Origin of the sequence: Nonomuraea fastidiosa (assembly GCF_042751225.1) — a bacterium.
Taxonomy (GTDB): Bacteria; Actinomycetota; Actinomycetes; order Streptosporangiales; family Streptosporangiaceae; genus Nonomuraea; species Nonomuraea fastidiosa.
This window is the reverse complement of sequence record NZ_CP170570.1, coordinates 8,053,564-8,107,204: the sequence shown is the minus strand read 5'-3', so window position 1 is coordinate 8,107,204 and position 53,641 is coordinate 8,053,564. Positions and strand designations below refer to the sequence as shown.

Sequence of the window (53,641 nt, the reverse complement as noted above, 5' to 3'; positions counted from 1 at the left end):
GGGAAGGCAACCTCGACCTCGGCCCGATGGACCTGGCGGCCTGGAGCGCCCGCCTGCTCCACGCCCGGCACGGCGACCGCCCGGCCATCCGCTGCGCCCCCCTCGTCCCGGCCGGCCCCGATCAGCTGACCGCCGACGACATCGTCCAGTCTCACCTCGAGACCCACGGCCGCGTCGCCGCCCGCCTGGCCCGCGAGGCCATGAACGGCGACACCGAAGCCTGCTTCCACCTGGCGCTCTTCACACTGCTGCGCGGCTGGAGCCTGGACGGCATGACCTGGCTCGCCCGCGCCGCCGACGCCGGCCACGAAGCCGCCCTGGAGCTGCAGAACGCCGACGACGTGCGCGCACAGGCCGCCGAGGTCGCCTACCGGCACGCCTGCGCCCTGGAGGCGGGCGGCCCCACCAGGGCCAGCATCGCCCGCTGCTTCTACCGGCTCGCCGCGGAAACCGGCCACCCCGGGGCGACGGCGAAGCTCAAGGTCGCTCCCGCCGCGGATGCTCCGCTGACCGCCTCCGACTTCGACCAGCCGTTGATGTCATGACGGGCGGGTGCAGGTCATGAGGTACGGGCGTCGTACTCCTCCCGGTTGGCGAGCACTTCGCCCATGTGCGCCTGGGCCCAGTGGCGGAGCCCGCGCGTCATCTCATGCAGCGACAGGCCGAGCGCGGTCAGCTCGTAGGTGACGGTGACGGGCACGGTCGGCGTCACCGTACGGGTGAGCAGCCCGTCGCGCTCCAGCGACCGCAGCGTCTGCGTCAGCATCTTCTGGCTCACCCCGGCCAGCAGCCGGGCCAGCTCCGAGTACCGCATCGCCCGCGGACCGGACTGCCCGGCGGCGTCGCCGCCCAGCGCGCACAGGATCAGCACGACCCACTTGTCCGCGATCCGGTCGAGCAACTGCCGGCTCGGACACGCGGCCAGGAACGCGTTGTACTCCATCTTGGCCTGCTCCCGCCGCTGCGCCGCGTTCGTCGTCGCCACCGATCGCCCCTCTCGCCTTCGGGTGGGTTACGCACTTTCAAGTGCCTACTTCCCTACAGGAAGCTGCTCTCCCATCCTGATGCACGAACGCGAAAAGCACCACGTACGACAAGGAGAGAAGGCGTGAGCACTTCCGCCCTGCCCGGCGGCACCTGGACCCTGGGGGACCTGACCGTCACCCGGTTCGGCTACGGCGCCATGCAACTGGCCGGCCCGTACGTCATGGGGCCGCCCGCCGACCGCGAGGGCGCCCTGGCCGTGCTCCGCGCAGCGGTCGACAGCGGCATCACCCACATCGACACCGCGCACGCGTACGGGCCGGGCTTCACCAACGAGCTGATCCGCGAGGCCCTGCACCCCTACCCGGAGTCGCTGCTCATCGCGACCAAGGTCGGCGCCACCCGCGACGCCCAGGGCGGCTGGCCGCCGGCCCGGCGCCCCATAGACCTGCGCCACCAGGTCTACGACAACCTCAAGTCCCTCAAACTCGACGTCCTCGACCTGGTCAACCTCCGGCTCGGCAACGCCGAGGGCCCGCAGCGGGAATCGGTCGCCGAGGCGTTCGAGACGCTTGTGGAGCTGCAGCAGCAGGGCCTGATCCGCCACCTCGGGGTCAGCAACGCCACCGAGGAGCAGGTCGCCGAAGCCCGGAGCATCGCGCCGATCGTGTGCGTGCAGAACATGTACAACCTCGCCCACCGCCACGACGACAAGCTCGTCGACCGGCTCGCGGAGGACGGCATCGCGTACGTCCCCTTCTTCCCGCTCGGCGGCTTCACCCCGCTGCAGTCCTCGGCCCTTTCGGCGGTCGCCGCCCGCCGCGGCGCCACCCCGATGTCGGTCGCGCTCGCCTGGCTGCTCCAGCGATCACCCAACATCCTGCTCATCCCCGGCACGTCCTCCGCCGCCCACCTGCGCGAGAACATCGCCGGCGCGGGCCTGACCCTGACCCCCGAGGACATGGCCGAGCTGGACGCCATAGGCCGCTGAGCTCTTGTGCCGTCCAGGTGCCTGGAAAGCCCGACGATGCTCCCTCCAGGCACCTCATCGCGGTGGACGAGTTCGTGTACGAGTAAGCCATCATCGGCCCGCGTTCGGCCAGGACGGCAGTAGTCGAGCCCGTCTCGGGCATTCGCGATTCGGAGAGATTCCTGGTCCTGGGACCGCAGGCGACCTAGTGAACGCGCCGCCATTTGTAGCCGCTCTGCTCGTCACTCGTGTACGCGACAGTGTATTGAGACAGATCGGGGTTCCCTGCGGCGTCGACAAGTCGTGCCGTGACCTTGAAGGGTCGGCCATGATCGTCAATGACGATCTCGTGTTGGGTCCCGTGCGCTAGGGCGTCGATGACGAACCTGAACGAACATGAATGATCATTGGTTCTCGCGTAGAGGTACAGGACGCGGTCTTCGCCGCGCTTCAGGGAAATGGTCTTCTCGGCGAAGAATGGTCCTGCGAAGTCCCATTCATCAGTGATCTTCTGAGCGATGCTGACGCCGCCAGGAGTGTCCAGATCGAAGCCCAGGCGAGTCACGGGGTCATCTGCCCCGCCCGCCAGTGAATGGAAGAGCGTGCCGCGATAGGGGGGTGCGCATTTCTTGCGTGCCGATACCTGGGTGATGCGGACGCCGCTCTCGGGGGTCCCTTCTACCACGACCTTGACTCTCAGTACATTGATAGCGGCACTACCGTGTTCTTCGAACCAGGACTCGACTTCGCCGACTTCGCCTTTCTCTTCCAGTCGATTGAGCTCGTTCAGCTCTTGCGTGCTCAATCTCACCGGTTTCGGAAGAATGTAGTCACCTCCGCCTTCGAGATTCGGTTCGACCTCGACCAGGGTGACCGCTAGGGGTGCTCCCTCAGACGAGGGCGGAGGAGTAGGTGTGGGTGTAGGCGTGGATGTTGCGCTCGCTGGCGGCGGACTGCTCTGTACACTTTCCGGCTTCGCGTCGGTGGAACTTCCGCTGGCGCCGGACAGAAGCGCTATAGGCACGCTCAAGACGCCAGCGATGCTGCCGATGCCCTGCCACCAGTCCTTCCCAAGAAATCTGGTAACACCGCCCTTGCTCTTTTTCCGAGCGGTCTCGTCAGAGCTCATTCGTTGAACCGATCTACCTGAAGGTGAGGTTCGGCTGAAAGGCCGGCTTCGACGGCGCGCCCGCGAGAGAGATGCGCCTCGGTAGATCGAGTTTAACTCCTGACGAGCAGGTCTACTGCGGATCCGTGCCCCACCCTGATTACGGGCCTGTGAATTCGGTATAAAGGGCCGCCCATGCGGTCGGCGGATCGTTGGAGTGATGCCGGGACATTGCCGCCAACAAGACGCCCTCTCTCTTGTACGATCATTGCGGGCGGGTCGCGCGTACGTAATACATCATCAGGTTCGGCATCGGCCCCTCATCGTCCACGCGGAAACCGGCATCCGGGATCATCGTGCCGAGCAGGTCGCGAGGGTCGTGATGCATGGCGTGGCCGGTGACCGCGCCGACGAGGCGCCGGGCGACGGGGTTGGACGGCGGGCGGAACTCGGCGATGAGCAACCGGCCGCCGGGGCGCAGGACGCGGAACATCTGGCGCAGCGCCTCGGGCCTGGCGTCGGCGGGCATGTGGTGGATGGCCAGGCTGGAGACGACCAGGTCGAAGGAGCCGTCGGGGAACGGCAGGTTCTGGCCTTCGCCGACCACGTACGTGCAGTTCGACGGCGCCCGCCTGGTCGCGTACTCGATCATCGCGGGGGAGGCGTCGAGGCCGGTGACGTGGCCGCGCGGGACGACCACCGGCGCGATGATGCGGGTGAGGTAGCCGGTGCCGCAGCCCACGTCGAGTACGCGGTCGCCGATGCGCGGGCGCGCGACGGTGGCCAGGCGGGTGAAGGCGGCGCGGCGGCCGCCGAGGAACGCGATCGCCCCGAAGGCGTCGTAGAGGCGGGGGTGGTCGATGGTGCTGCCGGCGTGTGAGTGCTCGTGGTGGCCGCGCAGGAGTTCGCCCAAGCCCATGATCAGCTGCCTTTCCGAACGAGGTGTTCAGAAACGAATTGTGTGTCCATACTAGAGGGAGGTCAACGAACAGTTCGGCCGATGCGTGCCGTACGGAACAAGGGGCGGGAAAGTGTCCGGAGACCGGCGGGTGCGGCGGACACGGCGGCTCATCCAGGAGGCGCTGGTGGCGCTGATCCTGGAGAAGGGGTACGACGCGGTCACCGTCACCGACATCATCGAGCGCGCCGACGTGGGCCGCTCCACCTTCTACGCCCACTTCGCCGACAAGCAGGACGTGCTGTTCAGCAACCTCGACCAGCTCACCTTCCTCCACCCCGCGCCGAGGGACGACCCGGGGGAGCTGTTCGCGTTCAGCCGGCCGATGTTCGAGCACGTACGCGAGCAGGAACGGCTCGTACGCGCCCTGATGGGCAGGCGCGGCGGCGGCCTGGCGCACAGGCGCGGCGAGCAGCTGCTGGCCGCCCGGGTCAAGGACGAGCTCATCGCGGCGGGCGGCCGGGCGTCGGCCGCGCTCGACCTGCTGGTGACCTGCGTGGTCGGTGCGTTCATGGGACTCCTGCGGGCCTGGATCGACGGCGAGACCACCGCCTCGCCCGCCGAGCTCGACGCCGCCTTCCGCGCGGCCGTCCTGCCGGGGGTGCGGGCGGCGCTGAAGGAGACCTGAAACGCCCTATTCGGCGATCAGCTCGGTCATGGGGCGGCGGTGAGCGCGGGGCGCGATCCCGCCGTACCCCAAGCGCATGATCATCTGTGGGTGGCCGCTCCGGTGGCGCGGGTTACGGCGGCCTCGCATGTCACGCAGGTCGAGAGGCTGGTTCAGGTACGAGACCGAGATCCTGTGCCCGGCGGCGACCAGCAGCATGCGCTGCAGCGCTTGACCGGCCTGCAACCAGTCCACCGGCTCGTCGGCCGCGGCGGTGAGGACGGCGAGCTGCGGGCGCGGCTCGAAACGCGCGTATCCGACCTGGCAGCCGAAGTCGCGGACCGGGTCCACGTCCGGCACGTACGAGGACGGGTCCCAGGCCGCCAGCTCGGCCTGGTACTCCTCGTCGCGGTCCAGCTCGGCCTGCGCCACGGCCACGTGGCCGAGCAGGTCGACGGCCGCGCGCCCGCTGAGGAAGGAGAGCCTGGCACCCTCCAGCACCGCCGCCGTGCACAGCTCGGCCCGCACCGGCTCGGGGATGACCCGGTCGGCGAACGGGCCCCTGTACGTCCGCCGGACCCTGATCAGGTCGTAAAGACGCCGCGCCTCCTCCGCCGGCGAGGCCGAGGTTGACGCTGGGGCCTGGCCCGGAGCAGGAGTCGCAGCCGCAGCCGACGTTGCAGTCAGCTCCGGAGCCGCAGCGGGAGCTGAAGCCGGAGCCGAGATCGAGGCCGGAGCCGGAGCCGGGGCGGGCGGGGCGAGTGTCACGCGGGCCAGCAGCTCGGGAGCGCTCTTCGGGTCCGGCAGCAGCCGTACGGCGGGCTCGTACCCCATCGCCTGGGCGGCGATGCGCAGGTTGAACACCGCCGCCCCGCAGCTGATGTGCAGCCAACGCCCCTGCGGGTCCCTCATCCGCAGCCAGCGGTACCGGTCGGCGAGCACGTCGATGACGTCGGGACGGCGTACGGTGAAACGCCACGGCTGCGTGTTGAGCACCGAAGGCGCGGACCCGGCCGCGGCGAGCAACCGGCTGGCGGCGACTGCGGTGAGTGCGATGGGCATGTAGGTCCTCCTCGCACTTCAGGCTGCCGTGAGTCCCCGAGCCGCAGCAGGGTCGAAAGTCCCGCCGAAGGTCCTGATCGGCTCTCCACGAAGGCGAGCGGCACGTCGCGGGCGTCCTAGAGAGGACTACACGGCCGCGGCGATGGCGGCGGCGATGAAGAGCACCTGCAAAGCGGTACGGGCGGGCAGCGGGGTCACCGGCTTGCCGGCGAGGGTGAGGCCGCGGCTGGCGGCGGAGACGTTCGCGGGGAACATCGCGACCATGAGCAGCGCGAGCCCGATCGCGGCCCACGGCGCCAGCGGCGGGATCAGCAGCCCGGCGGCGCCCGCCAGCTCCAGCACTCCGGCCGGTCAGGGCGATGAACGGAGCCATTCCGTCCTCCAATCTTGTCACCGGAAAGATTCGTGAACGGGCGGCGCACGTGCTCGCCACCAGCACCCGTAAGCTGTCGCCGAGCCCTGAGCACGACCGCCTGACCACCATCGCCGCCTGGTCGCTGGCCCACTGCTTCGCCGGGCTGCGGCTGAACGGCGCCCTGCCGGAGACCGCCCACGAGGACCCCGAGGCCCTGGCCCGCAACATGATCCGGCTCTTCTTCGACGACGCGCTCTGAGAGCCGGGAGAGGACCAAGGTCCCTCCGTACGGCGGCCGTCCGGCACTGCCCCCGACCAACCGCCAACCGTGTCATGGAGGGGACACGATGAACGACTGGAAGGGGAGGGACCGTCATGGCCGCCACGATCGACAGGCCCGCCACCACCGCCACCACCGAGGGACGCCGCCCGGTCGAGTACGTCTGGGCCGCCGCCAGGCTCGCGATCGGCTGGATCTTCTTATGGGCGTTCCTGGACAAGACGTTCGGCTGGGGTTTCGCGACCCCGCCGGGCAAAGCCTGGCTCGCGGGCGGCAGCCCGACGACCGGGTTCCTCAAGGGCACCGGCGACAACGCGCTCGGCGGCTTCTTCTCCGCGCTGGCGGGTCAGGCGTGGGTGGACTGGCTGTTCATGGCCGGGCTGCTCGGCATCGGCCTGGCGCTGATGCTCGGCGCCGGCACCCGCATCGCCGCCGCCACAGGCACGCTGATGCTGGTCCTGATGTGGGCGGCCGAGCTGCCCCTGGACACCAACCCGTTCATGGACGACCACATCGTCTACGCGATCGTCCTCATCGGCCTGGCCATGGCCGACGCCGGCGCCACCCTCGGCCTCGGCGGCCTGCCCATCGTGCGGCGCAACGCCTGGCTGAAGTAGTCACGAACGCGAGGGGTGCAGGATGCGGTCGAGGCGGGCGGCGACGTACCCCAGAGAGGACAGCACCAGCACGATCAGCAGGTCGCCGGGTGCGAGCGGCCGGGTGCCGAGCAGCTCCTGCAGCAGCGGCACGTACAGACCGGCGAGCTGGAGCACGAGCGCGCCCGCCACGGCGACGAGCAGCATCGGGTTGGCGAGCGAGCGCGGCCGGGTACGCGTCCCGAGCGCCACCCCGAGCTGGGTCGCCCCGAGCGCGAAGAACGCCATGCTCTGCCACGGCCGCCCGGTCGCCGAAGCCCACACCGCGACCCCGACAGTGACGGCGGTGAGCACGATGGCGATGCGGACGACCCGCTGCCACAGGCCCGCCCCCATGATGCTCTGGCCGGGCGGCCGTGGCGGGCGCGACATGGATCCGGGGATGACGGGTTCGCCGCCCAGCGCCACGCCGGGCAGGCCATGCGTGAGCAGGTTGATCCACAGGATCTGCGCGGGCAGCAGGGGGAGCGGCAGCCCGACGAACGGCCCCAGCAGCATCACCGCGATCTCCGCCGCGCCGCCGGACAGGCCGTAGACGAGGAAGCGGCGGATGTTGGCGTACACCCGGCGGCCCTCTTCGACGGCCGCGACGACGGTCTCCAGGTTGTCGTCGGCGAGCACGAGGTCGGCGGCCTGCCGCGCCACCTCCGTGCCCCGCCTGCCCATGGCGACGCCGATGTCGGCGCGGCGCAGCGCGGGGCCGTCGTTCACGCCGTCGCCGGTCATCGCCATGACCTCGCCACGGCCGCGCAGGCTCTCGATGAGGTCGAGCTTCTGCTCCGGCGTGGCCCGCGCGTAGACGGCGGCCGGTCCATCCTCGTCCACGAGCACGCCGGGCTCGCGGCAGTCCACGGCGGCGTCCCTGGGGCCGACGATGCCGAGGTCGGCGGCGATGGCGCGGGCGGTGCCCGGATGGTCGCCGGTGATGAGCACGGGCTTGATGCCCGCCTTCTTGCAGTCGGCCACGGCGCCGGCGGCGGCCGCGCGCGGCGGGTCCAGGATCGCGATCAGCCCGAGCAAGCTCAGCCCGCTCTCCCGTACGGGCGCCGGCACGGCGTCCAGGTCGGCGCCGGCGACGGCGAGCACGCGGTAGCCGTCACGGGCGTACCGGTCGGCGCGCTCGGCGGCCCGGGCCACCAGCGCGGGATCGTCGGTGAGCACGTCGGGGTGGAGCAGCGCCTCGGGCGCGCCCTTGCAGATGAGCCGGGCGCCGCCGTCCGGCAGCAGGTGCACGGTGGTCATCCGCTTGCGTCCGCTGTCGAACGGCAGCTCCGCCACCCGGGGGAACCGCCGCTGCAGGCCGGCGTGGTCGAGGCCGAGCCGGGCGGCGGCGGCGAGCAGGGCCGCCTCGGTCGGGTCGCCCAGCGCCGTCCACTCGCCGCCGCCCTCGTCCTGCGGCGGGCGCAGGTGGGCGTCGTTGCACAGCGCCGCCGCCTCCAGCAGCGCCCGGAACCGCGCCGGGTCTTCGGCGTCGATCGCGCCGTCGGGCGCGTAGCCGGAGCCGGTGACGGGGGCTTCGGCGTACGGGGTCCACAGGTGCCGCGCGACCATCCGGCCCTCGGTGAGCGTGCCCGTCTTGTCGGTGGCGAGCACGGTCACCGAGCCGAGCGTCTCCACGGCGGGCAGGTGGCGGATGAGCGCGTTCCGCGCCGCCATGCGGCGGGCCCCGAGCGCCAGGCTCAACGTCACCACCGCCGGCAACGACTCCGGCACCGCCGCGACCACCAGGCTGATCGCGGTCACCACCATCAGCTCCACCGGCTGGCCGCGTACCAGACCCAGCACCAGCACGAGCGCCGACAGCGCGACCGCGACACCGGCCAGCAGCCGCCCCACCCCGGCCAGGCGGCGCTGCAACGGCGTCAGCCCGCCGCCCTTGACCATGAGGGCGGCGATGCGGCCGCTCGCGCTCGCCGCGCCCGTCGCCGTCACCACCGCCCGGCCCCTGCCCCGCACCACCACGGTGCCGGAGGAGACCCGCGCGGCGACGCCCTTGTCCACCGGCACCGACTCGCCCGTCAGCGCCGACTCGTCCACCAGCAGCGCCGCCGACTCCACCACCTCGGCGTCCGCCGGCACGATGTCGCCCTCCGCCAGCACCAGCAGGTCACCCCGCACGACCTCGCTCGCCGGGATCTGCCGCTGCTGCCCGTCGCGTACCACGCGGGCCTCGGGCGTGGTGAGGTCGGCCAGGGCCGTGATGGCGCGGTCGGCGCGCACCTCCTGCGCCACGCCGACCGCCGTGTTCACCACGATCACCAGCATGATCACGACGGCGTCGGTCCAGTCGCCGGTGCCGATCGTCAGCACCGCCGCGACGAGCAGTACGACGATGAGCGGGTCGCGAAGCTGCGTGAGGACCCGCCGCCACAACGGGGTCGGCGGCTTGCGCGGGAGCACGTTCGCGCCGTCGCGCGCCAGCCGCGCGGCGGCCTCCGCCGACGACAGGCCAGAAGACGAGGTCGTCACGTTGCCGCCCTCCCTGCCCGCCGTACGCGTGTCCGTCAGTCCTAGTGTCGGCGCTGGCCGGCGCGGTGACCGGGTGCGGCACGCGCACCGGCCACAGTTCAGGCTCCAGGGCCGGTGCCGCGTGCATCAGAGGCGAAAGTCCCACCGGTCTGCAAGCTTTCAGCACTCAGTGACCGGTAGACGGTATTTCGTCCCATGCGGAAGCCGCCGTACCCGATCCTGACCGCCGAGGCGCGGCCCGCGCTCGCGGCGAGCGCGCACGGCGTGCTGACCCCGCGGGCACGGCACGAAGGCGCAGGGTCGGGGCGACGCGTCCTGTCCGGGCAGCCGCAGCGGGCGCCGACCAGCCGGGTCGTCATCGACCAGGCCAAGAACGTGCTCAGCGAGCGGCACGGGCTGCCCATGGACCGGGCCTTCGCCCTGCTGTGCCGGCTCGCCCGCAGCCATCACCGCAAGCTGACCGGGCCGGCGCAGGCGGTGGTGGACCGCACGGCCGCCCCCGCCCGGAGACCCCGCGCGCATCCACCCTCTGACCGGCGGGGCCGGGAAGCCGAGGGCCCGGCCGGATCGGTTGATCCGGCCGGGCCTCGCGCGCACTGCGCCTGACGGAATCGCTAGGAGATCGGCGTGTAAACGCAGGGCAGTCCCATGCGCGAGTACGTACCGTCGGCGTTCTTCCGATAGGCCTCGACGCAGAACTGGCTGCCGTTGGCGAAATTGCGTCCGATCTTCCGGTAGTGAATGAGGCTGTGCGAGTTATCGCGGTCCGCCGTGTTGTACGCGAATCCCGGGCCCCAGAGGCGGAAGTGGCCATAGAAGCTGAGCACAGACCACATATTCGTATAGGCCTGGATCTGATCCACCCGGCCGCCACTGCCGATGATCTTGACGCAGGCGTAGCCGTTGCAGCCGCTGTTGTCGGCCGCGTGGGCCGGCGAGGCGAGTCCCAGACCGGCGATGAGGACCGCCAGGCACGTGGCGAGGGCGGCGGCGATTCTGGACGAACGTCTTTTCATGACTGGCTCCATTTCCTTCATCTGAAAGTTCCTGGCGGAAAGGAATCGAGGTTGTGCCGTCCACCTCCAAGCGGTGCGGGCCGGCCGCGCGGCAGTGCCCTTCACCATCGAGTGCGTAGTGCAAGTGTCGATGGGGGCATACGCATGATCCAGGGCATTGCCCGGACATTCACCGGCACTTCGCAGGACAGCCGGATCTCTGCTTTCTGATAGCGTTTTTCGCGTTACTGTGGTATTGGACTGCCTGCCGTCACGGCCGGTGGGGTGGAATTTCCGCGGTAATACCGGTCGCCGGCTGAATGGCGCGATGAAATGGACGTGTGCCCACCGGTTCTCCCCCGCGCGGCCTCCTCGCGTGCCGCCGCGCGTGATCCGCTTCACGCCCGCCACCGCCCGGGCCCGCAGGGCCGCCCGCGACATGCCGCCGCCTGAACCTGAGGCGGTCGGACGGGCCCCTGTCCCATCCGCGTCCTCGTGGCTCCGCATCCGGTGGCGGCTCGCCGGCGCGGGCCTGGCCACGGCGGTGATCGGCGGCGTCGGTTCACCGGCCGGGGTCTGTGGTACACCGCCCGCACGGTGGAGACCGCCCAGCGAAGCCAGATCACCGACCGCTACACCGAGGCCGTCAGGCAGCTCGGCTCCTCCGAGACCGACGTGCGGCTGGGCGGCGTGGACCGCCGGGGTCTGGGGCAGCCGGATTCCCCTTCGGCTCCTTACCCTCCGCGAGACGCGGCGAGTCCGGCCGTGCCGGTGGTCCGTGCCTGGCGTGCTGAAGGAGGCCGAAATCCCCGCGAGGAAGTCAGCTCCGGGACAGCACCACCTTCAGCGCACCGGTCGCCGCCGCGCCGGCGAAGGCGTCGTACGCGGCCGGCATGTCGTCCAGCGTGAAGCGGTGCGTGATGAACCCGGTGGGGTCCAGCCGCCCGGCCGCGACCATCTCCAGCAGGTCCGGCGTGGAGAAGGTGTCGACCAGGCCGGTGGTGATGGTCAGGTTGCGGATCCACAGGTCCTCCAGGTGCAGCGTGGCCGGTCGACCGTGCACCCCGACGTTGGCCACGTGACCGCCCGGGCGCACCAGCCTCGTGCACAGCTCGAACGTCTCCGGGACGCCCACGGCCTCGATGGCGACGTCCGCGCCGAGCCCGCCGGTCAGGTCGCCGACGGCGGCGGCCGGGTCGTCACCGGCGCCGACGGTCACGTCCGCGCCGAGCCGCTTGGCGGCCTCCAGCCGGGCCGGCGCCAGATCGACCACGACGATGTGCGCCGGAGTGAAGAGCTGCGCGGTGGTGATCGCGGCCAGGCCGATCGGTCCCGCGCCGACGATCACGACCGTGTCGCCGGGACGGACGCGGCCGTTGAGCACGCCCACCTCGTACGCGGTCGGCAGGATGTCGGCCAGCATGAGCGCCGCCTCGTCGGAGACCCCGCCGGGCAGCACGTGGGTGGAGGTGTCGGCGAACGGGACGCGCACGTACTCGGCCTGCGTGCCGTTGATCCGGTGGCCGAGGATCCACCCGCCGCCGCCCAGGCACTGGCCGTACGCGCCCGTGCGACAGTAGCGGCAGCGCCCGCACGCCGAGATGCACGACACCAAGACCCGGTCTCCCGGCTTGACCGCCGTCACCGCCGCACCGGTCTCCGTCACCGTGCCGACCGCCTCGTGCCCGAGGATCGTCCCCGGCCGCACGGCGGGCACGTCGCCCTTCAGGATGTGCAGGTCGGTGCCACAGATGGTGACCGCGTCCACCCGTAGGATCGCGTCCGTCGCCTCGGCCGGGCGAGGAACGGGAACGTCCGTCCACGAACGCCGGCCCGGCCCCTCGTAGATGAGCGCCTTCATCGTGCCTCCTCGTCGGTTCCCCCACGCTCGCCCGCGCCGCCCGTACGCGGCCAGGGACGAAGGTCCCGCAGGTCAGAGCATTGGACCCCGGCAGGCTCAACCCGGCGGAATGCGCGGATTCAGCACGGTCGCCGGGGTCACCGCCACCGGACACCACGATTCCAGCAGCGCCGTCTGCGTCACCCGCCCGAGCAGCATGCAAGGCGGGCACTCGTTGCCCCGGTTGCCGAGCACGAGCAGCGTGGCGTCCCTGGCCATATCGATGAGCACCCGCTGCGGCCGTTCGGTCACGAACTCCGTGAACACCGTCACGTCCGGACGCCTGCGGGCCAGATGCGAGACCACCTCGCGGAAGCGGGCCTCCGCGCCGGTGCGCAGGGCGTGCGAGTTCACGAACGGCAGCGGCTCCTGCCAGGACGCCGACCCGCAGTCCGTCCAGCAGCACAGCGCCGACACCGTGCAGCCGCGCAGCGCCGCCTCGTCGAGCGCGAAGTCGAAGGCGGCCAGGCTGGGCGGCGAGCCGTCCAGGCCGACCACGATCCGCGCCTCCTCGCCGCTCGGCCGATGCGGCGACGGCCGTACCACGATCACGGGCCTGGAACTGTGCGCGGGCACCTGCACCGCCGCCGACCCCACCTGCAGCCCCTCGAACCCGCCCTGACCGCGCGCTCCCAGAACCGTCAGCTCCGCCTCGGATGCGGCGCGCAGAAGCACCGCCGACGGCGTGCCGCTGCCCAGCATCGACTGCACGTCCAGCTCTGGCGCGAGCTCCTTGGCGCGGCGCACGCCCTCCTCCACGATGCTCAGCGCGACGTGCTCGATCTGCTGGAAGACGTCCTGGGGGACGGTCCTCGGCAGGTACGGCCAGTGCAGGGCGTGGCAGACCAGCAGCGGCAGCCCGCGCAGCCGGGCCTCCTCGACCGCCCACACCAGCGCGTCCCGGCTCTCGGGGTAGTCGTCGTAGCCCACCAGAACGGGACGCTCACCGCTCACTGACTTCCTCCAGGGACTGGCCTCGCCGGTTGCCCCTTCCCATAGGTCCCTGGATGAGCGTCACAGGTGAGAAAAGTGTTGGTCTGTCTCGCTTGCCGCGGCTTTCCCGGTTGGCAGGCGGTGAACCGCGACCATGGCGGCATCGTCGTCGAGCCGCCCGCCCGTGTAGTCGAGAAGATCGTCGCACAGCCGCTTGAGCAGACCTTCCGGGGTCTCCTGCGTCCAGGCGGCGACCCGTTCCTGCAGCGGATAGAAGACGCCGGAGGCGTCGCGCGCCTCGGTGACGCCATCGGTGTGGAGCAGCAGCAGATCCCCCGGCTCGAACCGGAACGAACAGACACACAACCGCTGGCTGCTGAGGTCCCCCAGGCCCAGGGGAGGGGCCGGAGGATCGCACGGCAACAGGATGACCTCGCCGTGGTGGATCAGCAGCGGCGGCGGATGGCCGCAGCTCACCACGCTGAGCACCGGCTCATCATCCGGGAACTCGAGCACGGCCGCGGTGACGAAGCTCTCCTCTTCCGCCGGGCTCTCCTCGGCGAACCGGTACGGGGTGAACTCGGCGCTGTCCTCCAGATCCGCGACGAGCTCGGCCAGGGACAGATCCCGGCGGGCCGCCTCGCGGAACGCGCCCACGAGGGCCGCCGCATCGGCGATGGCCGGCAGCCCCTTGCCGCGGGCGTCGCCGATGAGCAGGCGGGTGGCGCGCGCGGTGCGTACCGCGCCGTACAGGTCCCCGCCGATCCGGGCCTCCGCCGCGGCGGCCAGATAGACGCTGGCGAGCCGGAGCGGCCCGAGCGCCCCCGGCAGCGGACGCAGCAAGGCCAGCTGCGCGGCTTCCGCCACCGACCGCACCTGCGCCAGGACCCGTCTCTCCCGGTTCCGCAGGTGGCAGAACAGCACCACGAACACCGAGACCACCGCGATGGCGGCCAGTTCGGCCTTGATGCTGTCGGTGCCCAGCGTCCCGCTCTGGAGGGCGATGAACGCCTCGCCCGCCAGCGCGAGCAGCCCGATCACGGCGGTGAACCCGGCACCGGCGAAGGACGCCGAGATCGCGGGCGCCGCCACCAGCAAGGCCCCGAAGTGGATGCGGCTGGGGGACAGCAGATCGGCGGCAGTGATCACCGCGATCATGCCGAGCGGGATGACGGCCAGCGCACGATTGTGCGTCGGTTTCTGTCTCCCTATGTGCGGGTTGTCCCCGTATGCCACATCTTCTGTTTACCCGTGGTGAACATGCGCACCGAGCTGCCGTGACCAGGACTTGGGGGCCCGCAGGGGAAGGCTTGGGGCCGCGCGCCGTATCAGGCGGGCCCCGGCGGCGTCACCGCTCGGCGTCCGCCCTGAGCCCGTTCTCCACCTCCTGAGCCGGTTGCTCGATGTCGATGGTCCAATGGGCGGCCACAGCGGCCAATCCCGCCACCACCGTGAGGAACGGCGCCGCCACGAACGCCACGGCCCCCGCCGTCAGCGGAACGTTCAGCACCGTGCGCCCGCGCGCGTCCCTGATGATGATCCGCCGCACCTTGCCCTCGTGCAGCAGCGTCTTGACCGTGTCGGCGAGCCTCCCGCTGGTGAGGCCATGCTCGGCGACGCTCATGGCGACGTCCCCCTATCACCATGAACGGCCCGGCACCGGCGAGCCGGCCACCGCGCTGATGTCGCGCTGCGTCCACCGCTTGGCTTGCATCGTCAGCCCCCTTCAACGTTCTCCTTCCACCCCACCTCGTCAGCCAGGCGAGGAGACAGGGGCGAACGTCCCGGCGCCGCCGTGACGAAGGGCCGGCCCGACGGGAGGGGCGGGACCTGCGTACCGCACGATCCGGGACCAAAGGCACACGCTCCCGTGACCTCCTCCCGCAGCGCCGTTCACCAGCCTCGATGGAAGCTGAAAGTGAGGGATCGAACGGTGAGGAGAGGGCGATGTCGAAGCAGATCGTGGTCGGCGCGGACGGCTCGCCCGCGGCAGCGGCGGCGGTGGAATGGGCGGCCGACGACGCCACGCGGCGCGGGCTCGACCTGCGCATCGTGCACGTGTGCGAGCAGTGGTCGCACAACCAGGGCGTCGAATATTGCGAGGGCGCGCTCGAAGCCGCCGCCGACATCGCCCACGGCCTCGCCGCCGGCGTCAAGGTGACGACCGAGCTGCTGACCGGCAACGTCGTCGAGCGGCTGATCGCCGAGTCCACGACGGCCGACAGCATCGTGCTGGGCAGCCGCGGCCTCGGCGGGTTCACCGGCATGCTGCTCGGCTCCGTCAGCACCGCGGTGGCCGGGCACGCGGCCGGACCGGTCGTGGTCGTCCGCGCCCCGCACCCGGTGGAGCACGGCCGCGTCGTGGTGGGCTACGACGGCTCCGATCACGCGCGGGCGGCCATGGAGTACGCCGTCGAGCAGGCAAGGAGCCGCCGGGCGAGGCTGCACGTGGTCACCGCCTGGCAGGTGCCGCCGTTCTCCCCGTACGGCGTCGCCTACGGTCAGCTCGTCGAGCAGATCATGGAGGAACTGCCGCGCCGGGCACGCGAACTGGTCGAGCCTTGGCGCACCGGCAACCCCGACCTGGTCGTGACCGACGAGCAGCAGTGCGACCACCCCGCCACCGCCCTGGTCAGGGCGGCCGAGACCGCCGACCTCGTCGTGGTCGGCTCGCGCGGGCGCGGCGGCTTCGCCTCGGCGCTGCTCGGCTCGATCAGCCACGCCGTCCTGCACCACGCGACCTGCCCGGTCGCCGTGGTCCGTCCTCCCGCCGAGAAGGACGCGTGATCGCCTGCCCAGCCCGTCAGCAGCAGAAGCGCAGGTAGTCCCGCAGGTCGTCGAGGATGCGGGCGACGCTGTCGCGGTCGCCCCGGTACAGCACCTCCTTGCCGGCGCGGCGTGAGGTGACGATGCCGCCTCGCCGGAGCAGGGCGAGCTGCTGGGAGGCGGCCGATTGGCTGATGCCGGCGCGTTCGGCGACCTGGTTGACCGACAGCTCGGCGCCCTGGGCGAACAGCAGCATGATCTGCTGACGGCTCTCGTTGGCCAGGGCTTTGAGGAAGTCCTGAGCGGCCTGCGGCAGCCGCGGCGCGCACGTGGCGCCCGCTGTCGCCTCTGACGGTGTCGTGGTCTCGCTCATGCCTGCTCCCTCCCGATACCACCCGCAGCTTACCCCTCGTACCAAATTATTGACATATTAGAAAATGACGGTACGTTCTGCCGCATGCCGAACGACTCCATCCTGATCGTCGGAGCCGGGCAGTCCGGCCTGGCCGCCGCGCACGCCGCCCTGGAGCAGGGCCTGCGGCCCGTGCTGCTGGAGGCGTCGGACCGCCCGGCCGGATCATGGCCGCGCTACTACGACAGCCTCACCCTGTTCTCGCCCGCCCGCTACAGCAGCCTGCCCGGCATGCCCTTCGGCGGCGACCCCGAACGCTACCCGCACCGAGACGAGGTCGTCGCCTACCTGGAGCGCTACGCCACCGCCCTGGTCGAGCGCGGTGCCGAGCTGCGCACCGGCTCCCGCGTCAGCGCCGTGAAGCCCAGCGCGGGCGGCTTCCTCGTACGCCTGGCCGATGGGCAGGAGTGGACCGCCCCGGCCGTCATCGCGGCCAGCGGCTCCTTCGGCCGCCCGCACCGGCCCGGCCTCCCCGGCCTGGACACCTTCACCGGAGGTCCGGTGCTGCACGCCGCCGACTACCGCTCGCCGTCCTCGCTGCCGGGCGAGCACGTCGTCGTGGTCGGGGCGGGCAACTCGGCGGTCCAGATCGCGTACGAGCTGGCCGCCGAACGCCGGGTGACGCTGGTCAGTCGGGCGCCCATCCGCTTCGTCGAGCAGCGCCCGCTGGGCCGGGACCTGCACTTCTGGTTCCGCGTCACCGGGTTCGACCGGCTGCCCCTGGCCCGCGCGCAGATGCCGCCGCCGTCGCCCGTCCTCGATGACGGCCGCTACCGCCGGGCGCTGCGCGAGGGTCGTTACGTGCGGCGGGCGATGTTCACCCGGCTGGACGGCGATCACGCGATCTGGAGCGACCGCCGGCGCGAGCGGGTCGATGCGGTGCTGCTGGCCACCGGGTACCTGCCGGACCTGCCGTACCTCGCCGACATGGGCGCGCTGGACGCCGAGGGGCGGCCGCGCCAGCGCCGCGGCCTGTCGCCGACCCATCCCGGCCTGGGCTACCTGGGACTCGAGTGGCAGCGTACGCCGTCATCCAACACGCTGCGCGGAGTCGGGGCGGACGCCCGTCGCGTCGTCGCCGCGCTGACCCGCCAAGTGCGCGGAGCTCGTCAGGGCGCTCGCACCTCGCTATTTAGATGAACATCTAATTTGACATCTCTCTAATTCGACGGGCATGCTGCCGGTGAGCGCTGCTTAGATATCTTTCGAAGCAAACTGCCGATGAGGAGAAGCACCATGAGCGGATGCCGCGGTCCCGCCCCCGTCGAGCGGGAGCCGAGCCGCCAGGCCCGGCAGCCCGATGACCTGCCCATCGCCGTCATCGGGGCAGGCCCGATCGGCCTGGCCGCGGCGGCCCATCTCACCGAACGCGGCCTCGACTTCGTGGTGCTGGAAGCGGGGGAGCGGGCGGGCGCGTCGATCGCCCAGTGGGGGCACGTACGGCTGTTCAGCCCGTGGACGTACGACATCGACCCCGCCGCCCGCCGCCTGCTGGAGGCCGACGGCTGGAGCGCGCCGGACCCCGACTGGCTGCCCACCGGCGCCGAGCTCATCGACTGCTACCTGGCTCCGCTGGCCAAACTGTTCGGCGACCGGATCCGTACCGGAGCGAAGGTGACGGCGATCAGCAGGCTCGGCTACGACCGCGTCCGTACGGCGGGCCGCGAGCAGGCGCCGTTCCTGATCCGCCTGGCCGACGGCGGCGAGCTGCACGCCCGCGCCGTCATCGACGCCTCCGGCACCTATGCCACCCCGAACGTCCTCGGCGCGTCCGGCCTGCCCGCCCACGGCGAGGCCGACGCCGGTGATCTGATCGACCACGCGCTGCCCGACGTCCTCGGCGCGGACCGCGACCGGTACGAGGGCAGGCACGTTCTGGTGATCGGCGCGGGTCACTCGGCCGCCACCACCCTGCTCGGCCTGGCCGAGCTGGAGGACACCTCGATCACCTGGGCGATCCGCGCGAGCAGCGCCGCCCGTACGTACGGTGGCGGCGAAGCGGACGCGCTGCCCGCGAGGGGAACGCTCGGCACCCGCCTGCACGCCCACGTCGACAGCGGCCGCATCCGCCTGCTGACCGGCTTCTTCACCCACGCCATCGAACGCGAGGGCACGCGGGCACGGGTGATCAGCCGCACCCCTTCGGGACACGAACAGTCGGTTCTCGCCGACCGCATCGTGGCCGCCACCGGCTACCGTCCCGACCACACCATCGCCGCCGAGCTCCGCCTCGACCTCGACCCCGTCCTCGGCTCCACCCGCGCACTCGCCCCGCTCATCGACCCCAATCAGCACTCCTGCGGCACCGTCCCGCCGCACGGCGCGGACGAACTGGCGCATCCCGAGCCCGGCTACTACGCCATCGGCGTCAAAAGCTACGGCCGCGCCCCCACGTTCCTGCTGGCCACCGGCTACGAACAGGCCCGCTCGGTGGTCGCCGCCCTCGCCGGAGACCGGGAGGCTGCCAGGAACGTACAGCTCGACCTGCCCGAGACCGGCGTGTGCTCCTCCAGCCTCGCCGAGGCCCAGGAGCAGCGCGTCAGCCTCTCCGCCGGAATCGGCGGCACCCCGCTCCCGCTGGCGACGTCCCAAGGCGGCTGCTGCGGGTGACGTGAACAGCGCGAAGGCCCCCGCCGGATCGGCGAGGGCCTTCGTTCACGTATGCGTACCGGTGTGCGTGTCGCCTCTCGGCGAAAGGCTCAACGCGGCTCCAGCCGAACGGTAGTCCGCGAAGGCAATAGGTGAGGCCCGGGGACACTGGGCACACCGGCCACGATCCATGTAACCACAACAGGCCGCACGATGTTCCCGAAAGGAACGAAATCAGGTTCCGACCACCGGACTGCGCCGCTCCACCATCAGCACGTCCCGCCACACGCCGTGATGGCGGCCGATGCGCTCGCGGGTCCCGACGACGCGGAACCCGAGCGCCTTGTGCAGGGCCAGGCTGGCGGCGTTCTCAGGGAAGATGCCGGACTGGATCGTCCACACGCCGGCGTTCTCGCATGCGGCGATGAACGCCGTCATCAGGGCGCGGCCGATGCCGTGAGCCTGGCAGCCGGGGTGGACGTAAACGCTGTGCTCGACCACCCCGGCATAGACGCTCCGCGCCGAGACCCGCGAGGCCGCCACCCAGCCGAGCACCTCGCCCGAATCGGCGTCGGCCGCCACGTACCGCAGATGCGGCAGCCGGCTCGCGGTGAAGACCTCCCAGCTCGGCGCGACGGTCTCGAAGCTCGCGTCGCCGGTGTCCAGCCCGGCCTGGTAGATCGCCAGCACCTCAGCCGCGTCGCCGTCGCGCATCGGCCGGATCTCCATGCCCGGCCCCATGCGAGCCTGGCCGGTACGCAGCTCCGCGACGGCACCCGGATCGCCGCACGCGAGATCGGCGGGAAGCGCGGTGATGTCGTCCGTCATGGAGATCTCCTCACTCACAGACCGGCGCGGGCGGCACCGGCTTGCCCATCACCACGTCCGCCGCGGTGGGGAAGCAGCTCACGCAGTTCTCGTTGATCCGGTAAAGGCTGGACGTCCCCTGCCGCTCCACCAGCACGAACCGCACCTCGGACAGGATCTTCAGGTGATGCGACACCGTGGACTGCCCCACCCCGGACGCGGCCACGATCTCGCCCACGCTCATCGGTTCGCGCCGCCGTGCCAGCAACGACACGATCTGGATCCGCGTCGCGTCGGCCAGCGCCTTGAACCAGCTCGCGTACTCCTCAGCCGCCGCACGGGGCAACGGCCCTTTCTCCTCCTTCATCGACAATCGACGATATTCGATGAAGGAGGAATGGGGAAGCCTCCGGAGCGTGGACCGGCCGGATCGCGGTCGGTGGCCGCCTTCCCGCGAGCCCTTCCGGGGCCGGCCGGTCATGGCCGGGTCACTGTCCCGGCAGTGCCTGAAGCTTGGCGGCGTCGACCTCGACGTACTCGACGATCGCGCCGCCGGGATGGCGGACCGTCAGATTGCGGCCGGTGGGGACGTCGTTGGGGCCGTCGAGCGTCTCGCCGCCTTCCTTCGCGACGATCGCGAAGACGTCGTCGATGCTGTCGACGATGGCGGTGGCCTGCACATCACGGTACGGAGCCAGCGCCTGCGGGGCGCCCGCGACCAGGAGGCAACCACCGATGCTCGCCAGCTCGACATCTCCGTACGTGAAGCGCAGGTCCGGCTGCGTGCCGGTCAGGGCCGTGAAGGTGGGCAGTGCGGTGTCCAGATCGTCAACGTAGATGCGGGCGTAGGTAGCGCGTACCGCCATCGGTGCACCTCTTGATCATTTCGATTTTCCCGAATTGACGAAGCGAACCCTACACTGGGGCCGTTCCGAAGCGTCAAACTCGTCGCCGAGCAGGAGAGCCGGATGCGATCGCAACCTCAGCCGAAGACGGCGGACCTGGATCTGGCCGCCGTGCTCCACGCGCTCGGGGATCCGGTCCGCCTCGAGCTGGTACGCCTGATGGCGGCCGGCGGCGAGGTGCCGTGCAGCCCGCCGCACATGGACGTGCCGCGCTCCACGCTCTCCAACCACTGGCGCATCCTGCGGGAAGCGGGCCTGACGTCCACCCGCGCGGAGGGCAAGGCCCGCTTCATGAGCTTGCGCCGTGACGATCTGGAGGAGCGCTTCCCGGGCGTGCTGACCTCGATCCTCGCCTCGACCACCCCGCCGCCGGTGGACGACCGGAACGGTGCTTGAGACAGCGTTGAGGAGCGCACCCGTATGACCACCGCCGTACAGCAGCTGATCGAGGCGGCGCGTCCCGCGCCACCGGCGGAACCGTTCGACTGGGGGCGGGTCGAGCGCCGCCTCGGGGCGTCCGTGCCGCAGGACTACCGCGAGCTGCTCGACGCAGGGGGCGGCGGGCTCTGGCTCGGCTGCCTGCGACTCCACGTCCCCGAGCCCGGCCCCGGTCTCAGGCACGTCGATCTCGAACGGTCACGCCTGGAGTCCGAACAGCTTCAGGATCTGTTCGAGGACGAGGTCGTGGCACCGCCCGACGATCTCGACCCGGACGCCGGGCTGCTGCCCTGGGCCTCCACGGGCGCAGGGGTCACGCTCTACTGGCAGATCTCACGCGCGGCGGCCTCCGGTGCGTACCCGATCCGGATCTCGGACCGGAACGGCGACGTCTGGGAGAGGTACGACCTGCGCACCACCGACCTGCTCCTGAGAATCGTCAAGGGTGAGGTGCGCGGCGAGCTGCTCAACGAGTCGTGGCTGGAGTACGACACGCTCTTCAAGCCCTACGCCGACCAGTAGCGCTCGCTTACCTCTTGGGCTTCGTGGGGGTCAGGTTCTCGTAGTACGCCTTCATCGCGGGGTAGTACTCGTCGAACTCCGGCTTGGCGGAGCCGTCGCGGGAGGCCGCCGGCAGGTCAAGGTAGTACTCCCAGCCGGGACGGCGCCGCCTGGTCGATCGGCCGGTCACCGGTAGGCGGGTAGCTGCCTGATCCGCTCCTGAGCGGGGCGGTAGCTGTGCCGGATCCCGAGGACCCGGCCGATCGCCGCGGCCGAGTAGTCGGCGCCGAGGAAGGCGAACAACTCGCGCAGGCGGGGCGAAGCCTGGGAGGTGTCCCGGTAATCGATCATGAAGCAGTTGGGTTTGGCCGCCGCGTAGGCCCGGAAGTTCTCCTCAGCCCTGGCGAGCCGGAGCCGGGCCGTGCCGGGGTCGAGATCGCGCCACCAGGCACTGGCCATGACATCCCGGTGCTCCCTGGTGTTGAAGATGAGTGCAGGGTTCGGGAAGAGCCGTTCGAGGAAGCCCAGGTACCGGAAGAGGGTGGCGCGGTCGAACTCGTCGTACCGGATCTCCTTGAAGCCGTAACAGCAGACGGAGCCGGGAGCGGAGCCGGCCAGCAGCAGCCGTTCGACCAGGGACCTCGACGCCGAGAAGAAGGTGCCCTCGTCGAAGTCGCAGCCCCACCACGGGTCCCTCACCGTGCGGTTGTACGGCGCCTGCCGCTTGCACGTCAGCACGCTCTGATACGCCTGGAACAACCCGTAACACAGGTTGTCGTTCTCCCCGCGGATGAGGCACCCGTCGATGGTGTTGAGTATGCCCTGCAGAAGAGTGGAGCCGCTGCGGCCGTAGGTGACGACGAGAATCGAATCGAACTTCAACCGGTTCATGGCCCGTGGATCGCAAGTCCTCAGGATCGGAGCGCGACCGTCGCGGGAGCGCGCAGGTGCTCCTGGACGAACTCATGCAGCGACTCGATCATGTAATCCGCCATCTGCTGCGTGATGCCGGGATACACCCCGAGCCAGAAGGTCTGCGTGGTGATGATGTCGCTGTTGGTCAGCTCGCCGGAGACCCGGAACTTCTGGTCGGCGTAGGCCGGATGCCTGGTGAGGTTGCCGCCGAAGAGCTGCCGGGTGCCGATCCTGCGCGCCTCCAGGAAGTTCAGCAGGTCTCTGCGCTGCAGGCCGGACTCGGGCCGGAGGGTGAGCAGGAAACCGAACCAGCTCGGGTCGCTGTCGGGCGTCGGCACCGGCAGCATCATGAACTCGTCCAGGTCCGCCAGCCCCTCACGCAGGTAGCGCCAGTTGCGCCGGCGCGCCTCGCCGAAGGCGGGCAGCTTGGCGAGCTGGGTGAGCCCCAGGGCGGCCTGCAGGTCCGTGCTCTTCAGGTTGTAACCGACGTGAGAGAACGTGTACTTGTGGTCGTAGCCGAGCGGCAGGGTGCCGAGCTGATAGTCGAACCTCTTGAGGCAGCGGTTGTCCTCGCCCGGCTCGCACCAGCAGTCGCGTCCCCAGTCCCGGAACGACTCGACGATGCGTGCCAGCTTCGGGTTGCTGACCGCGACGCAGCCTCCCTCGCCCATGGTGATGTGGTGCGCGGGATAGAAGCTGGCCGTGGACAGCTCGCCGAAGGAGCCCGTCGGGCGGCCCCGGTACAAGGAGCCGACGGCGTCGCAGTTGTCCTCGATCAACCACATGTCGTGCTTCCTGGCGAGCTCGGCAACCTCCGCCACCTGGAACGGGTTGCCCAAGGTGTGTGCGAGGATGATCGCCCGCGTACGAGGACCGATGGCCGCTTCTATGCGATCCGGCGTGGCGTTGTAGGTTTCCAGATCCACGTCGACGAAGACCGGGACCAGCCCGTTCTGCAGGATCGGATTGACCGTCGTCGGGAAGCCCGTGGCGGCCGTGATGACCTCGTCACCGGGCCGCAGCCGCCGCTCGCCCAGCTGCGGGGAGGTGAGCGCGCTGATCGCGAGCAGGTTGGCCGACGAGCCGGAGTTCGTCAGGTGCGCCCTGCCGCAACCGACCACCTTGGCGAAGGCGCTCTCGAACTTGCGCGCCGTCCTGCCCGCCGCGATGCGCAGGTTCATCGCGGCCTCCACCAGCGCCATCCGGTCGTCCTCGTCCAGGACGGCGCCGGACGGCAGGATGGGCGTCCTCCCGGGAACGAACGGCGGGTCACCAGAGGAGTCCCTGTAGTGCCGGCGGATCTGGTCGAGGAAGGAAGCCTCGGTGTCCTGGATCATTGCGCTGCGCCTCCTGTGATTGCCGGGCGCCGTGGGAGCGCCGTCAACATTTGCCCTTATCGCCTTGAGAACAGCTGGGAGCGGCCTCGTGAGAACTCCGCCTGTGCGGCCCACCACGCCTCCTCCAGCCCCGTACGAAGCGGCGTCCGCGGCCGCCACCCCAGCGTCCTGGCCGCCCGGCGCACGTCGAGACAGCAGGCCGGCCGGTCGAACGAGCGCGGCTCGCACTGCTCGGTCATCGGGGTGAAGCCGATGACCTCCGTCAGCACGGACAGCAGGCGCCGCAGCGTCACCGGCACGCCGGAACCGATGTTGAGCACCGGAGGCAGCTCGCCGTCCGGGGAGCAGGCCACCAGGTGCACCCGGATCATCGCCTCCACCGTGTCGTCGACGTAGACGTAGTCCCTGCTGGTCTCCGGGTCGCCGAGAATGCGCAGCGGACGCCCTTCCGCGATGGCCTCCAGCCAGTGCGGGATCACGCCGAGCCCGTTCCAGCTCCGCTGGCGGGGGCCGTAGACGTTGGACAGGCGCAGCACGACCGGCCTGATCGTCTCGTGCCTGGCCAGAAGCTCCTCTTCCAGGCGGAGCTTGGCGACGCCGTAACGGCTGGTGGGCCTGACCGGCGAGTCCTCGGAATACGGAGCCGGATGGTCCGGGTCGTAGGCGGTGCCGCCCGAGCTGGTCAGGACGACCACGGGCCGCCGGCCGGTCGCCCCGACCTCGTCGAGCAGCGACAGGAACGCGGCGCGATCGGCCTCGACCAGGTCGGGATGCCGCTCCGCCACCGCCGGGGTGATGCTCGTCGCCAGGTAGAAGACGGTGTGCGCGCTGAGCAGGCCCTCGGTCGCGCGGCCGCCGCGCAGGTAGGGAGAGTGCCGTCCGAAGGAGAACGTGGGGATCGCCGCGGCACGGAGGCCCGGCACCAGCCGCGATCCGATGAAACCGGTCGCGCCGATGACCGCGACGGGGGCGCTCAGCGCCGGACCGTTCAGCAGGGTCGCCATGCCAGAACCGTCCAAGCGCCGGGGCGCGGATCGTTGTCGAGCTCGAAGCCGGACTCCCCGAGCAGCCGCCGCCACTGCTGCAGGTCCCGCACCCGGCCGCCGAACTTGAGCAGCATGTCGAGGTCCATGAAAGCGCCGTTGTCCCACTGATTCGGGGGGCCGATGAGCTGCTCGAAGACGAACAGGCGGGCCGTGGCGTCCTCGCCGATCGCCTCGCGCACGTTTCGCAGGATCACGCTCGCGCGCTCGTCGTCCCAGTTGTGCAGGACGCTCTTGAGCACGTAGGCGTCGCAGCCGGAGGGGACGCCGCTGAAGAAGTCGCCGGCCGAGAAGGTGATCCGCCGGGCGTCCTCCACTCCGGCCAGGGCCCGGCGGGCCTGCTCGATGACGTCCGGCCGGTCGACCAGCACGCCCTTGGCTCCGGGATTGCGCTTCAGCACCTCGATGAGGAACCTGCCCAGGCCGCCGCCCAGGTCCGCCACGCACCGGAAGCGGCTCAGGTCGCAGGAGTCCAGCAGGGCATGGCCGGTGGTCAGCGACAGCCGCCGCATCGCCCGGTTCATCAGCGCGCCGGCGGCGGGATCGGTCTTGCCGTACTCGTAGAACGACGCGCCGAACACCTGGGGAAAGGCGGGCCCGCCGCCCGAACGCACCACGTTGACCAGCTCGCCATAGGGGCGCCAGGTCATCTCGTGGCCCGCGTACAGCACCGCGTCGCGCAAGCTGTCCTGCGCGTCCTCGCGCAGCGGCTCCGACAGCGGCGTGAGAGCCCACTCGCCGCCGTCGAGCCGCTCGAACAGGCCCACCGCGGCGGCGGCGCGCAGCAGCCGGCCGAGCGGGTCGGGAGCGCAACCGGCGACCTCGGCCAGCCGGGAGGTCGACAGCGGGCCCTGCGCGAGGTGGTCGGCGATCCCGAGCGCGGTGACGGCGTACAGGACGTGTGATATGCGCAGACCGTTGGTCATCGTCAGCAGCCTGGCCTGCGGCGGAAGACTGGCCGCCCCGGGCGGGCCGACGACGCCCACCGGCGCGGATAGCCGCTTTCCCATGGTCTGAACCTCCTGACGCGGAATCAAGACGGCGCGAAGCCTCTCCCAGCAACTCCTACGCCGCTCCGCTCGAGAGCCGCTGAACGCGCCAGCCGATCGGGGCGCGGCCCGTATCAGCGGGTTTCGAGCTGCGCACGAGCCGTTTTCGCTGTCCTGACCCTGACCTGCCGCCCCAAACCGCGAAGGAGCACGATGCATCGAACGCTGATCGTCGCCCGGATGGACCCAGCGCGCGCCGACGACGTCGCCGCGATCTTCGCCGACTCGGACGCCACCGATCTTCCGCACATGATCGGTGTCTCGGCCCGGAGCCTGTTCACCTTCCACGACCTGTACTTCCACTTGGTCGAGGCGGATCAGGACATCGCCGGCAACCTCTACAAAGCGCGCAGCCATCCCCTCTACCAGGACATCAACCAGCGGCTCGCCAAGCACATCTCGCCCTACGACCCCGGATGGAGCGAGCCGAAAGACGCGATGGCGCGCCCGTTCTACCGCTGGACCGCAGAGAGCCGGAACGTTTAGGAGGCGGAAAATGCGCGAGTTCACCATGGACGACCTGCGCACCCTGCTGCGCAGGTGCGCGGGACAGGACGATGCCGCGGATCTCGAAGGCGACCTGACCGGCAAGACCTTCGAGGAGCTGGGCTACGACTCGCTGGTCATCCTCGAACTGTCGGTACGGCTCAGCGACGAGTACGGGGTACGCGTCGACGACGACGAGACGGAGAAGCTGCGGGGACCCGCCGACGTCATCGAACTGGTCAACACCCGGCTGGGGGTGTGACGGGCATGGCAGGGCACACCGAGAACGCCATCGTGATCGCCGCGCCCATGGAGCTGGTCTGGGACATGACCAACGACGTCAGCTCGTGGCCATCGCTGTTCAGCGAGTACGAGAGCGCGGAGATCCTGTCCGAGGACGGCCCCACCGTACGGTTCCGGCTGACCATGCACCCCGACGAGAACGGCAAGAAGTGGAGCTGGGTGTCGGAGCGCACCCCCGATCCGCGGACGCGCACGGTGCGGGCCAGGCGCGTCGAGCCCGGCCCCTTCGAGTACATGAACATCTTTTGGTCCTATCGCGAGGTGCCCGGCGGGATCGAGATGAGGTGGGAGCAGCACTTCCACCTGCGCCCCGACGCGCCGGTCGACGACAGCACGATGACCCGGCGCATCAACGCCAACTCCGCCGTGCAGCTCAAGCGGATCAAGGACCTGGTCGAGCGGGCCGCGGAGGAGAGCGCATGACCGGGCTGAGGGGTGCGAACGCGCTGGTGACCGGCGGCACCCGGGGCATAGGCCGCAGCGTGGTGCTGCACCTGGCACGGGCGGGCGCCAACGTCATCACCTGCTACCGCTCCGACGACGAGGCGGCGGGCCGCCTGGAGGGCGAGCTCAAGGAGACCGAAGGCACGCACCACGTGCTCAAGGCCGACGTCGCGGATCCGGCCCAGGTGACCAGGCTGGTCGCCGAGTGCCGGTCCAGGTACGGCTCCCTGCGTACGGTGGTCCACAACGCCGGCGTCATCAGCCATGTGCCCTTCGCCGCACTCGACGGCGAGGAATGGCACCGCGTCCTGGACACCAACCTGTCCTCGGCCTACTACCTGACGCGAGAGGTGCTCCCGCTGCTCTCCGAGGGCTCGTCCGTCATCTACATCGGATCGAAGGCGTCCCTGGTCGGCATCCCGCTCCGCGCGCACTACACCGCGGCCAAGGCGGGACTGATGGGCCTGGCCCGTTCCCTGTCCAAGGAACTGGGCGGGAAAGGCATCAGGGTGAACGTGGTCGCCCCCGGCATCATCGACACGGTGGAGCCGGGCGACGCCGCCGACGCCGCGCTCGACCAGCGGCTGGAGGAGTACCGCAAGCGCAGCCCGCTCGGCCGGCTCGGCCGTCCCGAGGACGTCGCCCACGTGGTGGCCTTCCTGGCCGGCGACGGTGCAGCCTACATCACCGGCGAGACCGTGAACGTCGACGGAGGTCTGTGACGTGGCCGGCGGGCCGCGCGTGCGGGTCATCGTCAGGCACTCGGCGGCGCCTGACGAGAAGGAGCTGGAGGAGACCTACCGCCGGGTGAGCGCCGAGCTGGCCGGGACTCCCGGCCTGCTCGGCAACGAGTTGTGGCGTTCGGCGACGGAACCGGTCACGTATACGATCATGAGCGAGTGGCGGGACATCGCCGCCTTCCACGCCTGGGCCGGCGACCCCGAGCGGCACCGGGTCACCGAGCCGCTGCGCCGCTTCCGTACGGCCGCCGACCGCAACGCCGAGATCTATGAAGTCACAGCGGAGCACTAGGCAGGGGAGAGGCCATGCCGTACGCGGCGATCACGTATCGGGTCAAAGCCGGTTACGAACGGGAGATCGGCGAGATCTTCGCACGCTTCAAGCGCCCGGACTCGCCGATACTGCGTGACGAGGAGGGACGGCCCGCCGGGCTGCTGCTGGGCACCGGGCTGTTCGTCAAGGACGACGTGGCCGTCCGCGTCATCCACTACGAGGGCGAGCTGGCGGACGTCGCCCGCCACATGTCCGACCAGGAGGGGATACGGGAGACAGAACGGGCGCTGCAGCCCTACCTCGCCACCCCGCGCGACACCTCCACGCCCGCGGGCTTCATCGAGCACTTCCACAGCGCCGCCATGCACGTCGTCCAGCAGTTCAGCCTGCCGGAGAAGGTGGCGGAGATGCTGCGCTCCGAGGTGGAGGCCGGGCGCGTGCCCCGGTGATGTCCCTGAAACCGTTTGAGCCCCGGGCCTGCCCGACAGGCCCGGGGCTCACGCTTCATCGCGCTCAGGTCATCGCGTCGCCCTGCGGTAGCGCCAGACCGCGAACGCCGCGAAGGCGAGGGTCCAGGCCAGCAGCGCGCCGAGGCCGCCCGGCGTGGGCGGCTCGCCGGCCACCACCCGCCAGCCGAGGTCGCCGGCGAAGTAGGCGGGTGACAGCTCCGCGAACGTCCTGACGGCCTCGGGGAACAGCTCGACAGGGTACCAGAGGCCGCCCAGGATGGCCAGCGCGAAGTACAGGCCCACGGTGAGCCCCTGCGCCGATTCCGGCTTCGTCACATAGCCGATGCCCACGCCGAGGGCCGCGAACGGCAGCGAGCTCACCCAGAGCAGGCCGATGATGGCCAGCCACTGGACGGCCGGCAGCCGTACCCCGCCCAGCAACAGGCCCGAGCTCAGGACCAGCGCCACGGCCACCGGCACCGCCGCGGTGCCGGCGATCAGCTTGCTGACCAGGTAGGCCCGTGGCGTCAGCGGAGTGACGGCGAGCTGGCGGGTCCACCCGCGCTGCCGCTCCAGCGCGATCCTGCTGGAGCTGAACAGCGCCATGCCCATCGCGCCGTAGGTGGCCATGGACACCATGTAGAACGCCCTGGCCTCGCCGGGGTTGTCGCCTCCCACGTTGAGGACGTGAACGAACATCACGTACATCACGACGGGGAAAAGGATCAGGTAGATCAGGAAGCTGGGCGTCCGGACGAGGCGGATCAGCTCCAGGCGGACGAAGGCCGGCATGTCAGTTCTCCTCGTGCGTGAGCGTGACGAAGGCGTCTTCGAGGTCCACGCCGCCGACGTCGATGTCGTGCGCGTCCGGGTAGGCCGCCATGAGCGCGAAGAGCGTGGCGTCGGAGTCGGTCGTACGCAGCGTCACCCGCTCGCCGCGGAGCTCGGCCGACGTCACGCCCGGCAGGCCGCTCAGCTTGCCGTCGTCCGGGTCCGTCAGCGTGCACTCCACGAGCCTGAACGGCACCATGGAGCGGATCGTCGCGACGCTGCCGTCGGCCACGACCCGCCCGTTGGCCAGCAGCACGATCCGGTCCGCGTAGGCCTCGGCCTCGGCCAGATAGTGGGTGGCGAAGAGCACCGTGCCGCCCATCTCCGCCAGCGAGGCGACCTCCCGCCAGAAGTCCCTGCGGCTCTCGACGTCCAGGCCGACCGTCGGCTCGTCCAGGACGTACAGGTCCGGCGAGCCGGCGATGGCGAGCGCGAAGCGCACCCGCTGCTTCTGGCCTCCCGACAGCTTGCCGAGCCGGCGGCCCCTCAACGAGGTCAGCCCCGTGTCCGACAGGAGCTTGCCGACCTCCCTGCCCTGCGGGTAGAGCGCGACCACGGCGGAGATCAGCTCCCCGACGGTGACCTCCTCCACCAGGTCGGCCTCCTGAAGCATGGCTCCGACGCGGCCTTGAGCCACCGCCTGTTTCGGCGGGCCGCCTAAGACCTCCAGCGTGCCGGAGTCCGGGCTCAGCAGCCCCAGCACCATGTTGAGCAGCGTCGACTTGCCGGCCCCGTTGGGGCCGAGTATCGCCACCATCTGGCCGCGGGGAATCTCCAGGTCCAAGCCATCGACGGCGGTGACCTGCCCGTACGATTTTCTCAGTTCCTTGACGGATATGACGGTGTCTGTCATGGCGTCCACACTCGTCCTCAGGCTTCGCGATGTGTAGTGCGGAATGTCACGACCTGTCACCGGCCACTGCGGCCAGCGCGTCCGCGGCGGCCCGGTAGCCGCCGTCGACCTCCAGGGCGCGACGCATGCCGCTGACGGCACGCCGGATCGACGCGCTCCGCGCCACGTGATCGACCGCCTCGCGCAGCGCTTCAGGCGTCGTTCCCGAGGCGTCGAGCCGGGTGCCGAGGCCGAGCGCCGCCACCTGGTCGGCCGTCACCGCGTGCTCCGGGGTGAGAGGGAGCACCACCATCGGCACCTCCGCCGCGATGGACTCCACGGCGCTGTTGACCCCGCCGTGGGTGACGAAGGCATCGGCGGCCCGCAGCACGTCCAGTTGCGGAACCGAGGGCGCGGCGATGACGTTGCCCGGCAGGGTGAGCGCCGGCGTGTAGTCGCCGAGCGACAACACGACTTGCCAGACGTCGTCGGCGAACGCCTTGCACACGGTGTCCACCAGCTCAGGCGACAGGCTCATCACGGTGCCGAAGGAGATGTAGACGACGCGCCGGCCGGGAGCGATGCGTTCGAGTAACCGGCGGTCGGCCGGCGCGGCGAGGTCGATGCTGGAGCCGACGAAGACGAAGGGGGCGCCGAAGGTCTCCCCGGCGGGGTGGAACGCCCTCGGCATGATCACCAGGACCAGCTCCTCGTCCCGCGCGAACAGCTCGTGCGGCCGTGCTGTGAGCCCGAAGGTTCGGTTCAGGCGGTCGAGCGGAGGAACGATCTCGGCGAAGGCCGGGGCCAGCCGCTCGCGGATCGGGGCGTAGCGTGGGCTGTTCATGAGGGAGAAGTGCTCGTTGCTCACGTACGTCGGCACGAACTGCGCCGCGGGCCCGGGCATGATCTTGCTGAGCAGCCGGCCCAGACGCAGGTCTGGTCGTAGAGGATGACGTCCGGCCTGGTGTCACCGAGCCGGTCGATCACCTCGGGGAGCACGCTCTCGGCGGCCTTGGCCAGCCAGACGGGGAACATCGCGAACCGGGTGAGCGGGTCGGCGTACCGCTCGGGCGGCGCGACCCGGATCGGGTGCAGGCCGGCCCGTCTCGCGTACCTGCCGGCCATAGCTCTCCGGAAGGTGATAGAGCACCTCGTGCCCGCGGCGGGTCAGCTCGCGGGCGACGGCGAGGGTCGGGTTGACGTGGCCGGGCATGGGGCTGGGCAGGAAGGAGAAGGTTGCCATGGGCGATCCTCCGAGGTCGCAGGGCTGATGACTCGGGCCGTGGCCGCTACCGCGCTGAGCAGGCGGGCCTGCCGTACGATGTCGGCGGCGTGCTCGCGATGGGCCTGGGGCCGCTGAGCGTCCTCGACGAACCGCCGCACCATGTTGGCGAACTGATCGTCGGCGGCGAGGACGCGCTCTTCCCGGTAATCCTGGCGTTCGAGCCTGAGGACCGGGCGTGCGGACGGCGGGGGAGTGAACGCCCACTCGAGCGTGAGCCTGCCGGTGCTTCCCCAGACGCTGTAGGCGCACCGGTACATGTGGGTGAACCCGAACGAGCAGTGCGCCGTCACGCCGCGCGCGTCGTACAGCAGCGCACCGCCGCCCAGATCCACCCCGCCGTCCCCGTCCCGCACGAGCAGGCCGCCGGCGACGACCGGGTCGGGGCCGAGAAAGAGCTGCGCCGCCCGCACCGTGTAGGTGCCGCACTCCAGCAGGGCGCCGCCCCCGAGCTCGGGCTGGTAGCGCAGGGCGGAGCCCGGCCCCGGAGGGATGGCGAAGTCGGCGGTGATCTGCCGCGGGGTGCCGATCGCTCCTTCCAGGACGAGCCGGCGCGCCGTGGCGTGCTGGGAGTGGTGCAGGAAGGTGAAGTTCTCCATCAGCAGCAGCCCGCGCCCTTCCGCGAGACCGGTGAGCCGCTCGGCCGTGGCGACGTCGGCGGTGAAGGACTTCTCGACCAGCACGTGCTTGCCGGCCAGCAGCGCCGCCTCCGCCCATCGCGCGTGCAGCGCGTTCGGCAGCGGGATGTAGACGGCGGCGATGTCGGACCGCTCGAGCAGCCGCTCGTAGCCCTGCACGGCCCGGCAGCCGAACCGGTCGGCGAAGCGTCGCGCCTTGTCCCGGCTCCTGCTCGCGACGGCGACCAGCCGCGCGCCCCCGGCCCGCATGGCCGGGATCGTGCGGCGCCAGGCGATGTCGGCGCATCCCAGCACGCCCATGCCCAGACCATCCACCACGCTCTCCTTCGTCGGGGTTGACCAGGGTGCCCGCGGCCGCTCGAGCAGAGTTCGCGCGCGGCTGGTCACGGCCGTCGTCAGCCCGTCTCAAGCACACTTCGAGCCGCGTCTCCGACAGTCGGGGCCATGGCAGACACGCTCGCGGAGCCCCATCTGGGCCTGGCTTCCTGGCTCGCGGAACGCCGGCGCTCCCACGTCTTCGAGGTCGCACGCATACCCCTGTCGGACCTGGTCGGATGGGGCTTCGACGCCCTGACCGGCAACCTGGTGCACGACAGCGGCAAGTTCTTCGCGGTCGAGGGCGTGCACGTGCGTTCCGACTATGGTCCGGTCCCCGAATGGTGGCAGCCGATCATCCGGCAACCGGAGTTCGGGATCCTGGGCATCCTCGTCAAACGGGTCCACGGAGCCGTCTACTGCCTGCTGCAGGCGAAGCCGGAGCCGGGAAACGTCAACGTGCTGCAGCTGTCGCCGACCGTGCAGGCCACGCGCAGCAACTACACCAGGGTCCACCGCGGCGACGGGACGCGCTACCTGGACTACTTCGTGCGGCCGCAGCGCGGGCGGGTCCTCATCGACGTGCTGCAGTCCGAGCAGGGCGTCTGGTTCTACCGCAAGCGGAACCGCAACATGATCGTCGAGGTTGGTGAGGACGTCGAGGCGCAGGAGGACTTCCTGTGGCTGCCCCTGGAGGAGGTCTGGCGCCTGCTGAAGCTGGACAACCTGGTCAACATGGACGCCCGTTCGGTGCTGTCCTGCCTGCCGCTGGCCCTGCCGGACTGGCTGGGGGACGGAGAGGGCGCCTGTGACGGCTTCGCCAGGACCGTGCGGGACTCCTTCATCGGCGACGGGCCTTCATGCGTGCCCACGGAGCGGCTGCTCAACTGGTTCACCGAGGTCAAGGCGGGCTACCACACTTCCGTACGCCCCATACCGCTGGCCGAGGTGAAGGGCTGGCACCGCACCGAATACGAGATCTCCCACGAGGAAGGCAAGTTCTTCAGCGTGCTCGCGGTCGACGTACGCGCCAGCGGCCGGGAGGTCTCCCACTGGACGCAGCCCCTCATCGCCCCGCGCGGAGAGGGCGTGGCCGCGTTCGTGGCCAAGCGGGTCGGCGGAGTGCTGCACGTGCTGGCGCAGGCACGCGTCGAGCCGGGCTTCGTCGACGTGGTCGAGCTGGCGCCCACGGTGCTGTGCAATCCCGCCAACTACCGCGACATGCCGCGCACGGACTGGCCGCCGTTCCTGGACTACGTGCTGGCGGCAGGGCCCGAGCGGATCCGCTACTCCGCCCTGCTCTCGGAGGAGGGCGGGCGCTTCCACTGCGCCCAGACCCGCTACCTCCTGGTCGAGGCCGGCGACGACGAGGAGCTCGACCTCCCGCCCAACTTCCAGTGGATGACCCTGCGGCAGCTCACGAGCCTGCTCCGGCACAGCCACTACCTCAACGTCCAGGCGCGGAGCCTGCTCGCCTGCCTGAACTCCGTCCTGGTCTGAACGACGGGGAGGAAACGACATGGAGATCGTGGGCCGCGGCTTCATCGCCCGTAACCTGCAGTCCATCGCGCACCGCCACCCCGACGTCGTGGCCTTCGCGGCGGGGGTGCCGAACTCGACGGTCAAGGACGACGACGAGTTCGGCCGCGAGGCCGCGCTGCTGTACGAGGTGGTGCGGCGCTGCCTGCGGCAGGGACGGCGCCTGGTGTTCTTCTCGACGGCGTCGGTGGCCATGTACGGCGGCGAGGGCAGCGCGGGCACCGAGGACGGCCCGATCTTTCCCGGCGGCGCCTACGGCCGGCACAACCTCGCCCTGGAGACGGCGCTGGCCAGATCCGGCGTGGACTACCTCGTGCTGCGGGTCAGCAACCTGATCGGCCCGCACCAGCGGGACAACGGCCTGCTCCCCGTGCTCGTCGGCGGCATCAGGGCCGGCACGGTGACGGTGTACCGCGGCGCCACCCGCGACCTCATCGACATCGCGGACATGACGCGCATTCTCGACGGTCTGCTGGATCTGCGGCTCTCGAGGGAGGTCGTCAACGTCGCCACCGGGCACGCCGTGCCGGTGGAGCGCATCGTCGCGCACATCGAGTCGCGGCTCGGCATGGTGGCGGACCGGCGGGTGGTCGACGGACCGGTGCCGCACGCCGCGGCCAGCGTGTCGATAGCCAAGCTGCGCGGGCTCATGCCCGAGGTCGACCGGCTCGGGTTCGGGCCGCGCTATTACGCCCGGGTCCTGGACAAGTACCTTCCCTTGTACTCGGCTCCCCTGTACTCAGGGCCCGAGCCGCTCCAGCACGCCGACCACCTCAGCGGGCATCGGCAGGCCTAGCATCTCCTCGCGCACCCGCCGCGCCGCCTGGGCGTAGGACGGCTCCGACAGCAGCCGCGACAGCTCCGCCCGCAGCCGGGGGACATCGGCCTCCGCCGGGTCGAGCCGGAGCCCGACCCCCGACTGCGCGATGCGCTCGGCGTGGAAGGCGTGGTCGGGAAGCTGCCCCAGCACGAGCTGGGGAACGCCCATGCGCAGGCTGGTCAGCACCGTGCCGCCGCCGCCCTGGTGCACGATGACCGAACAGGCCGGCAGCAGCATGTGCAGGGGCACCGACACGGCCACGCGCACGCCCGATGGCAGCTCCGGAAGCTGATCCTGCGTGGTGGCGACGATCACCTCCGCGCCTTCGGCGAGGGCGGCCTCCACCACCGCCCGCGCGGGGAAGCCGATCCGGCCGGCGAAGCGCGCCACCGTCCTGCCCCACGTCACGCAGACGCGCGGCGCCGGAGGGAGGGTCGTCGTCCAGCGGGGCTGGACGCCGGGGCCGTTGTAGGGCACGTACTGGATCGGCTGCCGCTCGACCGGAGCGGGCACCTGCACGCTGGGCGGGCAGGGGTCGAGCGTGAGGGTGCCGAGATCGGCCAGCTCGCGCAGCCCGAACCGGGACAGCAGGGCTTCGAACGAGCTCAGCTCCGCCAGCAGCGACGCCTGGGTGACGTCGCCGTTCGTGGTCATGTCCGCGCCCCACAGATGGCGTACGGACGGCACCCCGAGCACGGCGGCGGCCAGCGGTCCAGCGAAGGCCAGCGGATCGTGGACGACCAGGTCCGGGCGCCACGTACGGGCGTGCTCCACCAGATCGCCGGCCATCGCGGCGGCCACGCCGACGAAGGTGTCCAGCGCGTTCAGTATGCGGGCGCGCGGGGCGTGGCCGTCGCCGTCCCGCCGATCCCGCGTCCCGCGTACGACCTCGACGTCCTGGCCCGTGCCGAGCGCGGGCAGGCCGGCACCGGCCACGGCGTCGACGCACGACGGCGGCACCGCCACGCGCACCTCGTGGCCGGCGGCCCGCAATGCCCAGCCGACCGGGACCATGGGAAGGAAGTGTGTCGGCCAGACCGACGTCATGAGTACCCGCATACCCGCATCGTGCTGACCCGCCCTAGAGAAGCGTTGGGGTCCGGCTGGAGCCCTCGACGGCGACGGTGAGGTCGCCTCGATCAAGCCTCGAGAAACGGCACGCAGCCTCGAGGCGCGGCAGAAGCGATGGAGGGTGGTGACATTTCGCACTACTGGCATTCAGGTACTTGCGTGAGGGTAAAGGTCAGTCTGGTTAGATCCTGGTGAGGATAGACCATGTACTTCCGTGTCTTGGGCCCGCTGTCGGTCACCGATGGAACCAACGACGTCACTCCTCAGACCCCCAAGCTGCAGGCACTCCTCGCCCTTCTCCTGTTCCGCAGGGACACTGTCGTCCATGTGAGGGAGCTCATCGACGAGCTGTGGGGCGAACGGCCACCGGACAGCGCGGCCTCCACCCTGCACACCTACGTCTACAAGCTCCGGCGCACCGTGCTGGGGCGCGACGATCTCCTGCTGACCAGGCCGAACGGGTACGAACTCATCATCCCCTCCGCCAGCCTCGACCTGTCCCGCTTCGACCGGCTCATCGATGAGGGCAAGACGAGCCTCGCCGCCGGTGACGCGCGCTCGGCGGTCGAAGCCCTGGACGCGGCATTGACGATGTGGCGCGGCGACATGCTGGCGGGGGTGCCCATGGGAAGGTCGCTCACGGCACAGCTCACACGCTTGAAGGAGCGCAGGCTCGACGCTCTGGAGAGCAGGGTGGACGCACGCCTCAGGCTCGGCTGCCCTCAGCAGGTGATCGGCGAGCTGAGATCGCTCCTCGCCGAGAACCCGCTGAATGAGAGCCTCACCGCCAAGCTCATGAAGGCGCTGCGCCAGGCGGGCAGGACCGCGGAGGCGGTCGAGGTGTACTCCAGGCTGCGCGGCCGGCTGCTCGACGATTTCGGGCTCGAACCCTCGCGTACGCTGCGCAGCGCCTACCGCGAGATGCTGCGCGAGACCAAGCGCCCGGCGGCCACGGCACCGGGCACGCCGGGGGAGCCCGCCGCCCTTCCGCTGCCGCCCGACCCGCCGGACTTCGTGGGCAGGTCCACCGTCGCCGACAGGATCGAACAACTGCTGACCTCGCGGAGCAGGAGCACACCCGCGACGCCCATCGTGTGGATCACCGGCCCGCCCGGCAGCGGCAAGACCATGCTGTCGATACGGATGGCGCACCGGCTGCGCCGCTCCTTCCCCGGCGGGGTGCACTTCCTGTCGCTGCGCGGATCGGAGGCGTGCCCGGCCGATCCCGTCGAGGTGTTCCGGCACCTGCTGCCCGCCCTCGGCCTGCCGCGCGCCGACATGCCCCAGCACCTGGCCGACTGCGGCAACGCATACCGCACGCTCATGGCGGACCAGGGCTGCCTGGTCGTCATCGACGACGCCGACTGCGCCGCCCGCGCGCGGGAGTTCATCCCCGGATGCACCAAGAGCGCGGTGATCGTCACCAGCCGCAGACCTATGCCCGCCCTGGCCGGCGCGCACGTGGTGGAACTTGGACCGTTCGACCCGAGAGAAGGGATCAGGCTGCTGAGCCTGATGGTCGGGCGGCACCGGGTGGAGAACGCCCCCGGTGACGCCGCGCGCATCGTCCGGCTCTGCGAGCATCTCCCGCTGGCGATCAAGGGCGCCGCTGCCGCGCTGCGATCCGCGCCGATGTCGCTCGCCGAGTACGCCGACCACCTCGCAAGGTCGCGCCGCCGGCTGTCCGAGCTGAGCTCCAGGGACGTGGACGTGCGCATCGGCTACGACGCGGGCTACCGGCGGCTCGGCCGGCCGGAGCGCGACGTCCTCGAGCGCATGAGCAGCGAGCACCGCACCGGTTTCACCGCCCAGCAGGTGTCGCGCCTGCTCGGGTGGAGCGTCGCCGCGACCGAGGCGGTCATGATCCGGCTGCTGGAGCACCGCTTCGTCAGGGTGAGCGGCCGCGACCCGAGCGGCGAACTGCATTACGCCTTCGCGCCGCTGACCCGCGCGTACGTGCGGGAGCGCGCACTGGAGGAAAGCGGTCACGCGATGAGGTGAATAAATAGGCCCGGCCGGTTGCCTCGCCGAAAAAGAATTCATTCATCCGGCCGGTCCATTGTTAGGCGACCCGCTCCCGCTATATGTCCATGCCGACTCCGGCGTCCCCTGGGAGAAATAACAAAGATGATCTGCCTTCCCATCGGTCGAGTCACTCGCCGTCGGCGTTCGGCTGGGAGCTCTCTCATGGAGGAGGCGGAAATGTGCGAGGACAGCGGCAACGTCCACTGGCTGGGCGGTCCCGGCTCTTTGCAGCCGGCCACGGTCGGGGCGGAAATGGCGGCGATCAGCAGCCTGCACGGAAAATTCGTGGTTCCCGCGGGATTCTGCCTTCCCATGACTTTCTGCCCGCGCTGGGACGACACCGCCGGGCTGGAGGCGGTGCTGCGCGCGGCCGTCTCCCGCTTCCCGCGCGGGGACGCCGGCTCCGCTCCGAGCCTGCGGGTCCGCGCCTCCGTCGGGCTCGATCAGCGAGCACCGCGGATGCGCCTGCCGCGGGCGCCGTCCTTCCACAACGTGGGCGAGGACGCACTGGTGGAGGCCGTCATGGAGAGCGCCGCGCCGTTCCTGTCCGCCCGGCGGCGCGGGCAGGTGGAGCCGGGCTGCGTGCCGTCGCGGGTGGTGGTGGTCGTGCAGCGCTTCGAACGGCCGCGCGCCTGGATCTCCGCCTCGTTCGATCCCGAGGCCGCCGGCCGGGTCGTCGTCCTGCGCGCCGGCTGGGGGCTGCGCGAGGACGACGATGTCGCTGACCTGCTGGTGATCGACGGCGCCACACGCGCGGTCGTCGGCGGGCAGGTGGCGGACAAGCGGCGGATGACGATCGACGCGGAAGGGGGAGGCGTCCGGGAGACGGAGGTCCAGGCAGAGTTGCGTGAGACGCCCTGCCTGGACGGCCGGACGGCGCGCGAGATCGCGAGCAGGACCCTGGAACTGGTAAGCGTGCTGCCGACGCCGGTCCGTCTGGAACTGGAACTGACCAAGGGCCGGCTGCACCTGCTCGGCGTTCCCTCTCTTAACGCGGTAACCGAAAGCTGAAACATACCTGTGAATCTCAGGTCCATATCGGGTGCTATTGACAGTGGTCGGACTTCATATGAAGCTGATTCTAATAATGCGCAGTGGCGTCCAGGCGGTCATGTGGAGCAGAGCGATTGTGATCAAGAGAGTCGCAATTGGGCGAACTCGCATATAGGAAGGAATCTCGTCATGGAATTCAAGATCCTGGGGAGTCTTGAGGTCCTCAGCAACGGGCGCGATATTGCGCCGTCCGCGCCTAAATTACGCAGGGTGCTCAGCCTCCTGCTGCTGCACCCCAATCAGATCGTGCGGACGGCGGCGCTCATTGATGAGCTGTGGGGGGACGAGCCCGTCCGCAGCGCCATGACGACGATGCAGACCTACATCTACCTCCTCCGCAAGATCTTCGACGCCGAGCACCCCTCCGCGGGCAACATCCTCGTCACCAAGCCCGCCGGCTACATCGTGGTGACGCCGGAGGAGACCATCGACCTGTTCAGGTTCGAGGCTCTCGCCGAGGAAGGCCGTTCCGCGCTGGCCGCCGGCGAGCCGGAGGCGGCCAGCGCCAGGCTGGGCGAGGCCCTGTCCCTGTGGCGCGGTCCCGCTCTGGCGGACGTACAGACGGGGCGGCTCCTCGACGCGCACGTCACCCGGCTGGGCGAGGCCCGGCTGCGCGCCGTCGAGCTGCGCATCGAGGCGGACCTGTGCTGCGGCCGGCACCGAGAGCTGATCAGCGAGCTGAAAGGGCTCACCACATCCCACGCCTACCACGAGGGCTTCTACAAGCAGCTCATGCTCGCCCTCTACCGCTCCGGCCGTCAATGCGAGGCCCTCGACCTCTACCAGAGCGTCCGGCAGTGCTTCGTCAAGGACCTCGGCGTCGAGCCCTCCGCCGAACTGCGGCGCCTGCAGCGCGACATCCTCGACGCGGCCCCAAGGCTCGACCTGAATGCCCAGGTACGCGCCCACGACCGCCGCTCGGTCAGGCCACCGGCTCAGCTCCCTCCCGACATCGCCGACTTCACGGCCAGATCCGAAGAGGTCTCCATGGCCGAGGCCGCGCTGAAGGAGGAGACCGGGGACGGCAGACCCCCTATCGTGACGTTCATCGGCATGCCCGGCGCGGGCAAGACGGCCTGCGCGCTGCGGACGGCACACCGGGTGCGCACCCGGTTCCCCGACGGCCAGCTGTATGCCAACCTCCGTTCCTCCACCGGAGACGGCGCCTCGATCGACAGGGTGCTGTACGGATTCCTGCGCGCCATCGGGGTGAGCAGGGACAAGGTCCCTGCTACCAGGGAAGAGCGGGCCGCGCTGTTTCGCGCACGTACGGCCCAGCGTCGGCTTCTCATCCTGCTCGACGATGTGGCCTCGGCCGAGCAGGTGACCGCGCTGCTGCCCGGCGGCCGGCACTGCGGCATGCTGGTGACGGGCCGCACCCCGCTGGCTGGTCTGCGGGACATGTGCGAGATCAAGGTCACCGTGATGAGCGCCGAGGACGGCATCGAGCTCCTCGCCCAGATCGTGGGCCGCGCCCGGGTCGAGCGCGAGCGCCGGGCGGCCGAGCTCATCGTCCGCTCCTGTGACAACCTTCCCCTGGCCATACGCGCGGCCGGAGCACGGTTGGCGATCATCCCCGAACTGTCACTCGGCCGCTTCCACGGGCAGCTCGCCGACGAGCAGCAGCGCCTGGACCGGCTCGACTCCACCGACTTCGCGCTCCGCACCGAATACGAGGCCTCCTATCAGCGCCTCTCCGAGACCGACCGGGCCGCCGCGCGGTGGCTCAGCCTGTTCGTCGGCGAGAGCTTCAGCGCGAACGCGGTCTCGGCCCTGCTGGGGCGCAACCCGGCCTCGACGCGGGTGCTGCTGAGCCAGCTCGTCTCGCACCATTTCGTCCGGCCGGTCGGCACCGACGCGGCCGGTGAGGCCCACTACTCCTTCTTCGGGCTGCCGCGCGCCCTGCTGAGCACGTACGCGATGGGCGCGATCCTGGAGAGCCTGCGCGCCTGACGCGGGTCACCACGTGACGGGCAGGTGCTCAGGACCGCGCAGCAGCCCGGTCGTCCGCCACGTCACCTGATCATCCGGCAGCGCCGGCCGCAGCCCCGGCATGTGGCGCAGCAGCGCCGCCAGCGCGGCACGCAGCTCCGCCCGCGCGAGATGCGCGCCCAGACAACGGTGCGGACCGTGCCCGAACGCGAGATGCGGGTTCGGGGTGCGGGCAAGGTCCAGCCGGTCAGGATCGGTGAACGCCCGCGGGTCCCGGTTGGCCGCGACCGTCGAAGGCAGCACGGCCTCGCCCTCCTCGATGCGCTGCCCGCCCAGCGAGGTGGCGCGCACGGCGACCCGCATGGTCCCGCCGCTCACCGCGATGGGCACGTACCGCAGCAGCTCTTCGACCGCCGTGTCCATCAGGCCGGGCTCGCGCCGCAACGCCGCGAGCTGCCCGGGATCGGCCAGTAACGCCTGCACCGAGCCGGCGATCATGCAGGCGGGCGGCTGCAGACCGGCTACCAGGAGCGTGGAACCCAGCGCGACCAGCTCCGCGTCGTCCAGGACACCGGTCAACTCGCCGAGCAGGTCCTCGCCCGGCTCCTTTCGCTTGGCCGTCACCAGTCCCGCCAGGTATCCGAGCAGCGCGTCGTCGTCCGTCCCGTCGAGATGTGCCGTGACCCAGTCGTGAAAGCGCGCGTGGTCGCAGACCGGCACCCCCAGCAGCCGGCAGATGGCGAGGAACGGCAGGGGGCGGGCCAGCGAGGCGACCACGTCGGCCGGCGGGCCCGCGGCGACCATGTCACGGACCAGGCTGTCGGCCGCCTCATCGAGCCACGACCGCAGCCGCGCCACCGTGCCGCCGCTGAAGGCCCCGGTGACGAGCCTGCGCAGCCGCGTGTGCTCGGGAGGGTCCATCGCCGCCAGCGAAGGGGACTGCGGGCGCGAGCGCAGCCGGGGACCGGCGCCGGAGACGGCGGCGGCGCGACTGAAGGCCGGATCGGCGAGGAAGCGGCGGTTCTCCTCGTGCCGCGTGACCAGCCAGGCGAGCGCCCCGGACGGCAGGGACACGCGTGCCACCGGCGCCGCGTCCCGCAGCGCCGCGAGGTCGGGGGCGGGCCGAGGCCCCGGCGGTCCGGTGAAGGGATAGGAGGGGACGCGATCGTCCTTGCGCATGAGGACCACCTCGATAGGGAAGCGTTCGCGGTCTCCGATTGTGCGCGGCGCCGATCGAAGATCGCTGGAAGGCGGGGGCGCCCGCGAGTTCAGCCGTTTTCGACAGCGTCTTGAGGCAGGTAGGAGAGCCTTCCGGGGTACGGCAGCCGGCCGTGGGCGAGAAAGGAGCGAACGTTGCGACTGTTCGTGACCGGTGGCGCGGGATTCATCGGCTCGCACTACGTGAACGCGATACTCGACGCTCGCTACCCCGGCGCGCAGGAGATCCGGCTCACCGTGCTGGACCGGCTTTCCTACGCCGGGAACCTGGACAATCTGACCTTCGACCCGTTCCGGATGACCTTCGTCTGCGGCGACGTCTGCGACGAGGACCTGCTGATGGAGCTGCTGCCGGGACATGACGCCGTGGTGCACTTCGCCGCGGAGTCGCACGTGGACCGGTCGATCGCCGGAGGCGTGCCCTTCGTCAGGACCAACGTGCTCGGCACACAGGTCCTGCTCGAATGCGCACGGCGCAGCGGCGTGTCCAGGTTCGTCCACGTCTCCACGGACGAGGTCTACGGATCCATCGAGACCGGCTCATGGACGGAGAGCTGGCCACTGCGGCCGAACTCGCCCTACGCGGCCTCCAAAGCCGCCGCCGACCTGCTGGTGCGGTCCTACCATCGCACCCACGGGATGGACGTCGGCATCACGCGCTGCTCCAACAACTACGGCTCGCATCAGTATCCCGAGAAGCTCATCCCGCTCTTCATCACCAACCTGCTGGACGGCGAGGACGTCCCGCTCTACGGCGACGGCATGAACGTCAGGGAGTGGCTGCACGTCTCCGACCACTGCCGAGCGGTGCACCAGGTGCTCATGCGAGGCGCGCCGGGCGAGGTCTACAACGTCGGCGGCGGCACGGAGCTGAGCAACAGGGATCTCGCGCGCCTCCTGCTCGATGCCGTCGGCGCGGACTGGGAGCGGGTCCGGTGGGTGCCCGACAGGAAGGGGCACGACCGGCGCTATTCCCTCGACGCCTCGAAGATCCGCGCCGAGCTCGGGTTCGAGCCCGAGGTGCCCTTCCAGCAAGGGCTGGCCGAGACGGTGCGCTGGTACCAGGACAACCGGTGGTGGTGGGAGCCGCTCAAGAAGAGGGCAGAGCTCGCGGTCACGTCGAGGAGGACAGTCAGCCCATGAAACAGCCCAAGAAGATCTCCGTCGCCGAGGTGACGCCCAACCTGCGCAGAGGCGGTGACATCAGGGTCCTGCTCAGCCCGAAAACGGTGGGAGCCACCTCCGGTTTCTCCGGCTTCCTCACCTTGACCGCCGGCGAGTACGTCTCGGAGCACTACCACCCCTACTCCGAGGAGTTCCTGTACGTGGTGACGGGCTCGCCGGTCATGCTGCTCGACGGCGAGCCGGTGGAGCTGAACCCGGGTGACGCGTTACTGGTGCCCATCGGCGTGCGGCACCGCCTGGAGAACCGGGGCTCGGAGACCGTCGAGGTCGTCTTCCACCTCGGGCCCCTGGCGCCCCGCCCCGAACTGGGACACGTGGACACCGAGCCCCTGCCCGCCGCCCACGCCGGCGGAGGGAGCCGGTGAGCGGGCGCAGAGTGGTCCTGACCGGCATCGGGGTGGTGGCACCCGGTGGGGTGGGGACCAAGGCGTTCTGGGAGGAGATGACGGACGGGCGCACCGCGACCCGTACCATCAGCCTGTTCGACGCCGGCGGGTTCCGCTCGCGGATGGCGGCGGAGGTCGACTTCGACCAGGCGGCCGAAGGGCTGAGCCCCCAGGAGCGGCGGCGGATGGACCGGGCGGCGCAGTTCGCCGTGGTGTCCGCGCGCATGGCCCTGGCCGACAGCGGCTTGGCCGCCGGCGAGGTGGACCCCACCCGCGTGGGCGTGAGCATCGGCAGCGCGGTGGGCTGCACGATGTCGCTGGAGCAGGAGTACGTCGTGCTGAGCGACGCCGGCCGGCACTGGCTGGTGGATCCGGCCTACGCGATACCCCATCTGTACGAGCACATGGTGCCCAGCACCATCGCCGTCGAGGTGGCATGGGCGTGTGGCGCCGAGGCGCCGGTCTCCCTGATCTCGACCGGCTGCACCTCCGGGCTGGACTCGGTCGGGCACGCCTACAGGCTGATCCAGGAAGGGGCCGCCGACGTCGTGATCACCGGCGCCGCGGACGCGCCGATCTCGCCCATCACCGTCGCCTGCTTCGACGCGATCAAGGCCACGTCGGCGAACAATGAGGACCCCGAGCACGCGTCGCGGCCCTTCGACCGCGACCGCGACGGGTTCGTGCTCGGCGAGGGCGCCGCGGTGTTCGTGGCCGAGGAACTGGAGCACGCCAGGCGCAGGGGCGCACACGTGTACGCCGAGATCGCCGGCTTCGCCTCCCGCAGCAACGCCTATCACATGACCGGGCTCAAGCCCGACGGCAGGGAGATGGCCGAGGCCATCAGGGTGGCGCTGGAGGAGGCCCGCCTCGATCCCCGCGACATCGACTACGTCAACGCGCACGGATCGGGGACCAAGCAGAACGACAGGCACGAGACCGCCGCCTTCAAGCGCGCCCTCGGATTGCACGCCTACGAGGTGCCGGTCAGCTCGATCAAATCGATGGTCGGGCATTCGCTGGGCGCCATCGGCTCCATCGAGCTGGCGGCCTGCGCCCTGGCGATCGAGCACGACGTGGTGCCCCCGACGGCCAACCTGCACACGCCCGACCCGGAGTGCGACCTCGACTACGTCCCGGTGACCGCGCGCGATCACCGCACGGACGCGGTGCTCTCCGTGGGATCGGGATTCGGCGGCTTCCAGACCGCCGTGGTGCTGGTCGGCCCGGAGAGGCGGCCGGCATGAGCCCCGTGGAGTGCCCCGTGGAGGCGGCGATCACGGGGATCGGCGTGGTCGCACCCAACGGCCTCACCATCGACGACTACTGGAACTCCGTGCTGGCGGGAAAGAGCGGGCTGCGGCACATCACCCGGTTCGACGCCACGCCGTACGCCTGCCGCGTCGCCGGGGAGGTGCCCGGCTTCGTCGAGACCGACCACATGCCCGGCCGCCTGGTGCCGCAGACCGACCGCTGGACCCATCTGGGACTCGCGGCGGCTGCGATGGCCCTGGACGACGCCGGGGTGGACCCCGCCGCGCTGCCCGAGTACGACATGGCCGTCGTCACCGCGAGCTCGTCGGGCGGCACCGAGTTCGGCCAGCGCGAGATCGAGGCGCTGTGGCGGCGCGGACCGCGCAGCGTCGGCGCTTACCAGTCCATCGCCTGGTTCTACGCCGCCACCACCGGCCAGACCTCCATCCGGTACGGCATGCGCGGCCCCTGCGGGGTGCTGGCCACCGAGCAGGCGGGGGGCCTCGACGCCCTGGCCCAGGCCCGGCGGCTGCTGCGCGGCGGCAGCCGGATGGTGATGACCGGCGGCGCCGACGCCTCTCTGTGCCCCTACGGGCTCGTCGCCCAGACCGCCAATGGACTGCTGAGCGGCTCCGACGACCCCGGCAACGCCTACCAGCCGTTCGGCAGGACCGCCCGCGGCTACGTTCCCGGGGAAGGCGGCGCCATGTTCGTCATGGAAGACGCCGACGCCGCGACCGGCGCACCGTACGGCGTGCTGGCCGGCTACATGGCGACGTTCGACCCGCCGCCCGGCGTGGACCGTCCGCCCGGCCTGGAGCGGGCGGTGCGCGGCGCACTCGGCGACGCGGGCTGCGACCCCGGCGACATCGACGTGGTGTTCGCCGACTCCGCCGGCGTGGCCAGGCTGGACCGGCTGGAGGCGGACGCCATCACGGCCGTCTTCGGACCCCGCGGCGTCCCGGTCACCGCGCCCAAGACCATGACCGGCCGCCTGTACGCCGGCGGCGCGGCGCTCGACGTCGCCACCGCGCTGCTGGCGATCCGCGACGGCGTCATCCCGCCGACGGCAGGCGCGTACGACCTGGCCGACGGCATCGACATCGACCTCGTACGAGGTGGGCCCCGCCCGGCAGCCGTCCGGACGGCTCTGGTCATCGCCAGAGGCTACGGCGGCTTCAACGCCGCCCTTGTGCTGCGCGGCCGGCCCGCGGGCGCCACCACCACGGAAGGACGAGTATGAGCGAGCCCAAGGAACGCTTCCGCGTGCTCCTGCGCATGCGTATACGCCCCGGCATGGAGAGCGACTTCGAGAAGACCTGGCTGCGCGTCGGCGACGCGGTCACCGCCGACCCGGCGAACCGGGGCCAGTGGCTCATGGCCAGCCAGGACGAGCCGGGCGTCTACTACATCGTCAGCGACTGGACGGACGAGGCGGGATTCCGCACGTTCGAGCGGAGCGCCGAGCACGTCGAACACCGCAAGCGGCTGCATCCCTACCGGATCGACGGCTCCATGGTGACCTCCCGCATCGTGTACCACCTGGAGCCCGCCCACGCGGGGGAGGACACGTGACGGCCGCCCGCGGGCAAGCCGTCGCGGACTGGACGAGATGCCGGGGATGCGGAGTGCTGCTGTATCGGCGGCGTTTCGTCCGCGACCTGCTGGTCTGCAGGGAGTGCGGGCACCACGCGCCGCTCACCGCGATGGAACGGATCGACCTGCTCATGGACCCCGGCTCGGTCACCCCGCTGCCGTTCCAGGCCGGGGTGTTCGACCCGCTGGAGTTCACCGACGCGCTGCCGTACGCGGCGCGCTTGAGCGAGGCCAGGGCCCGCACCGGGCTGGACGAGGCCGTCGTCTGCGTCCGCGGCACGATCGAGGGCCACCCGCTGGTGGCGGCGGTCATGGATTTCGGCTTCATGGGCGGCAGCCTGGGCTCGGCCGCGGGAGAGCTGGTGACGCTCACCGCCGAGGTCGCCCTGGCCGAGCGGGTCCCGCTGCTGCTGGTGACCGCATCGGGCGGTGCGCGCATGCAGGAAGGCGTGCTGTCGCTGATGCAGATGGCCAAGACCAGCCAGGCGCTCGCCGCGCTCGACGAGGCGGGGGTGGTCACGATCTCGCTGCTCACCGACCCCACGTACGGCGGCGTCGCGGCGTCGTTCGCGAGCCTGACGGATGTCATCCTGGCCGAGCCCGGATCCCGCATGGGCTTCGCCGGGCCCAGGGTCATCAGGCAGACCATCGGGCAGGAGCTGCCGCCCGGCTTCCAGACGGCGGAGTTCCTGCTCGGCCATGGACTCATCGACGACATCCAGCCGCGCCGCGCGCTGCGCGGCACGCTGAGCAGGCTGCTCAGCGTGGCGGCGGGCGCCGGGCCCGGGCACGCGCCGGCCGAGGACGCACCGCGCATCCAGGACCCGGGCCGGCTGCCGGAGCACGACGTCTGGCGCGCGGTCAAACTCGCCAGGCACCCGGCCAGACCGACCACCCTGGACCTGCTGTACGGCATGCTGGACTGGTTCGTCGAGCTGCACGGTGACCGCCAGTCCGGAGACTGCCCGGCCGTCGTGGGCGGGCTCGGCAGCCTGGACGGCGCGCCGGTCATGGTGATCGGCCACCAGAAGGGCCACGGCGACAAGGAGCTCGCCGCGCGCAACTTCGGCATGTCGCTGCCCGCGGGCTCCCGCAAGGCCGCCAGGCTCATGCGGCTGGCGGCGAAGTGGAACTTGCCGGTGATCACGTTCATCGACACTCCCGGGGCGCACCCGGGCGTCGAGGCGGAGCAGGGAGGCCAGGCGCTGGCGATCGCAGAGAATCTGCGGCTCATGTCCAGCCTGCCGGTCCCCGTGGTGTCGGTCGTCACCGGGGAGGGCGGCAGCGGCGGCGCGCTCGCGCTGGGCGTCGCCAACCGCGTCTACGCGCTGGCCAACGCCATCTACTCCGTGATCAGCCCCGAGGGCTGCGCCGCCATCCTGTGGAAGGACTCCGCCGCGGCCCCGCAAGCGGCCAAGGCGCTCCGGATCGGCTCCAGAGACCTGCTGCGCCACGGCGTGGTGGACGCCGTCGTGCCGGAGCCGGGGGAGGGCGCGCACACCGACCCCGCAGCCATGGCGGAGACCCTCCGCGCGGTCGTGATCGAGGCGCTGCGCGAACTGTCGGGGCTGGACGGCGCGGGCCTGGTCAAGGACCGCCGGCGCCGCTTCCGCGGCTTCGGAGCCGAATCCTGCCGGACGGAGCTCGTGCCGTCGGCGGTCGGCGGGCCGTACGCCGCATGGTGAGGCCATCGGGGTGCGCGCGGCGGGAACGCCGCCCGCACCCCGATGGCCTGTACGGGTGCCTCACACGACGGCGGCCAGCGCGGTGACCGCGAAAGCCGCCGCGGCCAGCGCCGTCCGCAGGCGGTGCCACCTGCTCCACGCGGGCCTCGGATCCTGCCACCCCGGCGGCAGCCCCGCGGCCGGGTCCAGAGCCTTGACCTTCCGGTTGATCGGCACGTTCAGCAGATGGGACACCATCGAGGAGGCGAACAGCAGCGCCGCCGCGCACCCGAACGACAACCTCGCCACCGCGCCGTCGGCGAGGAACGACAGCAGCACGTCCACGCCCGTCGTGCCGAGTACGATGATCGGCATCAACGGATCCCAGTTGCGTCCCAGCAGCTGGTGCGCCTCCACATACCGGTCGGGCGTCATGTCCCGCAGCGCGGGGACCACGCTGACGGCGACGCCGAACAGCACGCCGGTGGTGGTGCCGCTGCCGAGCAGCGCCACCACGGTCAAGGGTTCGATCAGCAAGGGGCCTCCTCACCCGGATAGGACTCGAGCATCCGGCCGACCAGCGACGTGGTGTGCGCGGCCGCCGCGAAGCCCGGGTCGGCCAATACCTCCAGCAGAAAAGGCGCCGTCGTGCGCATCGCCGGCCCCACGGCGCGGACCTCGGTGAGCGCGCGCTTCATACGCTCGATGGCCTGCCCGCGGTCCGGCGCCCACACGATGACCTTGGCGAGCAGCGAGTCGTAGTCGGCGGCCACCGTCATCCCCGGAGCGCCGTAGGAGTCGATCCGGGTGAACGGTCCTCCCGGCATGACGAACTCCTCGATCCGTCCCGGCGCCGGGCGGAAGCCGTCATAGGGATCCTCGGCGTTGATCCGGCACTCGATGGACGTCCCCCGGATCGCGACCTCGTCCTGCCGCAACGACAGCGGCAGCCCCGCCGCCACCCTGATCTGCTCGCGCACGAGGTCGACGCCCGTCACCATCTCCGTCACGGGGTGCTCGACCTGCAGCCGGCAGTTGATCTCCATGAAGTGGAAGGCGCCGTCGTCCTCCACGATGAACTCGAACGTGCCCGCACCCTCGTACCCGACCGCGTGCGCGCCCCGCACAGCCAGCTCCGCCATGCGCTCGCGGGACTCCTCCGGCAGGCGCGGCGCAGGCGTCTCCTCGATCAGCTTCTGGTTCTTCCGCTGCACCGTGCAGTCCCTGGTACCCAAGTGCACGGCGTCGCCGGACCGATCGCGCACCACCTGAACCTCGACGTGCCGGGCACGCTCGACGAACTTCTCGACGTAGACCCGCGAATCGCCGAAAGCGACGTGGGCGTGCGCCCTGGCCTCGCTGTAGGCGCGAAGCAGCGCCTGGGGACGCCTGACCACCCGCATTCCGCGACCGCCGCCGCCGGCCGCCGCCTTGATGATCACGGGATATCCGATCCGGTCGGCCAGGGCCTTGGCCTCCGTCGCGGTGTCGGCGGTGCCCTCACCGCCGGGAAGGACCGGCAGCCCCGCCTCCGCCATGATCCGCCGGGCCGCCGCCTTGTCGCCTAGCCGGGCCATCACGTCAGGCGGCGGCCCGATGAAGACGATGCCGTGGGCCGCGCAGATCTCGGCGAAGTCCGGATCCTCCGACAGGAAACCGTAGCCGGGGTGAATGGCCTCGGCGCCGGCCTGCAGCGCCGCCTCGATGAGGGCCGGGATGTTGAGATAGCTGGCCTTGGCCGGCGACGGGCCGATGTGCACCGCCTCGTCCGCGAACCGGGTCAGCGGGCCGTCACGGTCGGCGGAGGAGTGCACGGCGATGGTGCGGATCCCCATTTCGCGGCACGTACGGGCGATCCTGAGCCCGATCTCGCCGCGGTTGGCGATCAGAATCGTCTTGAAGGTGTCCTCGCCGCTCACCGTGATCGCTCCTCCCGGTCTGGTACCGGCGGAACGGCCCACCAGACGGCCCCCGCGCCGCGCAACCCCGTCACGAGACGGCCGAGCAGGGCGAGGAGGCCGGGAAACGGGCGGGTACGACTGGTCGCCATGAAGCCGGTGCCTCCTTCAGTGCTGGCAGATCTGCAGCCGGCTGTGATCGCCTATGACCACCTGATTGGTCCCGCAGGCGGGCGACGGCGGCGTGATCACGCTGTCGCGGCCGATCAGCGAGCCGTGCAGGTTCCTGACGCCGTCCACCGTCACGCGCTCCATAAGGATCGAGTAGCCGATCGAGGCGTCCTCGACGCGGCAGTCGGAGCCGATGGAGGTGTACGGGCCCACGAGGCTTCTCGTCACCGTGCTGCCCGCTCCCACGATCAGCGGGCCGACCAGCCGGGAGGCATGCACCACCGCGCCCTCCTCGACCAGCACGCGGCCGACGGTCTCCGACTGGTCGTCCACCTTGCCCAGCACGGCCGGCTCGAGGTCTTCCAGGAACACCCGGTTGCACTCCAGGACGTCCTCCACCCTGCCGGTGTCCTTCCAGTAGCCGCGCAACCGGTGGGACAGGACGGTGTGGCCGGAGTCGAGCAGCCACTGGACGGCATCGGTGATCTCCAGCTCGCCGCGCGCGCTGGGCGCGATGGACCTGACGGCGGTGTGGATCGCGGGCCCGAACAGGTAGAGGCCGACCACCGCCAGATCGCTGCGCGGCTCGCTCGGCTTCTCCACCAGCGCGGTGATCCGGCCATGGGCGTCCACCTCGGCGACACCGTACTGCCGCGGGTCGGGCACCTGCGACAGCAGGATCTGCGCGTCGGCCCCGCTGTCGCGGAAGGCGTCCACGAAGCCGGACAGCGGCTCACGGATGATGTTGTCACCGAGGTACATCAGGAAGCTCTCATCGCCGAGGAAGTCCTTGGCGATCATGACGCAGTGCGCCAGGCCGAGCGGGACGGCCTGGGGGATGAAGGTGATGTCGAGCCCTTGGGCGGAGCCGTCGCCGATGGCGTTCCTGATCTCGTCGCCGCGGGTCCCGACGATGATGCCGACCTTGGTGATCCCCGCCTGCCTGACCGCGTCCAGCACGTGCCGGAGCACCGGCCGGTTGGCCACGGGGACGAGCTGCTTGGCCATGGTGTGGCTGAACGGCCGCAGCCTGGTGCCGGAACCTCCGGCGAGGATGAGAGCCTTCATGGCCTGCTACCTTCCACGAGTGCGTGAGGCACCGCCGGCTCGGCGGCGGCGTAACCGAACGTGCGGGTGATCCGGCCGCCGAAGGCGGCGAGCACGCCCGCGACGGCCAGCGCGATCAGACCCGACCCGGCGTAGTAGACGGGTGCGGGCAAGACCTCGGACAGCCGCGCCGCCTGGCTGCCCAGCCCCATGCCCATGGCGCTGAACAACCACCACAGACCGATCAGCTGGCCCCGGTAGGCGGGCGGTGCGGCGTCGGATGCCGTGCTGATCCCCACCGGTCCGATGGCGAGCTCCCCGCAGGCGTGCAGGAAGAAGACCGACAGCAGCCACAGCGGCGAGACCGCGCCCTGACCGGCGGCAGCGGCGGCTGCCGCCATCAGCACGAAGCTGGCTCCGGTGCAGAACATGCCGAGCACGAACTTGCCGCGGACACCGAAGCGGGTGCCCATGCGCAGCCACACCAGCGCGAACACGGGGGCGACCACGAGCACGAACAGCGGGGTCGCCGACTGCAGCCAGCTCGCGGGGAAGACGAAGCCGAAGAGCGAACGGTCGGTGTGGCGCTCGGCGAAGATGTTCAGCAGCGAGCCCGACTGGCCGACCAGCATCCAGAACAGCGCCGCCGGCAGGAAGAGCCAGAGGATGGCGCCCAGCCGCCGCCGGTCGCCCCGGTCGAAGTCCGGACTGCGATACAGCCGCGCGAAGGCCACCGGGGCCGCGAGCACGATCACCAACCCGAGCGGGATGATCACGTGCTCGGGCGTGAACGCGCCCGCCGCCACATCCGCGGTCAGCAGCACCGCCACCGGGATCAGGACGAGAGCGGCCGCCCTGAACGCCCGCCGCCGCTCGTCGAAGGTGGCCGGCCGCACGGGCTCGGCGCCGATCTCGCCGAAGTACCGGCGGCCCCTGGCGAACCGAACGACGCCGAAGGCCATCCCCACGGCGGCCGCGCCGAAGCCGAGATGCCAATCGATCGTCTCGCCGAGGAAGCCCGTGACCAGCGGCGCGGCGAGGGCGCTGACCTGGATGCTCATGTAGAAGACGGAGATGGCCGCCTCGCGCTGGACGGCCTGGTCCTTGCGGTAGAAGCGGCTCAGCAGCGAGGTCAGATTCGGCTTGAGCAGCCCCGTGCCCGCCGCGATCAGCACCAGCCCCGCAGCGGTGAGCGCCGTCGTGGGCAGGGCCATGACCAGGTGCCCGGCCGTGATGACCACGCCGCCCCACAAGATGGCGCGCCGCTCGCCGAGCAGCCTGTCGCCCACCCAGCCGCCCGGCAGGGCGAGCACGAACATGCCGCCGAAGTAGACGCCGAACAGCGCCGCAGCCGTCGCCATGGGCAGCCCGAGGCCGCCCCGCTCCGGCGGGGCGACGGCGTACAGCACGAGGATCGCCTGCATCCCGTAGAAGCTGAAGCGCTCCCACATGTCGGTCATGAAGAGCGTGGTGAACCAGCCGCGACGGCCGAGGAGCGTGCGCAGCGTCATCATCGGGCTCCTTGCACGGCGGCCGGGACGCGGACGAACAGCCGTGCCAGAGCGTCGCCGAGCTCGCGCTCAGGCATCGCCGGCAGGCTACCGGCGCACCAGGCGACGAAGCCGTCGGGCCTGACCAGCACGGCGCCGGACGGGCCGACGCCATGGCGCTCGCACCAGGCGTCCACGGGCGCGGTGGCCGCAGTGATGACATGGACGTCGAGACGCACGCCGAGCCGGTCGGCGGCCTCGGCCGCGGCGGCCCGCCATGGCTCACCGGCCGGGCCGGTGACCAGGACGGGGTGACGGCCGTACAGGTCGAGCGTGGAGCGCGTGACGCCGTCGAGGACGAGGGGAACGTGCGGGGCGCGGGCCCCCGCCAGGCCGGAGCCGGCGGGATACCGGTAGCCGAAGATCAGCTCTTCGTCGCCGCGGATCGCCGGATCGGGCTCCGACGGCCGCTCGTCCATCAGGCGGGGGCGATCGCGGTGCCGCAGGACGGCCTGCTCGACCGTCAGCTCCGCCACAGGACGCCGCTCCAGGTCGTAGGTGTCCAGCAGCCCCGCGCCGGCCTCGCCGCGGAGCACCGCGGCGAGCTTCCACGCCAGGTTGTGCGCGTCCTGCACGCCGGTGTTGGCGCCGAAGGCCCC

At 70.9% G+C, this 53,641-nt stretch carries 60 protein-coding genes (2 of these 60 running past the window's edge); 28 read left to right on the top strand and 32 right to left on the bottom strand.

The annotated features are described in order from the left end of the window. A protein-coding gene (locus ACFMQL_RS37540; RefSeq protein WP_364069299.1) for a hypothetical protein crosses the window boundary here: on the top strand, positions 1-545 show its 3' portion. 244 nt of this gene lie to the left of the window's left edge; 545 of the gene's 789 nt are visible here — the last part of the coding sequence; its start codon lies off the left edge, out of view; it ends in the stop codon at positions 543-545. Positions 546-559: 14 nt separating this feature from the next. On the opposite strand, the gene ACFMQL_RS37535 is transcribed toward ACFMQL_RS37540, so the two are convergent. Then, positions 560-985, bottom strand: coding sequence for a helix-turn-helix domain-containing protein (locus tag ACFMQL_RS37535; RefSeq protein WP_364069301.1), 426 nt, complete (start codon positions 983-985; stop codon positions 560-562). A 123-nt stretch (positions 986-1,108) separates the two neighbouring features. Here ACFMQL_RS37535 and ACFMQL_RS37530 point away from each other — a divergent pair, with 123 nt between their 5' ends. Continuing rightward, entirely contained in the window at positions 1,109-1,975 is an 867-nt protein-coding gene (locus tag ACFMQL_RS37530) for an aldo/keto reductase family oxidoreductase (protein WP_378789558.1), read from the top strand. 184 nt (positions 1,976-2,159) lie between these two features. Here ACFMQL_RS37530 and ACFMQL_RS37525 read toward each other — a convergent pair whose 3' ends face one another. After that, entirely contained in the window at positions 2,160-3,083 is a 924-nt protein-coding gene (locus ACFMQL_RS37525; RefSeq protein ID WP_378789557.1) for a hypothetical protein, read from the bottom strand. Positions 3,084-3,327: 244 nt separating this feature from the next. Then, positions 3,328-3,981, bottom strand: coding sequence for a class I SAM-dependent methyltransferase (locus ACFMQL_RS37520; protein ID WP_378789555.1), 654 nt, complete (start codon positions 3,979-3,981; stop codon positions 3,328-3,330). A 112-nt stretch (positions 3,982-4,093) separates the two neighbouring features. Between ACFMQL_RS37520 and ACFMQL_RS37515 the strand changes: the two genes are divergently transcribed. Then, positions 4,094-4,648 carry a TetR/AcrR family transcriptional regulator gene (locus ACFMQL_RS37515; protein WP_364069309.1) on the top strand — a complete coding sequence of 185 codons (555 nt, stop codon included), beginning with the start codon at positions 4,094-4,096 and terminating at the stop codon, positions 4,646-4,648. A 6-nt stretch (positions 4,649-4,654) separates the two neighbouring features. Here ACFMQL_RS37515 and ACFMQL_RS37510 read toward each other — a convergent pair whose 3' ends face one another. Both ACFMQL_RS37510 and ACFMQL_RS37505 read right to left on the bottom strand, forming a co-directional pair. Further along, positions 4,655-5,689 (bottom strand): hypothetical protein, encoded by a 1,035-nt coding sequence (locus ACFMQL_RS37510; protein ID WP_378789553.1) that lies wholly within the window; start codon positions 5,687-5,689, stop codon positions 4,655-4,657. Between the two features lie 126 nt (positions 5,690-5,815). After that, on the bottom strand, positions 5,816-6,031 hold the full coding sequence (locus ACFMQL_RS37505; RefSeq protein ID WP_364069313.1) for a hypothetical protein: 216 nt from the start codon (positions 6,029-6,031) through the stop codon (positions 5,816-5,818). A 17-nt stretch (positions 6,032-6,048) separates the two neighbouring features. On the opposite strand from ACFMQL_RS37505, the gene ACFMQL_RS37500 reads away from it, so the two are divergent. Next, positions 6,049-6,303 (top strand): hypothetical protein, encoded by a 255-nt coding sequence (locus ACFMQL_RS37500; RefSeq protein WP_364069314.1) that lies wholly within the window; start codon positions 6,049-6,051, stop codon positions 6,301-6,303. Positions 6,304-6,419: 116 nt separating this feature from the next. Then, positions 6,420-6,941, top strand: coding sequence for a hypothetical protein (locus ACFMQL_RS37495; protein ID WP_364069316.1), 522 nt, complete (start codon positions 6,420-6,422; stop codon positions 6,939-6,941). Here ACFMQL_RS37495 and ACFMQL_RS37490 read toward each other — a convergent pair whose 3' ends face one another. Next, positions 6,942-9,449 carry a cation-transporting P-type ATPase gene (locus ACFMQL_RS37490; protein ID WP_364069318.1) on the bottom strand — a complete coding sequence of 836 codons (2,508 nt, stop codon included), beginning with the start codon at positions 9,447-9,449 and terminating at the stop codon, positions 6,942-6,944. Between the two features lie 195 nt (positions 9,450-9,644). Between ACFMQL_RS37490 and ACFMQL_RS37485 the strand changes: the two genes are divergently transcribed. Further along, positions 9,645-10,055 (top strand): ANTAR domain-containing protein, encoded by a 411-nt coding sequence (locus tag ACFMQL_RS37485; protein WP_364069320.1) that lies wholly within the window; start codon positions 9,645-9,647, stop codon positions 10,053-10,055. Positions 10,056-10,063: 8 nt separating this feature from the next. On the opposite strand, the gene ACFMQL_RS37480 is transcribed toward ACFMQL_RS37485, so the two are convergent. The 5 genes from ACFMQL_RS37480 to ACFMQL_RS37460 form a co-directional block, all read right to left on the bottom strand. After that, positions 10,064-10,486 carry a hypothetical protein gene (locus ACFMQL_RS37480; protein ID WP_364069321.1) on the bottom strand — a complete coding sequence of 141 codons (423 nt, stop codon included), beginning with the start codon at positions 10,484-10,486 and terminating at the stop codon, positions 10,064-10,066. 778 nt (positions 10,487-11,264) lie between these two features. Further along, complete coding sequence (locus ACFMQL_RS37475; RefSeq protein WP_378789550.1) at positions 11,265-12,305, bottom strand: zinc-dependent alcohol dehydrogenase family protein; 1,041 nt, start codon at positions 12,303-12,305, stop codon at positions 11,265-11,267. A gap of 96 nt (positions 12,306-12,401) precedes the next feature. Beyond that, positions 12,402-13,298, bottom strand: coding sequence for a universal stress protein (locus tag ACFMQL_RS37470; protein WP_378789548.1), 897 nt, complete (start codon positions 13,296-13,298; stop codon positions 12,402-12,404). A 60-nt stretch (positions 13,299-13,358) separates the two neighbouring features. Continuing rightward, positions 13,359-14,435 (bottom strand): PP2C family protein-serine/threonine phosphatase, encoded by a 1,077-nt coding sequence (locus tag ACFMQL_RS37465; RefSeq protein ID WP_364069324.1) that lies wholly within the window; start codon positions 14,433-14,435, stop codon positions 13,359-13,361. 190 nt (positions 14,436-14,625) lie between these two features. After that, positions 14,626-14,901: a DUF4342 domain-containing protein gene (locus tag ACFMQL_RS37460; RefSeq protein ID WP_364069325.1), complete on the bottom strand. Its 276-nt coding sequence runs from the start codon at positions 14,899-14,901 to the stop codon at positions 14,626-14,628. A 323-nt stretch (positions 14,902-15,224) separates the two neighbouring features. Between ACFMQL_RS37460 and ACFMQL_RS37455 the strand changes: the two genes are divergently transcribed. Continuing rightward, the gene (locus tag ACFMQL_RS37455; protein WP_364069326.1) at positions 15,225-16,064 is read left to right on the top strand and encodes a universal stress protein; all 840 of its coding nucleotides are present in this window, start codon (positions 15,225-15,227) and stop codon (positions 16,062-16,064) included. Between the two features lie 16 nt (positions 16,065-16,080). Here the strand turns inward: ACFMQL_RS37455 and ACFMQL_RS37450 are convergent, their stop codons facing one another. Next, the gene (locus ACFMQL_RS37450) at positions 16,081-16,416 is read right to left on the bottom strand and encodes a metalloregulator ArsR/SmtB family transcription factor (RefSeq protein ID WP_364069328.1); all 336 of its coding nucleotides are present in this window, start codon (positions 16,414-16,416) and stop codon (positions 16,081-16,083) included. 84 nt (positions 16,417-16,500) lie between these two features. On the opposite strand from ACFMQL_RS37450, the gene ACFMQL_RS37445 reads away from it, so the two are divergent. Both ACFMQL_RS37445 and ACFMQL_RS37440 read left to right on the top strand, forming a co-directional pair. Next, a complete protein-coding gene (locus tag ACFMQL_RS37445; RefSeq protein WP_364069330.1) occupies positions 16,501-17,595 on the top strand; it encodes an NAD(P)/FAD-dependent oxidoreductase in 1,095 nt (364 codons plus the stop codon). 96 nt (positions 17,596-17,691) lie between these two features. After that, a complete protein-coding gene (locus tag ACFMQL_RS37440; protein ID WP_378789545.1) occupies positions 17,692-19,065 on the top strand; it encodes an FAD-dependent oxidoreductase in 1,374 nt (457 codons plus the stop codon). Between the two features lie 213 nt (positions 19,066-19,278). On the opposite strand, the gene ACFMQL_RS37435 is transcribed toward ACFMQL_RS37440, so the two are convergent. The 3 genes from ACFMQL_RS37435 to ACFMQL_RS37425 all read right to left on the bottom strand — a co-directional run bounded on the left by ACFMQL_RS37435 (position 19,279) and on the right by ACFMQL_RS37425 (position 20,717). Continuing rightward, positions 19,279-19,872, bottom strand: a complete 594-nt coding sequence (locus ACFMQL_RS37435; protein ID WP_378789543.1) for a GNAT family N-acetyltransferase — start codon at positions 19,870-19,872, stop codon at positions 19,279-19,281. 10 nt (positions 19,873-19,882) lie between these two features. Further along, complete coding sequence (locus ACFMQL_RS37430; protein WP_378789542.1) at positions 19,883-20,218, bottom strand: ArsR/SmtB family transcription factor; 336 nt, start codon at positions 20,216-20,218, stop codon at positions 19,883-19,885. A 121-nt stretch (positions 20,219-20,339) separates the two neighbouring features. Next, positions 20,340-20,717, bottom strand: a complete 378-nt coding sequence (locus ACFMQL_RS37425) for a VOC family protein (RefSeq protein WP_378789540.1) — start codon at positions 20,715-20,717, stop codon at positions 20,340-20,342. 102 nt (positions 20,718-20,819) lie between these two features. Between ACFMQL_RS37425 and ACFMQL_RS37420 the strand changes: the two genes are divergently transcribed. Together ACFMQL_RS37420 and ACFMQL_RS37415 are read left to right on the top strand one after the other, a co-directional pair. Beyond that, the gene (locus tag ACFMQL_RS37420) at positions 20,820-21,152 is read left to right on the top strand and encodes a metalloregulator ArsR/SmtB family transcription factor (protein ID WP_364069342.1); all 333 of its coding nucleotides are present in this window, start codon (positions 20,820-20,822) and stop codon (positions 21,150-21,152) included. Between the two features lie 24 nt (positions 21,153-21,176). Continuing rightward, entirely contained in the window at positions 21,177-21,716 is a 540-nt protein-coding gene (locus ACFMQL_RS37415) for a hypothetical protein (protein ID WP_378789538.1), read from the top strand. A 7-nt stretch (positions 21,717-21,723) separates the two neighbouring features. Here the strand turns inward: ACFMQL_RS37415 and ACFMQL_RS37410 are convergent, their stop codons facing one another. Genes ACFMQL_RS37410 through ACFMQL_RS37390 form a run of 5 tightly spaced genes read right to left on the bottom strand, consistent with a single transcriptional unit; the run spans position 21,724 to position 26,000 of the window. Then, a complete protein-coding gene (locus tag ACFMQL_RS37410) occupies positions 21,724-21,885 on the bottom strand; it encodes a hypothetical protein (protein WP_364069346.1) in 162 nt (53 codons plus the stop codon). Beyond that, positions 21,882-22,586, bottom strand: coding sequence for a sulfotransferase (locus ACFMQL_RS37405; protein WP_364069348.1), 705 nt, complete (start codon positions 22,584-22,586; stop codon positions 21,882-21,884). The genes ACFMQL_RS37410 and ACFMQL_RS37405 overlap by 4 nt, the downstream gene beginning before the upstream one ends. Positions 22,587-22,606: 20 nt before the next feature. Beyond that, positions 22,607-23,947, bottom strand: coding sequence for a lipopolysaccharide biosynthesis protein RfbH (rfbH, locus tag ACFMQL_RS37400; RefSeq protein WP_364069350.1), 1,341 nt, complete (start codon positions 23,945-23,947; stop codon positions 22,607-22,609). Between the two features lie 56 nt (positions 23,948-24,003). Beyond that, a complete protein-coding gene (locus tag ACFMQL_RS37395) occupies positions 24,004-24,951 on the bottom strand; it encodes an NAD-dependent epimerase/dehydratase family protein (RefSeq protein ID WP_364069352.1) in 948 nt (315 codons plus the stop codon). Further along, positions 24,936-26,000 carry a methyltransferase gene (locus ACFMQL_RS37390; RefSeq protein WP_364069354.1) on the bottom strand — a complete coding sequence of 355 codons (1,065 nt, stop codon included), beginning with the start codon at positions 25,998-26,000 and terminating at the stop codon, positions 24,936-24,938. Before ACFMQL_RS37390 ends, ACFMQL_RS37395 begins: the two co-directional genes overlap by 16 nt. 192 nt (positions 26,001-26,192) lie before the next feature. Between ACFMQL_RS37390 and ACFMQL_RS37385 the strand changes: the two genes are divergently transcribed. Genes ACFMQL_RS37385 through ACFMQL_RS37360 form a run of 6 tightly spaced genes read left to right on the top strand, consistent with a single transcriptional unit; the run spans position 26,193 to position 28,735 of the window. Continuing rightward, positions 26,193-26,525, top strand: a complete 333-nt coding sequence (locus ACFMQL_RS37385) for a TcmI family type II polyketide cyclase (RefSeq protein ID WP_364069356.1) — start codon at positions 26,193-26,195, stop codon at positions 26,523-26,525. Between the two features lie 10 nt (positions 26,526-26,535). Further along, positions 26,536-26,787, top strand: a complete 252-nt coding sequence (locus tag ACFMQL_RS37380) for a phosphopantetheine-binding protein (protein ID WP_364069358.1) — start codon at positions 26,536-26,538, stop codon at positions 26,785-26,787. A 5-nt stretch (positions 26,788-26,792) separates the two neighbouring features. Continuing rightward, a complete protein-coding gene (locus ACFMQL_RS37375) occupies positions 26,793-27,251 on the top strand; it encodes an SRPBCC family protein (protein ID WP_364069360.1) in 459 nt (152 codons plus the stop codon). Continuing rightward, positions 27,248-27,994, top strand: a complete 747-nt coding sequence (locus tag ACFMQL_RS37370; protein ID WP_364069362.1) for an SDR family NAD(P)-dependent oxidoreductase — start codon at positions 27,248-27,250, stop codon at positions 27,992-27,994. The genes ACFMQL_RS37375 and ACFMQL_RS37370 overlap by 4 nt, the downstream gene beginning before the upstream one ends. 1 nt (position 27,995) lies before the next feature. Next, positions 27,996-28,304 (top strand): antibiotic biosynthesis monooxygenase family protein, encoded by a 309-nt coding sequence (locus ACFMQL_RS37365; protein ID WP_364069364.1) that lies wholly within the window; start codon positions 27,996-27,998, stop codon positions 28,302-28,304. Positions 28,305-28,318: 14 nt separating this feature from the next. Next, positions 28,319-28,735: a SchA/CurD-like domain-containing protein gene (locus tag ACFMQL_RS37360; protein WP_364069366.1), complete on the top strand. Its 417-nt coding sequence runs from the start codon at positions 28,319-28,321 to the stop codon at positions 28,733-28,735. 69 nt (positions 28,736-28,804) lie between these two features. On the opposite strand, the gene ACFMQL_RS37355 is transcribed toward ACFMQL_RS37360, so the two are convergent. The 5 genes from ACFMQL_RS37355 to ACFMQL_RS37335 are packed head-to-tail and all read right to left on the bottom strand — an operon-like array spanning position 28,805 to position 32,636. After that, the gene (locus tag ACFMQL_RS37355; RefSeq protein ID WP_364069368.1) at positions 28,805-29,527 is read right to left on the bottom strand and encodes an ABC transporter permease; all 723 of its coding nucleotides are present in this window, start codon (positions 29,525-29,527) and stop codon (positions 28,805-28,807) included. A 1-nt stretch (position 29,528) separates the two neighbouring features. Beyond that, positions 29,529-30,419, bottom strand: coding sequence for an ABC transporter ATP-binding protein (locus ACFMQL_RS37350; protein ID WP_364069370.1), 891 nt, complete (start codon positions 30,417-30,419; stop codon positions 29,529-29,531). 46 nt (positions 30,420-30,465) lie between these two features. Then, a complete protein-coding gene (locus ACFMQL_RS37345; RefSeq protein ID WP_378789531.1) occupies positions 30,466-31,302 on the bottom strand; it encodes a nucleotide disphospho-sugar-binding domain-containing protein in 837 nt (278 codons plus the stop codon). After that, positions 31,263-31,523, bottom strand: coding sequence for a hypothetical protein (locus ACFMQL_RS37340; RefSeq protein WP_378789530.1), 261 nt, complete (start codon positions 31,521-31,523; stop codon positions 31,263-31,265). Before ACFMQL_RS37340 ends, ACFMQL_RS37345 begins: the two co-directional genes overlap by 40 nt. Positions 31,524-31,565: 42 nt before the next feature. Continuing rightward, positions 31,566-32,636 carry a Gfo/Idh/MocA family oxidoreductase gene (locus ACFMQL_RS37335; protein ID WP_364069374.1) on the bottom strand — a complete coding sequence of 357 codons (1,071 nt, stop codon included), beginning with the start codon at positions 32,634-32,636 and terminating at the stop codon, positions 31,566-31,568. A 126-nt stretch (positions 32,637-32,762) separates the two neighbouring features. On the opposite strand from ACFMQL_RS37335, the gene ACFMQL_RS37330 reads away from it, so the two are divergent. Both ACFMQL_RS37330 and ACFMQL_RS37325 read left to right on the top strand, forming a co-directional pair. Then, complete coding sequence (locus ACFMQL_RS37330) at positions 32,763-34,133, top strand: NDP-hexose 2,3-dehydratase family protein (protein WP_364069376.1); 1,371 nt, start codon at positions 32,763-32,765, stop codon at positions 34,131-34,133. Between the two features lie 19 nt (positions 34,134-34,152). Then, complete coding sequence (locus tag ACFMQL_RS37325; protein WP_378789527.1) at positions 34,153-34,968, top strand: NAD-dependent epimerase/dehydratase family protein; 816 nt, start codon at positions 34,153-34,155, stop codon at positions 34,966-34,968. Here ACFMQL_RS37325 and ACFMQL_RS37320 read toward each other — a convergent pair. After that, positions 34,912-36,006, bottom strand: coding sequence for a nucleotide disphospho-sugar-binding domain-containing protein (locus ACFMQL_RS37320; RefSeq protein ID WP_378789526.1), 1,095 nt, complete (start codon positions 36,004-36,006; stop codon positions 34,912-34,914). The genes ACFMQL_RS37325 and ACFMQL_RS37320 overlap by 57 nt on opposite strands. Positions 36,007-36,267: 261 nt before the next feature. Here ACFMQL_RS37320 and ACFMQL_RS37315 point away from each other — a divergent pair, with 261 nt between their 5' ends. The 3 genes from ACFMQL_RS37315 (at position 36,268) to ACFMQL_RS37305 (ending at position 41,094) form a co-directional block, all read left to right on the top strand. Then, complete coding sequence (locus ACFMQL_RS37315) at positions 36,268-38,064, top strand: BTAD domain-containing putative transcriptional regulator (RefSeq protein WP_378789525.1); 1,797 nt, start codon at positions 36,268-36,270, stop codon at positions 38,062-38,064. A gap of 186 nt (positions 38,065-38,250) precedes the next feature. Next, entirely contained in the window at positions 38,251-39,099 is an 849-nt protein-coding gene (locus tag ACFMQL_RS37310; RefSeq protein WP_378789523.1) for a hypothetical protein, read from the top strand. A 171-nt stretch (positions 39,100-39,270) separates the two neighbouring features. Then, the gene (locus ACFMQL_RS37305; RefSeq protein ID WP_364069386.1) at positions 39,271-41,094 is read left to right on the top strand and encodes a BTAD domain-containing putative transcriptional regulator; all 1,824 of its coding nucleotides are present in this window, start codon (positions 39,271-39,273) and stop codon (positions 41,092-41,094) included. A 6-nt stretch (positions 41,095-41,100) separates the two neighbouring features. On the opposite strand, the gene ACFMQL_RS37300 is transcribed toward ACFMQL_RS37305, so the two are convergent. Next, positions 41,101-42,252: a cytochrome P450 gene (locus ACFMQL_RS37300; RefSeq protein WP_378789521.1), complete on the bottom strand. Its 1,152-nt coding sequence runs from the start codon at positions 42,250-42,252 to the stop codon at positions 41,101-41,103. A gap of 174 nt (positions 42,253-42,426) precedes the next feature. On the opposite strand from ACFMQL_RS37300, the gene rfbB reads away from it, so the two are divergent. The 6 genes from rfbB to accD are packed head-to-tail and all read left to right on the top strand — an operon-like array spanning position 42,427 to position 48,397. Continuing rightward, positions 42,427-43,434 (top strand): dTDP-glucose 4,6-dehydratase, encoded by a 1,008-nt coding sequence (gene rfbB / locus ACFMQL_RS37295; protein ID WP_364069390.1) that lies wholly within the window; start codon positions 42,427-42,429, stop codon positions 43,432-43,434. Next, entirely contained in the window at positions 43,431-43,841 is a 411-nt protein-coding gene (locus tag ACFMQL_RS37290; protein WP_364069392.1) for a cupin domain-containing protein, read from the top strand. Before rfbB ends, ACFMQL_RS37290 begins: the two co-directional genes overlap by 4 nt. After that, positions 43,838-45,109, top strand: coding sequence for a beta-ketoacyl-[acyl-carrier-protein] synthase family protein (locus tag ACFMQL_RS37285; RefSeq protein ID WP_364069393.1), 1,272 nt, complete (start codon positions 43,838-43,840; stop codon positions 45,107-45,109). The genes ACFMQL_RS37290 and ACFMQL_RS37285 overlap by 4 nt, the downstream gene beginning before the upstream one ends. Continuing rightward, positions 45,106-46,359 (top strand): ketosynthase chain-length factor, encoded by a 1,254-nt coding sequence (locus ACFMQL_RS37280; RefSeq protein ID WP_364069395.1) that lies wholly within the window; start codon positions 45,106-45,108, stop codon positions 46,357-46,359. Before ACFMQL_RS37285 ends, ACFMQL_RS37280 begins: the two co-directional genes overlap by 4 nt. Further along, a complete protein-coding gene (locus tag ACFMQL_RS37275; protein ID WP_364069397.1) occupies positions 46,356-46,691 on the top strand; it encodes an antibiotic biosynthesis monooxygenase family protein in 336 nt (111 codons plus the stop codon). Before ACFMQL_RS37280 ends, ACFMQL_RS37275 begins: the two co-directional genes overlap by 4 nt. After that, positions 46,688-48,397, top strand: coding sequence for an acetyl-CoA carboxylase, carboxyltransferase subunit beta (gene accD, locus ACFMQL_RS37270; RefSeq protein ID WP_364069399.1), 1,710 nt, complete (start codon positions 46,688-46,690; stop codon positions 48,395-48,397). The genes ACFMQL_RS37275 and accD overlap by 4 nt, the downstream gene beginning before the upstream one ends. A 60-nt stretch (positions 48,398-48,457) precedes the next feature. Here the strand turns inward: accD and ACFMQL_RS37265 are convergent, their stop codons facing one another. The 5 genes from ACFMQL_RS37265 to ACFMQL_RS37245 all read right to left on the bottom strand — a co-directional run. Then, positions 48,458-48,913, bottom strand: a complete 456-nt coding sequence (locus ACFMQL_RS37265) for a DUF1772 domain-containing protein (RefSeq protein ID WP_364069401.1) — start codon at positions 48,911-48,913, stop codon at positions 48,458-48,460. Then, a complete protein-coding gene (locus ACFMQL_RS37260; RefSeq protein ID WP_364069403.1) occupies positions 48,907-50,295 on the bottom strand; it encodes an acetyl-CoA carboxylase biotin carboxylase subunit in 1,389 nt (462 codons plus the stop codon). The genes ACFMQL_RS37265 and ACFMQL_RS37260 overlap by 7 nt, the downstream gene beginning before the upstream one ends. Before the next feature lie 147 nt (positions 50,296-50,442). Next, a complete protein-coding gene (locus ACFMQL_RS37255) occupies positions 50,443-51,513 on the bottom strand; it encodes a glucose-1-phosphate thymidylyltransferase (protein WP_378789516.1) in 1,071 nt (356 codons plus the stop codon). Then, entirely contained in the window at positions 51,510-53,006 is a 1,497-nt protein-coding gene (locus ACFMQL_RS37250) for a peptide MFS transporter (RefSeq protein WP_378789514.1), read from the bottom strand. The genes ACFMQL_RS37255 and ACFMQL_RS37250 overlap by 4 nt, the downstream gene beginning before the upstream one ends. After that, positions 53,003-53,641, bottom strand: partial view of an FAD-dependent monooxygenase gene (locus tag ACFMQL_RS37245; RefSeq protein WP_364069409.1) — the end only. Its footprint extends 936 nt past the window's final position; the window shows 639 of its 1,575 coding nt (coding positions 937-1,575); its start codon lies off the right edge, out of view — the gene reads right to left on this strand; it ends in the stop codon at positions 53,003-53,005. The genes ACFMQL_RS37250 and ACFMQL_RS37245 overlap by 4 nt, the downstream gene beginning before the upstream one ends.

Bases quoted from the DNA above. Each gene is read 5' to 3' on its own strand.
- ACFMQL_RS37495 (WP_364069316.1), top strand. From the start codon at position 6,420: ATGGCCGCCACGATCGACAGGCCCGCCACCACCGCCACCACCGAGGGA.
- ACFMQL_RS37445 (WP_364069330.1), top strand. From the start codon at position 16,501: ATGCCGAACGACTCCATCCTGATCGTCGGAGCCGGGCAGTCCGGCCTG.
- ACFMQL_RS37500 (WP_364069314.1), top strand. From the start codon at position 6,049: ATGAACGGAGCCATTCCGTCCTCCAATCTTGTCACCGGAAAGATTCGT.
- ACFMQL_RS37465 (WP_364069324.1), bottom strand. From the start codon at position 14,435: ATGATCGCGGTGATCACTGCCGCCGATCTGCTGTCCCCCAGCCGCATC.
- ACFMQL_RS37450 (WP_364069328.1), bottom strand. From the start codon at position 16,416: ATGAGCGAGACCACGACACCGTCAGAGGCGACAGCGGGCGCCACGTGC.
- ACFMQL_RS37290 (WP_364069392.1), top strand. From the start codon at position 43,431: ATGAAACAGCCCAAGAAGATCTCCGTCGCCGAGGTGACGCCCAACCTG.
- ACFMQL_RS37460 (WP_364069325.1), bottom strand. From the start codon at position 14,901: ATGAGCGTCGCCGAGCATGGCCTCACCAGCGGGAGGCTCGCCGACACG.
- ACFMQL_RS37315 (WP_378789525.1), top strand. From the start codon at position 36,268: ATGTACTTCCGTGTCTTGGGCCCGCTGTCGGTCACCGATGGAACCAAC.
- ACFMQL_RS37385 (WP_364069356.1), top strand. From the start codon at position 26,193: ATGCATCGAACGCTGATCGTCGCCCGGATGGACCCAGCGCGCGCCGAC.
- ACFMQL_RS37300 (WP_378789521.1), bottom strand. From the start codon at position 42,252: ATGCGCAAGGACGATCGCGTCCCCTCCTATCCCTTCACCGGACCGCCG.
- ACFMQL_RS37370 (WP_364069362.1), top strand. From the start codon at position 27,248: ATGACCGGGCTGAGGGGTGCGAACGCGCTGGTGACCGGCGGCACCCGG.
- ACFMQL_RS37360 (WP_364069366.1), top strand. From the start codon at position 28,319: ATGCCGTACGCGGCGATCACGTATCGGGTCAAAGCCGGTTACGAACGG.
- ACFMQL_RS37430 (WP_378789542.1), bottom strand. From the start codon at position 20,218: ATGAAGGAGGAGAAAGGGCCGTTGCCCCGTGCGGCGGCTGAGGAGTAC.
- ACFMQL_RS37380 (WP_364069358.1), top strand. From the start codon at position 26,536: ATGCGCGAGTTCACCATGGACGACCTGCGCACCCTGCTGCGCAGGTGC.
- ACFMQL_RS37510 (WP_378789553.1), bottom strand. From the start codon at position 5,689: ATGCCCATCGCACTCACCGCAGTCGCCGCCAGCCGGTTGCTCGCCGCG.
- ACFMQL_RS37255 (WP_378789516.1), bottom strand. From the start codon at position 51,513: ATGAAGGCTCTCATCCTCGCCGGAGGTTCCGGCACCAGGCTGCGGCCG.
- ACFMQL_RS37420 (WP_364069342.1), top strand. From the start codon at position 20,820: ATGCGATCGCAACCTCAGCCGAAGACGGCGGACCTGGATCTGGCCGCC.
- ACFMQL_RS37405 (WP_364069348.1), bottom strand. From the start codon at position 22,586: ATGAACCGGTTGAAGTTCGATTCGATTCTCGTCGTCACCTACGGCCGC.
- ACFMQL_RS37435 (WP_378789543.1), bottom strand. From the start codon at position 19,872: ATGACGGACGACATCACCGCGCTTCCCGCCGATCTCGCGTGCGGCGAT.
- ACFMQL_RS37330 (WP_364069376.1), top strand. From the start codon at position 32,763: ATGGCAGACACGCTCGCGGAGCCCCATCTGGGCCTGGCTTCCTGGCTC.
- ACFMQL_RS37250 (WP_378789514.1), bottom strand. From the start codon at position 53,006: ATGATGACGCTGCGCACGCTCCTCGGCCGTCGCGGCTGGTTCACCACG.
- rfbH (WP_364069350.1), bottom strand. From the start codon at position 23,947: ATGATCCAGGACACCGAGGCTTCCTTCCTCGACCAGATCCGCCGGCAC.
- ACFMQL_RS37390 (WP_364069354.1), bottom strand. From the start codon at position 26,000: ATGGGAAAGCGGCTATCCGCGCCGGTGGGCGTCGTCGGCCCGCCCGGG.
- ACFMQL_RS37275 (WP_364069397.1), top strand. From the start codon at position 46,356: ATGAGCGAGCCCAAGGAACGCTTCCGCGTGCTCCTGCGCATGCGTATA.
- ACFMQL_RS37520 (WP_378789555.1), bottom strand. From the start codon at position 3,981: ATGGGCTTGGGCGAACTCCTGCGCGGCCACCACGAGCACTCACACGCC.
- ACFMQL_RS37325 (WP_378789527.1), top strand. From the start codon at position 34,153: ATGGAGATCGTGGGCCGCGGCTTCATCGCCCGTAACCTGCAGTCCATC.
- ACFMQL_RS37345 (WP_378789531.1), bottom strand. From the start codon at position 31,302: ATGCCCGGGCCCGCGGCGCAGTTCGTGCCGACGTACGTGAGCAACGAG.
- ACFMQL_RS37310 (WP_378789523.1), top strand. From the start codon at position 38,251: ATGGAGGAGGCGGAAATGTGCGAGGACAGCGGCAACGTCCACTGGCTG.
- ACFMQL_RS37350 (WP_364069370.1), bottom strand. From the start codon at position 30,419: ATGACAGACACCGTCATATCCGTCAAGGAACTGAGAAAATCGTACGGG.
- ACFMQL_RS37425 (WP_378789540.1), bottom strand. From the start codon at position 20,717: ATGGCGGTACGCGCTACCTACGCCCGCATCTACGTTGACGATCTGGAC.
- ACFMQL_RS37475 (WP_378789550.1), bottom strand. From the start codon at position 12,305: ATGAAGGCGCTCATCTACGAGGGGCCGGGCCGGCGTTCGTGGACGGAC.
- ACFMQL_RS37395 (WP_364069352.1), bottom strand. From the start codon at position 24,951: ATGGCGACCCTGCTGAACGGTCCGGCGCTGAGCGCCCCCGTCGCGGTC.
- ACFMQL_RS37340 (WP_378789530.1), bottom strand. From the start codon at position 31,523: ATGGCCGGCAGGTACGCGAGACGGGCCGGCCTGCACCCGATCCGGGTC.
- ACFMQL_RS37485 (WP_364069320.1), top strand. From the start codon at position 9,645: ATGCGGAAGCCGCCGTACCCGATCCTGACCGCCGAGGCGCGGCCCGCG.
- ACFMQL_RS37455 (WP_364069326.1), top strand. From the start codon at position 15,225: ATGTCGAAGCAGATCGTGGTCGGCGCGGACGGCTCGCCCGCGGCAGCG.
- ACFMQL_RS37305 (WP_364069386.1), top strand. From the start codon at position 39,271: ATGGAATTCAAGATCCTGGGGAGTCTTGAGGTCCTCAGCAACGGGCGC.
- ACFMQL_RS37415 (WP_378789538.1), top strand. From the start codon at position 21,177: ATGACCACCGCCGTACAGCAGCTGATCGAGGCGGCGCGTCCCGCGCCA.
- ACFMQL_RS37355 (WP_364069368.1), bottom strand. From the start codon at position 29,527: ATGCCGGCCTTCGTCCGCCTGGAGCTGATCCGCCTCGTCCGGACGCCC.
- ACFMQL_RS37320 (WP_378789526.1), bottom strand. From the start codon at position 36,006: ATGGTCCCGGTCGGCTGGGCATTGCGGGCCGCCGGCCACGAGGTGCGC.
- ACFMQL_RS37480 (WP_364069321.1), bottom strand. From the start codon at position 10,486: ATGAAGGAAATGGAGCCAGTCATGAAAAGACGTTCGTCCAGAATCGCC.
- ACFMQL_RS37440 (WP_378789545.1), top strand. From the start codon at position 17,692: ATGAGCGGATGCCGCGGTCCCGCCCCCGTCGAGCGGGAGCCGAGCCGC.
- ACFMQL_RS37375 (WP_364069360.1), top strand. From the start codon at position 26,793: ATGGCAGGGCACACCGAGAACGCCATCGTGATCGCCGCGCCCATGGAG.
- ACFMQL_RS37280 (WP_364069395.1), top strand. From the start codon at position 45,106: ATGAGCCCCGTGGAGTGCCCCGTGGAGGCGGCGATCACGGGGATCGGC.
- ACFMQL_RS37525 (WP_378789557.1), bottom strand. From the start codon at position 3,083: ATGAGCTCTGACGAGACCGCTCGGAAAAAGAGCAAGGGCGGTGTTACC.